The organism is Rhizobium acaciae, from assembly GCF_025941625.1.
GTDB lineage: Bacteria > Pseudomonadota > Alphaproteobacteria > Rhizobiales > Rhizobiaceae > Rhizobium > Rhizobium acaciae.
Genome location: NZ_JAPCZO010000005.1, coordinates 283,186 through 337,220 on the forward strand (window position 1 = coordinate 283,186; position 54,035 = coordinate 337,220).

At 62.3% G+C, this 54,035-nt stretch carries 59 protein-coding genes and 1 tRNA gene (2 of these 60 only partly in view); 30 read left to right on the forward strand and 30 right to left on the reverse strand.

From position 1 onward, the window contains the following. Window positions 1-179, reverse strand: partial view of a peroxidase-related enzyme gene (locus OLZ32_RS10595; protein ID WP_264397117.1) — the 5' portion only. 397 nt of this gene lie to the left of the window's left edge; the window shows 179 of its 576 coding nt (coding positions 1-179); the start codon lies at window positions 177-179; its stop codon lies off the left edge, out of view. After that, window positions 176-658 (reverse strand): CMD domain-containing protein, encoded by a 483-nt coding sequence (locus tag OLZ32_RS10600; protein WP_017990529.1) that lies wholly within the window; start codon window positions 656-658, stop codon window positions 176-178. The genes OLZ32_RS10595 and OLZ32_RS10600 overlap by 4 nt, the downstream gene beginning before the upstream one ends. Before the next feature lie 160 nt (window positions 659-818). Here OLZ32_RS10600 and OLZ32_RS10605 point away from each other — a divergent pair, with 160 nt between their 5' ends. The 10 genes from OLZ32_RS10605 (at window position 819) to OLZ32_RS10650 (ending at window position 9,440) form a co-directional block, all read left to right on the forward strand. Then, a complete protein-coding gene (locus OLZ32_RS10605; RefSeq protein WP_264420988.1) occupies window positions 819-1,817 on the forward strand; it encodes a LysR family transcriptional regulator in 999 nt (332 codons plus the stop codon). Next, entirely contained in the window at window positions 1,814-3,304 is a 1,491-nt protein-coding gene (locus OLZ32_RS10610) for an NAD(P)-binding domain-containing protein (RefSeq protein WP_264420990.1), read from the forward strand. Before OLZ32_RS10605 ends, OLZ32_RS10610 begins: the two co-directional genes overlap by 4 nt. Then, entirely contained in the window at window positions 3,297-4,037 is a 741-nt protein-coding gene (locus tag OLZ32_RS10615; RefSeq protein WP_264420992.1) for an amino acid ABC transporter ATP-binding protein, read from the forward strand. Before OLZ32_RS10610 ends, OLZ32_RS10615 begins: the two co-directional genes overlap by 8 nt. Before the next feature lie 16 nt (window positions 4,038-4,053). Next, on the forward strand, window positions 4,054-4,878 hold the full coding sequence (locus OLZ32_RS10620; RefSeq protein ID WP_003546011.1) for an amino acid ABC transporter substrate-binding protein: 825 nt from the start codon (window positions 4,054-4,056) through the stop codon (window positions 4,876-4,878). 69 nt (window positions 4,879-4,947) lie between these two features. After that, complete coding sequence (locus tag OLZ32_RS10625; RefSeq protein WP_164031816.1) at window positions 4,948-5,655, forward strand: amino acid ABC transporter permease; 708 nt, start codon at window positions 4,948-4,950, stop codon at window positions 5,653-5,655. A gap of 19 nt (window positions 5,656-5,674) precedes the next feature. After that, window positions 5,675-6,367, forward strand: coding sequence for an amino acid ABC transporter permease (locus tag OLZ32_RS10630; protein WP_017990533.1), 693 nt, complete (start codon window positions 5,675-5,677; stop codon window positions 6,365-6,367). A gap of 413 nt (window positions 6,368-6,780) precedes the next feature. Then, window positions 6,781-6,909, forward strand: a complete 129-nt coding sequence (locus OLZ32_RS10635) for a hypothetical protein (RefSeq protein WP_264420996.1) — start codon at window positions 6,781-6,783, stop codon at window positions 6,907-6,909. Beyond that, the gene (locus OLZ32_RS10640; RefSeq protein WP_264420998.1) at window positions 6,906-7,655 is read left to right on the forward strand and encodes a metal ABC transporter ATP-binding protein; all 750 of its coding nucleotides are present in this window, start codon (window positions 6,906-6,908) and stop codon (window positions 7,653-7,655) included. Before OLZ32_RS10635 ends, OLZ32_RS10640 begins: the two co-directional genes overlap by 4 nt. Then, window positions 7,652-8,524: a metal ABC transporter permease gene (locus tag OLZ32_RS10645; protein ID WP_264421000.1), complete on the forward strand. Its 873-nt coding sequence runs from the start codon at window positions 7,652-7,654 to the stop codon at window positions 8,522-8,524. Before OLZ32_RS10640 ends, OLZ32_RS10645 begins: the two co-directional genes overlap by 4 nt. Before the next feature lie 16 nt (window positions 8,525-8,540). Beyond that, window positions 8,541-9,440, forward strand: a complete 900-nt coding sequence (locus OLZ32_RS10650) for a metal ABC transporter substrate-binding protein (protein ID WP_164026232.1) — start codon at window positions 8,541-8,543, stop codon at window positions 9,438-9,440. A gap of 33 nt (window positions 9,441-9,473) precedes the next feature. On the opposite strand, the gene OLZ32_RS10655 is transcribed toward OLZ32_RS10650, so the two are convergent. The 3 genes from OLZ32_RS10655 to OLZ32_RS10665 form a co-directional block, all read right to left on the reverse strand. Continuing rightward, window positions 9,474-9,782, reverse strand: coding sequence for a Dabb family protein (locus tag OLZ32_RS10655; protein ID WP_130681468.1), 309 nt, complete (start codon window positions 9,780-9,782; stop codon window positions 9,474-9,476). A gap of 128 nt (window positions 9,783-9,910) precedes the next feature. Beyond that, window positions 9,911-10,336 (reverse strand): hypothetical protein, encoded by a 426-nt coding sequence (locus OLZ32_RS10660; protein ID WP_264397126.1) that lies wholly within the window; start codon window positions 10,334-10,336, stop codon window positions 9,911-9,913. Window positions 10,337-10,479: 143 nt separating this feature from the next. Further along, on the reverse strand, window positions 10,480-10,965 hold the full coding sequence (locus OLZ32_RS10665; protein ID WP_264421005.1) for a RidA family protein: 486 nt from the start codon (window positions 10,963-10,965) through the stop codon (window positions 10,480-10,482). Between the two features lie 193 nt (window positions 10,966-11,158). Between OLZ32_RS10665 and OLZ32_RS10670 the strand changes: the two genes are divergently transcribed. Beyond that, window positions 11,159-11,857: a TetR/AcrR family transcriptional regulator gene (locus OLZ32_RS10670; RefSeq protein ID WP_264421007.1), complete on the forward strand. Its 699-nt coding sequence runs from the start codon at window positions 11,159-11,161 to the stop codon at window positions 11,855-11,857. A gap of 83 nt (window positions 11,858-11,940) precedes the next feature. Here the strand turns inward: OLZ32_RS10670 and OLZ32_RS10675 are convergent, their stop codons facing one another. After that, complete coding sequence (locus OLZ32_RS10675) at window positions 11,941-12,291, reverse strand: DUF2200 domain-containing protein (RefSeq protein WP_264421010.1); 351 nt, start codon at window positions 12,289-12,291, stop codon at window positions 11,941-11,943. Between the two features lie 363 nt (window positions 12,292-12,654). Between OLZ32_RS10675 and OLZ32_RS10680 the strand changes: the two genes are divergently transcribed. Together OLZ32_RS10680 and OLZ32_RS10685 are read left to right on the forward strand one after the other, a co-directional pair. Beyond that, entirely contained in the window at window positions 12,655-13,101 is a 447-nt protein-coding gene (locus tag OLZ32_RS10680) for a hypothetical protein (RefSeq protein WP_264421013.1), read from the forward strand. A 100-nt stretch (window positions 13,102-13,201) separates the two neighbouring features. Continuing rightward, window positions 13,202-13,894, forward strand: coding sequence for a hypothetical protein (locus tag OLZ32_RS10685; protein ID WP_130852622.1), 693 nt, complete (start codon window positions 13,202-13,204; stop codon window positions 13,892-13,894). A gap of 51 nt (window positions 13,895-13,945) precedes the next feature. On the opposite strand, the gene argS is transcribed toward OLZ32_RS10685, so the two are convergent. The 5 genes from argS to thrC form a co-directional block, all read right to left on the reverse strand. Next, window positions 13,946-15,652 carry an arginine--tRNA ligase gene (gene argS / locus OLZ32_RS10690; RefSeq protein WP_264421017.1) on the reverse strand — a complete coding sequence of 569 codons (1,707 nt, stop codon included), beginning with the start codon at window positions 15,650-15,652 and terminating at the stop codon, window positions 13,946-13,948. A 308-nt stretch (window positions 15,653-15,960) separates the two neighbouring features. Continuing rightward, window positions 15,961-18,873, reverse strand: coding sequence for a sensor domain-containing phosphodiesterase (locus tag OLZ32_RS10695; protein WP_264397137.1), 2,913 nt, complete (start codon window positions 18,871-18,873; stop codon window positions 15,961-15,963). Next, window positions 18,873-19,484 carry a GNAT family N-acetyltransferase gene (locus tag OLZ32_RS10700; RefSeq protein WP_003546030.1) on the reverse strand — a complete coding sequence of 204 codons (612 nt, stop codon included), beginning with the start codon at window positions 19,482-19,484 and terminating at the stop codon, window positions 18,873-18,875. Before OLZ32_RS10700 ends, OLZ32_RS10695 begins: the two co-directional genes overlap by 1 nt. A gap of 28 nt (window positions 19,485-19,512) precedes the next feature. Beyond that, a complete protein-coding gene (locus OLZ32_RS10705; RefSeq protein ID WP_003546031.1) occupies window positions 19,513-20,811 on the reverse strand; it encodes a M16 family metallopeptidase in 1,299 nt (432 codons plus the stop codon). A 3-nt stretch (window positions 20,812-20,814) separates the two neighbouring features. Beyond that, window positions 20,815-22,239 (reverse strand): threonine synthase, encoded by a 1,425-nt coding sequence (gene thrC / locus OLZ32_RS10710; RefSeq protein ID WP_264397139.1) that lies wholly within the window; start codon window positions 22,237-22,239, stop codon window positions 20,815-20,817. A 261-nt stretch (window positions 22,240-22,500) separates the two neighbouring features. On the opposite strand from thrC, the gene OLZ32_RS10715 reads away from it, so the two are divergent. Then, the gene (locus OLZ32_RS10715) at window positions 22,501-23,148 is read left to right on the forward strand and encodes a hypothetical protein (protein WP_017990552.1); all 648 of its coding nucleotides are present in this window, start codon (window positions 22,501-22,503) and stop codon (window positions 23,146-23,148) included. Window positions 23,149-23,249: 101 nt separating this feature from the next. Here the strand turns inward: OLZ32_RS10715 and OLZ32_RS10720 are convergent, their stop codons facing one another. The 4 genes from OLZ32_RS10720 to OLZ32_RS10735 all read right to left on the reverse strand — a co-directional run bounded on the left by OLZ32_RS10720 (window position 23,250) and on the right by OLZ32_RS10735 (window position 27,271). Beyond that, a complete protein-coding gene (locus OLZ32_RS10720; protein WP_264421019.1) occupies window positions 23,250-23,678 on the reverse strand; it encodes a type II toxin-antitoxin system VapC family toxin in 429 nt (142 codons plus the stop codon). Beyond that, entirely contained in the window at window positions 23,675-24,310 is a 636-nt protein-coding gene (locus OLZ32_RS10725; protein WP_017990553.1) for a DUF433 domain-containing protein, read from the reverse strand. Before OLZ32_RS10725 ends, OLZ32_RS10720 begins: the two co-directional genes overlap by 4 nt. A gap of 238 nt (window positions 24,311-24,548) precedes the next feature. Beyond that, window positions 24,549-25,238 (reverse strand): HAD family hydrolase, encoded by a 690-nt coding sequence (locus tag OLZ32_RS10730; RefSeq protein WP_264421023.1) that lies wholly within the window; start codon window positions 25,236-25,238, stop codon window positions 24,549-24,551. 200 nt (window positions 25,239-25,438) lie between these two features. Then, entirely contained in the window at window positions 25,439-27,271 is a 1,833-nt protein-coding gene (locus tag OLZ32_RS10735) for a methyl-accepting chemotaxis protein (RefSeq protein ID WP_264421025.1), read from the reverse strand. A 263-nt stretch (window positions 27,272-27,534) separates the two neighbouring features. Between OLZ32_RS10735 and OLZ32_RS10740 the strand changes: the two genes are divergently transcribed. Both OLZ32_RS10740 and OLZ32_RS10745 read left to right on the forward strand, forming a co-directional pair. Beyond that, complete coding sequence (locus OLZ32_RS10740) at window positions 27,535-27,756, forward strand: hypothetical protein (protein ID WP_264421028.1); 222 nt, start codon at window positions 27,535-27,537, stop codon at window positions 27,754-27,756. A 298-nt stretch (window positions 27,757-28,054) separates the two neighbouring features. Beyond that, a complete protein-coding gene (locus tag OLZ32_RS10745; protein WP_264421030.1) occupies window positions 28,055-28,414 on the forward strand; it encodes an oxidoreductase in 360 nt (119 codons plus the stop codon). A 396-nt stretch (window positions 28,415-28,810) separates the two neighbouring features. On the opposite strand, the gene OLZ32_RS10750 is transcribed toward OLZ32_RS10745, so the two are convergent. Then, entirely contained in the window at window positions 28,811-29,497 is a 687-nt protein-coding gene (locus OLZ32_RS10750; protein ID WP_264421034.1) for an ArsR/SmtB family transcription factor, read from the reverse strand. Between the two features lie 70 nt (window positions 29,498-29,567). On the opposite strand from OLZ32_RS10750, the gene OLZ32_RS10755 reads away from it, so the two are divergent. The 3 genes from OLZ32_RS10755 (at window position 29,568) to OLZ32_RS10765 (ending at window position 31,529) form a co-directional block, all read left to right on the forward strand. Further along, window positions 29,568-29,897, forward strand: coding sequence for an NIPSNAP family protein (locus tag OLZ32_RS10755; protein WP_264421036.1), 330 nt, complete (start codon window positions 29,568-29,570; stop codon window positions 29,895-29,897). Then, window positions 29,894-30,244 carry an antibiotic biosynthesis monooxygenase family protein gene (locus tag OLZ32_RS10760; RefSeq protein WP_017990563.1) on the forward strand — a complete coding sequence of 117 codons (351 nt, stop codon included), beginning with the start codon at window positions 29,894-29,896 and terminating at the stop codon, window positions 30,242-30,244. The genes OLZ32_RS10755 and OLZ32_RS10760 overlap by 4 nt, the downstream gene beginning before the upstream one ends. Window positions 30,245-30,386: 142 nt before the next feature. Continuing rightward, entirely contained in the window at window positions 30,387-31,529 is a 1,143-nt protein-coding gene (locus tag OLZ32_RS10765) for a site-specific DNA-methyltransferase (protein ID WP_264421038.1), read from the forward strand. A gap of 168 nt (window positions 31,530-31,697) precedes the next feature. Here the strand turns inward: OLZ32_RS10765 and OLZ32_RS10770 are convergent, their stop codons facing one another. Genes OLZ32_RS10770 through mutY form a run of 3 tightly spaced genes read right to left on the reverse strand, consistent with a single transcriptional unit; the run spans window position 31,698 to window position 33,789 of the window. Then, complete coding sequence (locus OLZ32_RS10770; protein ID WP_264421040.1) at window positions 31,698-32,063, reverse strand: nuclear transport factor 2 family protein; 366 nt, start codon at window positions 32,061-32,063, stop codon at window positions 31,698-31,700. A gap of 5 nt (window positions 32,064-32,068) precedes the next feature. Continuing rightward, the gene (locus OLZ32_RS10775) at window positions 32,069-32,683 is read right to left on the reverse strand and encodes an HAD family hydrolase (protein WP_026160131.1); all 615 of its coding nucleotides are present in this window, start codon (window positions 32,681-32,683) and stop codon (window positions 32,069-32,071) included. A 2-nt stretch (window positions 32,684-32,685) separates the two neighbouring features. Further along, on the reverse strand, window positions 32,686-33,789 hold the full coding sequence (gene mutY / locus OLZ32_RS10780; RefSeq protein WP_264421042.1) for an A/G-specific adenine glycosylase: 1,104 nt from the start codon (window positions 33,787-33,789) through the stop codon (window positions 32,686-32,688). A gap of 108 nt (window positions 33,790-33,897) precedes the next feature. Here mutY and OLZ32_RS10785 point away from each other — a divergent pair, with 108 nt between their 5' ends. From OLZ32_RS10785 to ppdK, 6 genes are all read left to right on the forward strand, one after another. Further along, on the forward strand, window positions 33,898-34,395 hold the full coding sequence (locus OLZ32_RS10785; RefSeq protein ID WP_264397151.1) for a DUF721 domain-containing protein: 498 nt from the start codon (window positions 33,898-33,900) through the stop codon (window positions 34,393-34,395). Window positions 34,396-34,474: 79 nt separating this feature from the next. Beyond that, window positions 34,475-34,699: a type II toxin-antitoxin system RelB family antitoxin gene (relB, locus tag OLZ32_RS10790; RefSeq protein WP_264397152.1), complete on the forward strand. Its 225-nt coding sequence runs from the start codon at window positions 34,475-34,477 to the stop codon at window positions 34,697-34,699. Then, on the forward strand, window positions 34,683-34,952 hold the full coding sequence (locus OLZ32_RS10795) for a type II toxin-antitoxin system RelE family toxin (RefSeq protein ID WP_264421044.1): 270 nt from the start codon (window positions 34,683-34,685) through the stop codon (window positions 34,950-34,952). The genes relB and OLZ32_RS10795 overlap by 17 nt, the downstream gene beginning before the upstream one ends. A 158-nt stretch (window positions 34,953-35,110) precedes the next feature. After that, entirely contained in the window at window positions 35,111-35,881 is a 771-nt protein-coding gene (locus tag OLZ32_RS10800; protein WP_017990568.1) for a DsbA family protein, read from the forward strand. Window positions 35,882-35,977: 96 nt separating this feature from the next. Beyond that, a complete protein-coding gene (locus OLZ32_RS10805) occupies window positions 35,978-39,439 on the forward strand; it encodes a chromosome segregation SMC family protein (RefSeq protein ID WP_264421047.1) in 3,462 nt (1,153 codons plus the stop codon). 907 nt (window positions 39,440-40,346) lie between these two features. Next, window positions 40,347-43,055 carry a pyruvate, phosphate dikinase gene (gene ppdK / locus OLZ32_RS10810; protein WP_264421049.1) on the forward strand — a complete coding sequence of 903 codons (2,709 nt, stop codon included), beginning with the start codon at window positions 40,347-40,349 and terminating at the stop codon, window positions 43,053-43,055. Between the two features lie 37 nt (window positions 43,056-43,092). On the opposite strand, the gene OLZ32_RS10815 is transcribed toward ppdK, so the two are convergent. Both OLZ32_RS10815 and OLZ32_RS10820 read right to left on the reverse strand, forming a co-directional pair. After that, complete coding sequence (locus OLZ32_RS10815; RefSeq protein ID WP_264421052.1) at window positions 43,093-43,371, reverse strand: hypothetical protein; 279 nt, start codon at window positions 43,369-43,371, stop codon at window positions 43,093-43,095. A gap of 438 nt (window positions 43,372-43,809) precedes the next feature. Next, a complete protein-coding gene (locus tag OLZ32_RS10820; protein ID WP_003546062.1) occupies window positions 43,810-44,007 on the reverse strand; it encodes a hypothetical protein in 198 nt (65 codons plus the stop codon). A 124-nt stretch (window positions 44,008-44,131) separates the two neighbouring features. Here OLZ32_RS10820 and OLZ32_RS10825 point away from each other — a divergent pair, with 124 nt between their 5' ends. Further along, the gene (locus OLZ32_RS10825) at window positions 44,132-44,377 is read left to right on the forward strand and encodes a hypothetical protein (protein WP_264421054.1); all 246 of its coding nucleotides are present in this window, start codon (window positions 44,132-44,134) and stop codon (window positions 44,375-44,377) included. 16 nt (window positions 44,378-44,393) lie between these two features. Here OLZ32_RS10825 and OLZ32_RS10830 read toward each other — a convergent pair whose 3' ends face one another. After that, entirely contained in the window at window positions 44,394-44,786 is a 393-nt protein-coding gene (locus tag OLZ32_RS10830; protein ID WP_003546064.1) for a hypothetical protein, read from the reverse strand. 339 nt (window positions 44,787-45,125) lie between these two features. On the opposite strand from OLZ32_RS10830, the gene OLZ32_RS10835 reads away from it, so the two are divergent. Beyond that, window positions 45,126-46,037: a DUF1499 domain-containing protein gene (locus OLZ32_RS10835; protein WP_264421123.1), complete on the forward strand. Its 912-nt coding sequence runs from the start codon at window positions 45,126-45,128 to the stop codon at window positions 46,035-46,037. 678 nt (window positions 46,038-46,715) lie between these two features. On the opposite strand, the gene OLZ32_RS10840 is transcribed toward OLZ32_RS10835, so the two are convergent. The 3 genes from OLZ32_RS10840 to OLZ32_RS10850 are packed head-to-tail and all read right to left on the reverse strand — an operon-like array spanning window position 46,716 to window position 49,834. Further along, window positions 46,716-48,437 (reverse strand): SDR family oxidoreductase, encoded by a 1,722-nt coding sequence (locus OLZ32_RS10840; protein WP_264421057.1) that lies wholly within the window; start codon window positions 48,435-48,437, stop codon window positions 46,716-46,718. Continuing rightward, window positions 48,434-48,892, reverse strand: coding sequence for a thiol-disulfide oxidoreductase DCC family protein (locus tag OLZ32_RS10845; RefSeq protein ID WP_264421061.1), 459 nt, complete (start codon window positions 48,890-48,892; stop codon window positions 48,434-48,436). The genes OLZ32_RS10840 and OLZ32_RS10845 overlap by 4 nt, the downstream gene beginning before the upstream one ends. 30 nt (window positions 48,893-48,922) lie before the next feature. Then, on the reverse strand, window positions 48,923-49,834 hold the full coding sequence (locus OLZ32_RS10850) for an MBL fold metallo-hydrolase (protein WP_264421064.1): 912 nt from the start codon (window positions 49,832-49,834) through the stop codon (window positions 48,923-48,925). A 163-nt stretch (window positions 49,835-49,997) separates the two neighbouring features. On the opposite strand from OLZ32_RS10850, the gene OLZ32_RS10855 reads away from it, so the two are divergent. The 3 genes from OLZ32_RS10855 (at window position 49,998) to OLZ32_RS10865 (ending at window position 51,302) form a co-directional block, all read left to right on the forward strand. Next, a tRNA-Gln gene (locus OLZ32_RS10855) sits at window positions 49,998-50,071 on the forward strand. Window positions 50,072-50,234: 163 nt separating this feature from the next. Next, window positions 50,235-50,873, forward strand: coding sequence for a nucleotidyltransferase domain-containing protein (locus OLZ32_RS10860; RefSeq protein WP_264399840.1), 639 nt, complete (start codon window positions 50,235-50,237; stop codon window positions 50,871-50,873). Window positions 50,874-50,972: 99 nt separating this feature from the next. Continuing rightward, window positions 50,973-51,302 carry a hypothetical protein gene (locus OLZ32_RS10865; RefSeq protein ID WP_264421067.1) on the forward strand — a complete coding sequence of 110 codons (330 nt, stop codon included), beginning with the start codon at window positions 50,973-50,975 and terminating at the stop codon, window positions 51,300-51,302. Window positions 51,303-51,434: 132 nt separating this feature from the next. On the opposite strand, the gene OLZ32_RS10870 is transcribed toward OLZ32_RS10865, so the two are convergent. The 5 genes from OLZ32_RS10870 to OLZ32_RS10890 form a co-directional block, all read right to left on the reverse strand. Beyond that, complete coding sequence (locus OLZ32_RS10870) at window positions 51,435-52,172, reverse strand: NYN domain-containing protein (RefSeq protein ID WP_264399838.1); 738 nt, start codon at window positions 52,170-52,172, stop codon at window positions 51,435-51,437. 4 nt (window positions 52,173-52,176) lie between these two features. Then, window positions 52,177-52,557, reverse strand: a complete 381-nt coding sequence (locus tag OLZ32_RS10875) for a hypothetical protein (RefSeq protein WP_264421069.1) — start codon at window positions 52,555-52,557, stop codon at window positions 52,177-52,179. Between the two features lie 71 nt (window positions 52,558-52,628). Beyond that, window positions 52,629-52,934: a hypothetical protein gene (locus OLZ32_RS10880; RefSeq protein WP_264421071.1), complete on the reverse strand. Its 306-nt coding sequence runs from the start codon at window positions 52,932-52,934 to the stop codon at window positions 52,629-52,631. Between the two features lie 3 nt (window positions 52,935-52,937). After that, entirely contained in the window at window positions 52,938-53,987 is a 1,050-nt protein-coding gene (locus OLZ32_RS10885; protein ID WP_264421073.1) for a type I restriction-modification enzyme R subunit C-terminal domain-containing protein, read from the reverse strand. After that, window positions 53,984-54,035: the end of a hypothetical protein gene (locus tag OLZ32_RS10890; RefSeq protein WP_264421075.1), read on the reverse strand. 482 nt of this gene lie beyond the right edge of the window; 52 of the gene's 534 nt are visible here — the last part of the coding sequence; the start codon falls outside the window, past its right edge; the stop codon is at window positions 53,984-53,986. Before OLZ32_RS10890 ends, OLZ32_RS10885 begins: the two co-directional genes overlap by 4 nt.

The window sequence follows — 54,035 nt, forward strand, 5'->3', positions numbered from 1 at the left end:
ACCGCGAGCGTCTCGGGATCGTGCGCCAGGGTCAGCACATAGGGCGAGATGCCCTTGTTCGACGGCGTCGTCTGCATCGCTGCATGCTGCTCGTCGGTGGCGGTCGCGAAATCGACCGGAACGACATAGGGCTGCCAGCGCGGCACCGTGGTGGTGAAGGTGTGGACGACCTCGCTCATCGCATCTCTCCCAGCAGCTTCAGGCCGGCGAGAACCCGCACCTGGTAATTGACGAAAGCCGCAAGCTCCGCGAGCCGGACGATGTCAGCATCGGTTACGCCGACCTGGCGCAATGCCTCCACATGGGCGCGCGTCGCATCGCGCGGCGCGACCGTGAGCCGGTCGGCATGACGAACGATCTCCGCGGTGCGCGGATCCGACACGTTCGTGTCCGGCTCGGCGAGCAGGGCCGTCGCCGGTTCCGCGGCGCGGGCAACGAGCGTGTCATAGTGGCTTGTGAGCGCCGGGCTGCGGTTGTGGCGCGCCATGCGGGCGGCGAGCGCAGCCCTCAAGCCGTGAGACAATCCGCCGGGATCGCGTGGCAGAAGCACTGCGTCGTGGGCCGCTTCACTGAGGCGCAGGATCTCGGCGCGTTTGCCCATGGCTTCCGCGAGCGCGGAACCGGGCCTCACAGAGGCAAGAGTTTCGATGAGTGTCAAAACAAGCTCCTCAATACGTCGCGGACATAAGCTCTAGGTAGGCCGGACCTCCTATTATGTCAAACTGGAATGCTAAACAGGCTTTGATGTGAATTTTTTATTTATTGATAGTCGTCAAATGAGAATTGTCATGCTTTACTGACATGAAGGAGAGTGTTTGATGTCCACTATGCATTCTAACTCTTTCGATATCCGGCAGCTTGAAGCCTTCGCGGCGGTCATGTCGACCGGTAGTGTGACGGGGGCGGCGCGACTGCTCGGCCGGTCGCAGCCGGCGGTAACGCGGCTTATCCAGGATCTGGAGGCCGATATCGGCTATGCGCTGCTGCATCGAAGCGGCCCGCGCATCAGCCCGACCGCGCGCGGTCTGCTCTTTCACGCCGAGGTGGAGCGCCATCTTGCCAGCCTCGCCCACATCCGCGAACGGGCGAACGCCATCGGTCTCGATGAGCCGCCGTCGCTGACGATCGCCGCCACGCCGTCGCTTGCGGCCGGCGTTCTGCCCCAGGCGATCTCGGCCGTCGCGGCGGACCTGATACCGCGGCATCTCCATGTGCAGGCGCTGGCGGCCGAGAATGTCGTGCAGGCCGTGCTCGCCCGCTCGGCCGATTTCGGGATCTCAAGCCTGCCGCTGGAACATCCCGGCCTCGAGGTGCACTGGATTGCCGAAGCGCCGTGTGTCGTCGCTCTTGCCGCCAGCGATCCGCTGGCCAACGATGACATGGTGCGTCTCTCCGATCTCGCCGAGCGCCGCATCATCACGCTCGCCAATCCCTACCGCTTGCGGCACCGCATCGACGAGGCCCTGGAGCGGGCGGGTGTGACGCCGCAACGGATGATCGACGTCAACGCCTCGCTGACGGCCCTGACGATGGTCCGGGCCGGACTGGGCGTCGCCATCGTCGAGCCGGCGACGGTCTGCGGCGTTCCGCTCGAGGGGATCGTGATGCGCGTCCTCGACCACACCATCCCCTTCCTGTTCGGCGCCATCTCGCCTGCCGCGATGCCGCTGACCCCGACGGTCGCCGCCGTGATCGATGCGGCGCGCGCCGTGGCGCTGGCGATGCCCGGTTGCCGGCTGCATGACGCAGGCGGCGTCGAAGCCTTGGCCAACACCGTCTACGGCGGTAGCCCGATGACCGAGGACGTGCCGTCATGAGCGATCTCTCGACGTTTCCGAACAGTCTCGAAGCGCTCGAGGCACGCCTGCGGCAGGACCTTGCCTGGCTGGAGCTGCCGGCCAAGTCCTGGGTTCCGCCCCGCATCGTCGACGGCCAAAGCGTCGTCGACGTCGTGATCATCGGTGCGGGCATGGCCGGGCTCGTGGCCTCCGCCATGCTGAAGCGGCTCGGCGTCGCCAACCACATCCTTCTCGACAAGGCGCCTGCCGGACGCGAGGGGCCTTGGGTCACCTTCGCCAGGATGCGAACCCTACGCTCTCCCAAGCAACTGACCGGGCCGGCGATGGGCCTGCCGGCACTGACGTTCCGCGCCTATTACGAGGCGCGTCATGGCCGCGATGCCTGGGTCGCGCTCGACAGGGCGCCGCGTGAGACATGGATGGACTACCTGGTCTGGTACCGGCGCGTGCTTGACCTGCCGGTGCGCAATGGGGTCGCCGTCGATGCCATTCGTCCGCGCGCCGACGGCCTGCTCGATGTCGTCTGCCGTCACGATGGCCGGTCCGAAACGACGATCGCGCGCCATGTGGTGCTGGCGACGGGCCGCGACGGCCTCGGCGGTCCCTTCGTACCGTCGATCGCCGACGCCATCGAGCGCAAGTTCTGGGCTCATACCGCCGACCCTATCGATTTCGCCGCATTGCGCGGCAAGCGGGTCGGGGTCGTCGGAGCCGGCGCGTCGGCGATGGACAACGCCGCCACCGCGCTCGAGGCAGGTGCTTCCCGGCTTGACCTGTTCGTGCGCAGGACCGACCTGCCACGGATCAACAAGTTCACCGGCATCGGCAGCCAGGGCGTGGTGCACGGCTTTGCCGGTCTGCCGGATGACTGGAAATGGCGCTTTCTCGACTATGCCATGCGCGCGCAGACGCCGCCTCCGCGCCCGAGCGTCTTGCGTGTCAGCGCATTCCCGCAGGCCCATCTCCATCTGAAAAGCCCGATCGATCGATTGCAGCAGGAGGGCGACCATATCGTCGTGACGACGCCGAAAGGCAGCTATCCCGTCGATTTCCTGATCTTCGGCACCGGCTTCAAGGTCGACCTCAAGAACCGGCCGGAACTCGCCGCCGTCGCATCCCATATCCGTCTCTGGCGCGATCGCTTCCCCGTACCCGCGGACATGCGAAACGACGAGCTTGAAACCTCGCCCGACCTCGGCGAGGCGTTCGAGTTCCTCGAGGCCGAGCCCGGCGCCTGCCCGGCTCTGGCCCGCATCCACTGCTTCAACTTCCCCGCCACGCTCAGCCACGGCAAGCTCACGGGCGATATTCCCGCAATCAGCGAAGGCGCTGACCGGCTCGCCCGCGGCATCGTCAGGGCGTTGTTCGTCGCCGACCGCGAGCGTCATTTCGCCGATCTCCATGCCTTCGACACGCCCGAATTGCTCGGAGACGAGTGGGCCGACGACGAGACCGCGACGTTTTCCGACCTATCTGCCGAAAGGACACCGACCCGAAATGCTTGAGCTCAAAAACCTAAAGCTGTCCTACGGAAACACGCAGGTCCTGAACGGCGTTGATCTCTCGGTGAACCGCGGCGATGTGGTGTCGATCATCGGCCCCAGCGGCACCGGCAAGACGACATTGTTGAAGTGCATCAACTATCTGGCCAAGCCGGCGTCGGGCACGATCGCCTTCGATCAGGTCAGGATGGACTACCGGAAGCCGGACAACACGGCGGTCCAGGCGATCCGGCTGCGGACGGCGATGGTCTTCCAGCAGTTCAACGTCTTCAAGAACATGACCGTCATCCAGAATGTGATGGATCCGCTCGTCGTCGTGCAGCGCAAGTCGAAGGACGAGGCGCGTTCGATCGCTTTGCAGGAGCTTGAGCGGGTCGGCCTTTCGAACAAGATCGACAGCTACCCGTCCCAGCTTTCCGGCGGCCAGCTGCAGCGGACCGGCATTGCGCGGGCGCTGGCCGTCAAGCCGGATGTCATGCTCTTCGACGAACCGACGTCGTCGCTCGACCCCGAACTCGTCGGCGAGGTTTTGAAAGTGATCAGGGACGTCACGTCGTCAGGCATCACCTCGCTCCTCGTCACCCACGAGATGCAGTTCGCAAAGAATATCTCGAACCGCATTGTCTTCATGGATCGGGGCGTCGTCGCCGCTCAAGGCAGCCCTGCCGAGATCTTCGACACGCCCTCCAACCCGCGCCTTGCCCAGTTCCTGAGTTCCGAACACTCCATCCAGTAAAGAAAGGATGCCTGACATGTCTTCCATCAAGTCGACTTCCCGCCGCACCTTCGGCCTCGCTGTCGCCGGCGTTGCCTTTGCCCTCGCAACCGCGGGCCTATCCCATGCCGAGGACGTGCGCACCGTCAAGATCGCGACGGCTGCCGAATCCAAGCCGCTCTCGTGGGGTGCCATCGGCGTCGAGCCGCAGGGTTACGAGCCCGACGTGCTGAAGGCGATCAACGCCAAGCTGCCGCAGTACAAATTCGAGATGGAGGGTGCTGCCGACATCGCTCAGGAGACCGGCCTTGCCACCGGCAAGTACGACATCGCGACCGGCGGCTACTACCGGGCGCCCGCTCGCGAAAAGCAGTTCCTCATTCCGGAGAGCCCGATCGGCGCCAGCCTGATCAAGATCTACAGCCGCAAGGACAGCGGTATCAACGAGATGAAGGATCTGGTCGGCAAGAAGATCGTGCCGGTGACGGCCGGCGGCGGCATCTACAAGTTCGCCACTGCCTGGCAGGAAAAGAACCCCGACTTTAAAATCGAGATCACCGCCTCCAGCGCCGGCATTCCCTATCCGGACCGCCTGAAAGAGGTCGAGAACGGCAAGTACGACGCGCTGGTTCTGCCGTCGAACCTCGGCGAGCAGACGGTCATCGACCAGCAGAAGCTCGAGGTCAAGGCGAGCGAGCCGGTCGCGATCAACAATACCTTCGTCCTGATCCATCGCTCCGAGGAGAACAAGGCGCTCTCCGCAGACATCGACAAGGCTCTGAAGGAGCTCAAGGCCGACGGCACGCTGGCAAAGCTCTCGCAGAAATGGTTCGGCGAGGACATCACCACGTACATGAAGTAACGCCGGCATGAAGTAACGCCGGGAAACGATCGGCGATCAGGCTAAGACCGAAACAAGGAGTGTTCCGAAGTGGACCTATCCATCATGATCCCCGAGCTGCTCAAGGCGCTGCCGCTGACGCTTGCGATCACGTTCACGGCCATGATCGCCGGCTTCCTGCTGGCCCTGATTGCGACGACGTTCCGCGTGCGCAGGATACCGGTTCTCAGCCAGCTGGCCGACCTCTACGTGTCCTATGCCCGGAGCGTCCCCGTCGTGCTCCAACTGTTCGTCGCCTTCTACGGACTGCCGCTGGTCGTCGCTCTGTTCGAGGTCGAGGACTTCGTGTCCCCGAATGTCGCGGCGATCGTCGGCCTCAGCCTCTACCATGGCGGATATCTTTCCGAGGTTCTGCGGCCAGCCTACCTCGCCGTGGAACGCGGTCAGCATGACGCCGCCGACAGTCTCGGATACACCTTCCTTCAGAAGATCCTTCGTGTCGTCGGACCCCAGGCGGTGCACATTGCCCTGCCAGGCTACGGCAACTCGATCATCTACCTCATCCACAACGTCGCACTGGTGATGTACATCGGCGCCGCTGATGTCATGGCGACCGCCCATCTCGTCATGGAGCGCGACTACAACCAGTACCAGTTCGAGACCTACCTTGTGCTGGCGGTGATCTATTCGCTGCTATGCCTCGTGGCATGGATGGTCGTGCGCTTTTTCGAAACCCGAAACGCAAAGTTTACGCCCAATACCGCACCGGCCAAGGCCACCATGATGGCAAGCGTCTGATCGAATAGGAGGTCATCACATGTTCGATTCCGAAGTCCTTCTTCCCGATCTCTGGGACATCCTCGGCGCGGTCCCGGTGACGCTCGCCATGGCGCTTGGCATCTTCGTCTTCTCCACGATCGTCGGCAGCCTTTTCGCGATGGTGGAATATCGGCGGGTCCCGGTGCTTCGGGAGCTGGTTGTCGCCTACAAGGTCGTCTTCAAGGGCGTTCCGATGGTCATCGTGATCTTCCTCGCCTATTACGGCCTGCCGCCGACGCTGCAGTTCCTGACCTCGCTCGTCGGCATCGACTATAACGGTCACTCGACGCCGAACTGGATCACGCTGATCGTCGCCCTGACCGCCTGCGTCGCAGCCTTCCAGGCGGAAGTGGTGAAGGGCGCACTCAACTCCTTCGACAACGGTCAGGCCGATGCGGCCTACTCCCTGGGCTACAAGCGCAGCCAGGTGTTCCGCCGGGTGATGCTGCCTCAGGTTATCGTCGCGGCCATCCCCGATCTTGCCAACTCCATTATGGTGATCATGAAGGCGCTGTCGCTGGGATTTGCAATCGAGGTCGTCGACATCTTCGCGCAGTCGCAGCTGACCGCGGCGCTGAACTTCTACTACCTCGAAGCCTTCCTGATCGCGGTCGTCATCTACATGGTGATCGCCTATATCGTCACCTACGCCGCCGACCGGATGGAACGGGCTCTCAGGGTTTGGGCCTAGGGGCAGTTTGCCCTTTCTCGGAGCACGATGCACGGGATCAGGATTTCCACAGTCGTTTCGGCATGTAGCGGCCAGAGGGCTCATTTCTGTGGCGAGCACTGGAATACGATGGGCGACGGCGCTGTACGCCGATCAGCCCTCATGGTGAGGAGGTCCGAAGGGCCGTCTCGAACCACGGGGGCGGGTAATTGGACACCAGCGATATCCGCATCTGTGAGGGCCTGTGGCCAGCCCCGTCCTTCGAGGCCCCTGCGGGGCACCTCAGGATGAGGCTGGAGAGAAGGCGCGCCTTGGAATGGGCCGTCGGCCGTTTGTCGCCTTTTTCATTTGTGCGAGTAAGTGCTCCCTCCCGCCTCAATCTCGCCGCAATCGTTATAACATAACCGTAATGTTATTACATTGTAGGATGCACCATGCCCCCGAGCCCCGACCGCCTCTTCGTCAGCCTGCTCGGACAGTCGGCTTCTTCAAGGGTGATCGGCATGGCGCTGGTCATTGCGCTCCTGTGGCTGGCGATCCACTGGGCGGTTCTCTTGCCATGACGCCGCTGATCCGTCTCGAGAATCTGACCGTCGCCTATAACAGGCACCCCGCCGTGCATCATGTCTCCGGCGCCTTTGCCTCGGGCAGCCTGACGGCGATTGCCGGGCCGAATGGGGCGGGCAAATCGACGCTGCTGAAGGCGATCATGGGGGAGCTTCGTCCCGCCGAAGGCAGGGTCGAGCACCGGTTGGGGCGGGCGGAATTCGGTTATCTCCCGCAGGCGGCCGAGATCGACCGGCGCTTTCCGATCTCGGTCATCGACACAGTCATGCTCGGCGCCTGGAAGAAGACGGGCGCCTTCGGCCGCATCGCGCCCGACGAGGTGAAGAGGGCAGGCGAGGCGCTCTCCGCCGTCGGCCTCGAAGGCTTCGGCCGCCGTCATGTCGGCTCGCTCTCGGCCGGCCAGTTCCAGCGTGTGCTCTTTGCCCGCCTGCTGCTGCAGGATGCCGGCATCATCCTGCTCGACGAACCGTTTACGGCAATCGATGCCCGCACGACCAGGGACCTCGTCGATATCGTCACCCGCTGGCATGGCGAGGGCCGCACGGTGATCGCCGTGCTCCACGATTTCGAGCTCGTTCGCGCCCATTTCCCGCAAACCCTGCTGCTCGCCCGCGAGCTGGTCGGCTGGGGTGCGACCGTAGACGTCATGTCCTCGGTCAATCTGCTGAAGGCCCGCGCCATGGCCGAGCGCTGGGATGAGGATGCGAATGCCTGCGCACCCGAAGAGGCGCCGGCGGCATGACGGCTTACGATCTCTTCCTCGCGCCCTTTGCCGATTACGGCTTCATGCGCCGCGCGCTCGTCGCCTGCCTCTGCCTCGGGCTCGGCTCGGGTCCGATCGGCGTCTTCCTGATGCTGCGGCGCATGAGCCTGATGGGTGATGCGATGAGCCATGCCGTGCTGCCGGGGGCGGCGATCGGTTACCTCGTCGCCGGCTCCCTGTCACTGACGGCGATGGGGCTCGGCGGCCTGATTGCCGGCCTGTCGGTGGCGCTGCTTTCGGGCGCCGTCAGCCGGATGACCGTGCTGCAGGAGGATGCGAGCTTTGCCAGCTTCTATCTCGCCTCGCTGGCGCTCGGCGTGCTGATCGTCTCGCTGCGCGGCTCGAATATCGATCTGCTGCATGTGCTCTTCGGCACCATCCTGGCGATCGATGCTCCCGCCCTTTATCTGATCGGCGCGATCACCTCGCTGACCCTCGTCGTCCTCGCCTTCATCTACCGGCCGCTGGTGGCCGAATGTTTCGATCCGGGGTTCCTGCGCGCCGTCGGCGGGCGCGGGCCGGTCTATCACGTGCTCTTCCTGCTGCTGGTGGTGCTGAACCTCGTCGCCAGCTTCCAGGCGCTCGGCACGCTGATGGCGGTCGGCCTGATGATGCTGCCGGCGGCCGTCGCTCAGCTCTGGTCGCGCAGCCTGCCTGTCATGATGGCGATAGCAGCCGTCAGTGCCGCCGCATCCGGCTATCTCGGCCTGATCGCCTCCTACCATTTCGAACTCGCCTCCGGCCCGACGATCATCATGACGGCGGCGGTCCTCTACGGCTTTTCTATTCTTTTCGCGCCCTCCGGCTTAGCCCGGCGCTTCTTCCCCCGCCCGCATTTGAAGGGCTGATCCCAAGGAGACTTCGATGACACCGCACAGACTGCTTCTCTCCGCAGCAATCCCCGCTTTGATGGCGCTGTCGGCCGTGCCCGCCTCCGCCGAAACGCTGAAGGTGGTCGCCTCCTTCACCGTGCTTGCCGATGTCGTCAAGCAGGTCGGCGGCGAACACGTCAAGGTGACGAGCCTCGTCGGGCCGAACGGCGATCCCCACGAATTCGAGCCGTCGCCGGCCGATGCGAAGAATTTGAACGCGGCGGAAGTCACCTTCGTCAGCGGCGAGGGGCTGGAAGGCTGGATGGACCGGCTGATCACCGCCTCGGGCTATAAGGGCAAGCCGGTCACCGTTTCCGAAGGCATCAACACCCGCACCATGGAAGAGGACGGCGAGAAAATCACCGATCCGCATGTCTGGAACAGCCCCGTCAACGTCAAGATCTGGGTCGCCAATATCGAAAAGGCGCTGTCATCGGCCGATCCCACGGACGCTGCCGCCTTCAAGGCCAATGCCGAGAAGTACACCAGGACGCTGGATGAACTGAACGCCTACGCCCATGCGAAGTTCGACAAGGTGGCCGACGATCGCCGCAAGGTGCTGACCAGCCACGATGCCTTCGGTTATTTCGGCCGCGAATATAATGTCAGCTTCCTGGCGCCGCTCGGTCTGTCCACAGAAAGCGAGGCATCGGCCGCCGACGTCGCCAAGCTGATCGAGCAGATCAAGGGCGAGCATGTGAAGGCTTATTTCTTCGAGAATTCCAACGATCCGCGCCTGGTCAAGCAGGTCGCCAAGGCAACCGGGGCCGAGCCGGGAGGCGAGCTCTATGTCGAATCCCTGTCCGACGCCAAGGGGCCGGCGCCGACCTATGAAAAGATGTTCAAATACAATGTCGACCAGCTCGCCGCCGCCATGGCGAAATCGAGCTGAGGGATCGAGGGCTGCAGGCCTATCCTGCGGCCCTCACATATTGAGGTCGAAGACCAGGATGCCGGCAAGGCCTCCATCCGTCGACGAGACGATGCGCTCGCCCACCGTCACGTGCTCGGGATGGATGAGATAGGCGTCGCGGGCCTCGGCGCTTTCAAAGGTCACGGCAAACCCGTCGACGAAGCCGCCATGCAGTCCCTCGGGCGAAACATTCGGCCCGTATTTGATATCCAATATGCCGGGAATGAGCTGCTTCAGGGCGGCGATCGCTTCGAACAGCGACTGCTTGTCGTCGTTCGTCATCGCGGTCTTCAGCCGCAGGAACACGCAGTGCAGGATCATCAGTGGTCCTCCCGATTTCTTTGGCCGATTTTCTTTGGCCCGATTTTCTTTGGCTGGAGAATAGCGGCGAAAGCCGGGAGAGCAACGAGATTTATTTTCACGCAGGCGTTGCGCCGCGAGCCGGCAGATTACATCTGGTCGGTCTTGACCATGGGCCGCTTGTAGATCTTCTGGACGAGATCGCTCGCCAGCGCGCGGGCTTCGTCTTTCTCAGCCGCCGTCATCGGCCGGCAGGTGTTCCTGGTGTTCGAACTGTCGAGCACGGTCGTGGAACCGGAATTGGCGATGACGAGATGCCAGCTGCAGGAGGCGACCTTGTCGATGGCGACGGCACCATGACAACCGGTGGACAGGCAGAAGGCAATGGTCCTCTGCGCCCCGTTGTCGCCTTTATAGGCCAGCGCGACGGCTTTCTTGATATCCGTGACCCATCGCTCGCATTGCGCCTGTTTTGCCCCCGGCTGGCAGCTCTTGGTAACGGGAGTGACGTCGCCGGCCTGAAGCGGCGAAACGCAAAAAACACCCATCGAGAGGGCGAGCAGAAACTTGAGCATGGGATTTTCCTTGTGCAAGGAATGAGAGACGCACATCGCAGGCCGTTGGTCAATGGCCATTCACAAAAGGGAAGGGTGGCGCGCCAAGCAGACCTTGGCGCGCCACCGGGAAAATCCGAAATTGTGTCGATCCGGCGCCGCCGCTATTCCAGAACGACCACCGCTTCGACCTCGAAGAGCATAGGGTCGATGGCAAGCTTGGGAACGGGAATCAGCGTCTGCGCCGGCAGCGACGCGCCGAACATGTCCTTGACGTTGCTGGTCAACACCTCGAGCTTGGACATATCGTGATCGACCACGAAGACCGTGAGCTTGGCGACCTGATTCGGCCTTGCGCCGAGCGCATCGAGGGCGGTGCGCAAATTCGCATAGGCCTGCTTCACCTGGACGGCGAAGTCGGGCGACAAGGCCCCCGTGTTGTCCTGGCCGCCCTGTCCGGAGATATAGGCCAGCCGGCCCTGGCGCGGCACGATCACCGCCGTGCTGTAACCGTTCGGCGAGGGGTCGTAGAGGTTTTTCGGATTGACGATGGTCAGCTTGAGATCGTCCTCATTGGCTGTCGTCGCGGTGGGAACGCTGATGGTCATGATGAGTCCTCCGATAATGAGATGCTTGATTGCACGTGACATGGCTTCTCCTGGCTTCCCCAGGGCTGCGAGCGACCGATCCTCGCGGCCTGCAGGATGGAATCTTATCGCCACACGATACGACTCGTACGGCGTACGATTAAATTGCATCGTACGACGTACGAGTCAATCGGTCAGCATCGACATTCCCAGTATTGTCGGCTTAGATCGACGTCTGGATCGGTAAGGAAGACGAATGGCAGCCAAACGCAGCGGTGCTGAGAGTAAAGGGTCTGGACGGAGAGGTGCGTCACCTCAGTCCGGGCAGGAGCCGCGCAGTGAACCGCCTCTCTCGCTGGAACGGATCGTGGCGACTGCGGTGGATCTGCTGGACGCCGAGGGCGTCGACGGACTGAAGATGCGCCGGCTGGCCGATCGTCTCGGCTCGGGCGCGATGAGCCTCTATTGGCACGTCGACAACAAGGAAAAGGTCTTCGATCTGGCGCTGGATTCGGTGCTCGAATATCGCGGCCCGCCTGATATCGTCGAGTCTCGAGACTGGCGCGGGGAAATCGTACATATGCTCGAAGACTGGCGCGCCAGCATGCTGCGCCATCCCTGGTCGGCCTCGCTGCTGCCGCGCCGGGCGCTCGGCCCGAACATCCTCATTCGCCTGGAACTGCTGAGCAAGACCTTGTCCGGAGCCGGTGTCCGTGATGCGGATTTGAACGTCGCGATCTGGTCGCTCTGGAACTATGTGATCGGCGCGACCATCACCCGGGCGAACTTCGATCTCTCGGATGACGACAGGGCGGCCGCGCAGCAGCGTCTGACAGGTCTCAGCCAACACTACCCGACGATCGAACGCTCTCGTCTGCTACTGGATAATGATTGGGACGGCGCCTTCAGGAAGGGCCTCGACTTCCTGCTCGATGGTCTTGCTCCGCGCCAGTGAACCTTGGTCATTTCCTGGACGAGACGGTGCCGGATTCTGCGCGCGCCGTGGGTGAGCGCGCGCTGCCGCGACATGGCTCCCGGCTATTTCCTCAGGATTTTCTCCATCGCTTTCCCCTTGGCGAGTTCGTCGATCAATTTGTCCAGATAGCGGATTTCCCGCATCGTCGTTTCCTGGATGTCTTCCACGCGCACGCCGCAGATCACGCCCGTAATCGACGATCGGGAGGGATTCATCTGAGGCGCTTGTGCAAAGAAATCCTCGAAGTTGGTCTTCGCAGCCAATTGATCGTCCAGGCTCTGCTGGCTATGCCCCGTCAGCCAACAGATGATGTCATCGACCTCTGCCTTCGTGCGTCCCTTCTTCCCTGCCTTCGCAACATAGTGGGGATAGACGCTCGCGACGCTGATGGAATAGATGCGATGCTTCGTCATGCCTGCTCCTCAACATTCCAGATATTTTCCGGCTTGAGATAGCTGACTTCAAGTCCTCAACAAGTGGCCGATAATGGGTAAGCTTTCCAGTGCGCGGCGCGAAGTAGATTGGCGCGAAGCCGGCCGTTAGTCGCTACCGGGAAAACCGATGAGACTGGCGGTTCCGGTCAGGCCCATTTCGTCAGCGGAAAGTGGCCCCGAAGCAGCCGCAGCATCGATTCCGAAGGGATCGGCGGCAGTACAGTCCTTTAACAGCGTCCGAGCATTCCTGAACAAGTACCTGTCAAACCCACGTCCACTTTGCGCCCCACGCCATTCATCACATACTCGATGATCCGTGGCTTCCATGATAATACTGCGTCCATGGAAGCTGGTGTCCTTGATCTCAGTCGCTCCCCAATCGAAATCCCGCCTCAGTTTTGGGGCGTGCGATATAAGGGGGAGCATTTCCCGGGCGCTCGTGGTGTTCGCGGCGTTGAAGGTGGCGCGAACTGTCAGCAATACGCATATTCAATTTTGAGGCACTTCGGCTTCGAGGTGCCGGACTTCCGGTCCAGCAACCTCTGGGATGACACCGCACACACTGCCGTCTCTAAGGACATAAAGCCGCTCGATCTGGTTCTATTGAACGGTGAGCCCAGAAGCTTTGGCGCTCATGTCGGGCTTTCTTTGGGGCAGGGCTTGGTTTTACATCTATCCAGGAGGATCGGTTTTCCAGCCATCGAAACGCTGGAGCAGATGCAATGTCGCGACGAGTATCGCTTTCTTATCGGCTTCAAAACAGTTCTGGTGCGCCGCGAACAACGATGACCGCGCTTGGCCGCCAGCACCCCGTCGTCCTGCGCCAATTGCGGTCATTGTGGCTGATGCCGACCATGCTATCTTCCGGCGCAAATCGAGGCGGCTTCTCATGACCGATGTCTGTCAACTTCTTCAAATTGCCGTGGAAGACAACGTCGCATGGTGCAGCAGAATCTGTTCTGCGCATGGATCGAACGAAACCAGGTGGTCGGAAGCCTGGGCGAATTTCGCTATTTCACCGCCGTTCTATCCGAATATAATAACGCGGCAAAAGGGCGTCCAAAAGGAAGTTGATGACCTCGTTCGCAAGATTCGCGAGGCAAATAAGTCTACAAAGTGGGGCATCAAGGACAGCTTTGCAGACCTAACGCTTGCCGACCAGGGGTTTGAACGACTACTCGTCGGCCGTTGGTACGGTGGAACTTTTTCAAAGGGCACTCCTGCCGGCTGGAAGGCTGTAGCTTCTCCAGGCGAGTTACGCTCATGGGAAAAAGCTTGGGGTTCCTGCGACGATACCATCTTTCCCAGCACCTTATTGGAAGATTACAGAATAACCTTTTGGTTCAAGGGAGAGCCTAGCAGAATCGAAGCTGGCTTTATCAGCTACGACACCGGATTTTCACTTGGGTTATCAAATTGGTTCTCCCGCAGAAACAGCTCATTCGCGCAAATGGGAGTATTGCAGGCCGCGAGATCGGTGTCGCAAGGACAGCCGATTGTGTGCTGGTCGACGGACGATCTTACCCTTGAGCATACGGGGTTGATCGAGCTTGGCACTCTTCAAGTCTGGATATCTCAGTAAATCCAGGGGGAGGGGAGTGACCTTTTGACCGCTTCGCGCCAGAAGCAGTTGTTACATCCTCCGCACCGTTCCAATTCCTAGAAGCTCAAGGCATTTTCCGATGACCCTCGCTACCAGCTTGCAGGTGGCGAGCCGCCCCGATGGATCGTCCGCCTTCAGCACCGGGCAATCCGTGTAGAAGCGGCTGAACGCGTCAGCCACTTGGTACGCCCGATCGGCGATCTCGAACGGCTCGAGGTGCCGCGCCGCCTCGGAGAGGGAGTGCGGATACCAGAGGCATTCGATCAGCACGGCACGCTCCGAAGGATGGCTGATCGAGACCGTGTCGGCGGCTGGAGTGATGCCGGCCTCTTCGGCCTTGTCCAGGATCGAGCAGATCCGGGCATAGGCATATTGAAGATAGGGTCCAGTCCGTCCCTCTGACGATATCATCTTGTCAATGTCGAAGACGTAGCCTGTCTTCCTCGGCGTGGAGAGATCGGCAAACTTCAACGCGCCGAGACCCACAACCGTGGCCGCCTGACTGTCGGCGACTTTTTCCGACGACTTGGTGAGCGCAAGGTCGATCATTTCTCTTAGCGAGGCCGCGGATCCGTCACGGGTCTTGAAGGGCCTGCCGTCATTGCCGCGGACGGTACCGAAGGTCGCGTGCCGCAGTTCCACGCCCTCGGCATAGCCCGCCTTCCGCGCCGCCGAGAACACGCTTGATATATGGAGCGCCTGACGGTCATCGGTGCAGTAAACGATCTGCCGCGCACCGATTTCGCGCACTCGCTGCCGAAGCGTCGCAAGGTCGGTGGTGCCGTAGAGGGCCGCCCCGTCACTCTTGCGCAGAAGCAGCGGTGGTACATTGTCCGGAAGTCCGTCAGCGGAGACATCGATGACAAGAGCGCCTTCGCTCTGCCGCGCCAGCCCGCGCGCCATGAGATCGTCGAGCATCGGTGCGACCTCCGCATGAGCGTCGCTCTCGCCTTGGAGCAGATCGAAATGCGCGTCGAGCATCTCCGCCGTGTCGGAGATCGACGCGAGCGAAATGGCCCGCATGCGTGCCCATGCCGCGGTCAGCAGCGGATCTCCGTCCTGCAGCTTCGTTGTCAGTATCCGTGCCAGCGCAAGCAAAGCCTCGTCCTCGCAGGCGGCGTTGCCGGACATGTAGAGAGCGCCGAGTTCCTCGACGGTCATGGCTTCGAATGCCAGGGGGTCAATGAAGGAGGTGAGATCACCGGCCTTCCATCCGGCAGCCAGAGCAGCGCCCAAAAGCAGCTTGCCCATCTGCAGACCCCAGTCACCGAGGTGGATGTCGGAGAGGACGTCGTGGCCAATCTCCACAAGGATGCGCCGCAGACTCTCCCCGATAACGAAGGAGCGCAGATGGCCGACATGCAGCGCCTTGGCGACGTTGGGCCCGCCAAAGTCAATGACCGTTCTCATCGGATCCGCCTTCTCAGCGGCGAGCGACGGATCGGCCAGCATAGCGGTTGCCTCGGCGGCGACGACTGCATCGGCCAGCCGGAAGTTTACGAATCCCGGACCGGCGACGGACACGTCCTCGAAAAGAGCGCTCCGAGCCGCCTCGGCGACTTCAGCGGCAAGCAGGCGCGGGTTCTTCCCGGCGGACTTCGCCAGCCGCATCACGTCGTTGCATTGGAGGTCACCGAATTCGGGCCTGGTCGACCTTACGACGCAGGGACCGGCTTCGAGACCGTTCAGTTCATATGCGGAAGCAAGCGCGGCGAGTGCGGCCGATTTTACGGACATAGATCATTTCCTTGAATAGCATAAGGGGCGTGGAAGCTTGAGAGCTTCAGCGTCGCCGTTCTGCAATCTTCGGAAATTTGTTCATGTCGCGCCTCTAAGTTCGATTCTTCAATAGATCGCCTGGTGACCGCTGGCAATCTCATGGTCGGATGAATTTTGCAAAGAAAGCGATTGGCAATACCCAACCAAAGTTTGCTGACTGTTGGCTGGTAATTGCTCGATACGTTTTTCAATAGCCGCTTCGGGCCGAAGGCGGCCTCTGGGGCAATTTCTACCTAATTCCGGGAAAACCCCTGAGACCCGCCGGGTCAGGCCCGTTTCGTCAATGGAAACCGGTCGCGAAGCAGCCGCAACACCGATTCCGAAGGGATCGGCGGGCCGAAAAGGTAGCTCTGGCCGTAGTTGCAGCCCATCTTGGCAAGCTCGATCGCATCCTCGTTGGATTCGATCCCCTCCGCCACCACCTTCATGTCAAGCTCGCGCGCCATCGCGATCACCGACCGGAGCACGGTCGCCTTCTTGTCGCTGCTGTCGCGCACCAGGGCCTTGTCGAGCTTGATCGTGTCGAAGGGGAAGCGGGTGAGATAGGCGAGCGACGAATATCCGGTGCCGAAATCGTCGAGCGCCAGGCCGATGCCGGCTTCCTTCAGCTTCTGCAGCACCAGGCGGGCCTGTTCCGGATTTTCCATCACCATGGATTCCGTCAGTTCGAGCTTGAGGCGCGAGGGCTGGCAATGCGTCTTGGCGAGAACCGAACGCACGTCGTCATAGAGCTCGTTGTTAAGCAGCTGCACGCTCGACAGGTTGATCGAGACGAAGATCGGCAATTCGCCGGTCTGGTGCTGCCAGCTCATCAGATCGTTGGTCGCCTGTTCCAGCGCGAACATGCCGAGCGGGCCGATGAGATCGGAGGCCTCGGCGATCGGAATGAATTCGGATGGCGGGATATTGCCGCGTTTGGGATGTTCCCAGCGCATCAGCGCCTCGAAACCGGCGACCTCGACATCCTCCAGCCTTGCGATCGGCTGGTAGACCATCGACAATTCCTTGCGCTCGATGGCGCGGCGCAGATCCGTTTCGAGCTGCAGCCGGTCGGTGCCGAAGTCGCGGAAGGCCGGCTGGAACGGCTCGACACGGTTGCCGCCGGCTCGTTTCGCCCGGTACATGGCAAGCTCGGCGTCGCTGAGCAGGCCGGTGGCGCTCTCCTGCCGGTCGACCCAGGAGGCAAGCCCGACCGAGGCGGTCAGGATGATCTCGCGATTGGCGAAGTTGATCGGCACCATGATCGCCTTGCTGATCGCATCGGCAAAATCGGCGACCTTGGCCGGATTGTGCTCGGAAACCAGGATGAGGCCGAACTGGTCGCCGGCAAGCCGCGCCAGCGTGTCCTGCGGTTTCAACAGCCGGCGCAGGCGCCGCGTCAGCGCGATGAGGATGTTGTCGCCGGCAGCGACGCCGAGCGAATCATTGACCAGCTTGTAGCGGTCGATATCGATCACCATCACCGTCGGACGCAGCGTATCGCCGCCCGGCGCCAGCGCCAGCACCGACTGCAGCCGGTCGAGGAAGACCTGGCGGTTCGGCAGGCCGGTCAGGTTGTCGTGCAGCGCATCGTGCAGCAGCCGCTCGACGGAATTCTTCTGCTCGGTGACGTCGACGATCGTGCCGACGCAGCGGATGATCTCGCCGTTCGAGCCGAGCACCGGCCGGGCGCGGATCAGCAGCCAGTGGAAATGCCCGTCCTCGGCGCGGATGCGGAACTCGTGGTTCAGCCGCCCGCGGCGGTGTTCGAGCAGCACGTCGAGCGTGGCGCGGAAGCGGTCGCGGTCGTCTGGATGCAGCCGCGGCAGCCAGTTGCGCGCCGCGCCATGCATGGCGCCCGGCGACAGGCCGAGCTTGATCGAGACGTCGGGAATGGTGACGACGCGGTCGCGCGCCACGTCCCAATCCCACACCATGTCGCCGGAGCCGGTCAGCGCCAGCGATTGCCGCTCGAGATCGGAAAACAGCCCCTGCTGGTAGGCGCCGCCGGCAAAAGCATGCTGCATGACGGTGAAGCCGATCAGCAGCACGATCAGCACCAGGCCGCCGCCGAGCGCCGGCTGGATGATGTCGTTGTCGAGCCGCCCGGTGACGGTCAGCCACGCCCCGAACAGCCAGACCAGGATCAGCGCCCAGGCCGGCACCAAAAGGATGGCGCGGTCATAGCGGTTGAAGCCGAGATAGATGATCAAAAGCAGCCCCATCGTCGCCGTCAGCGCGAAGGAAAGCCTGGCGATGCCGGCGGCGATCGACGGATCGTAGATCGCCACACCGAAGAGCAGGGCAAGGCCGAGCACCCAGGCAAGTGTCGCGTAGCCGAGATGCGCATGCCAGCGGTTGAGGTTGAGATAGGTGAAGAGGAAGATGACGAAACTCGACGCCAGCGCCACCTCGGCGCAGGCGCGCCATATTCGCTGGTCGGCCGAGGCGACGCTGATCAGCTTGCCGAGAAAACCGAAATCGACGCAGATATAGCCGAGCACCGCCCAGGCGAGTGCTGCCGTCGCCGGCAGCATCGAAGTGCCCTTGACGACGAAGAGGATGGTCAGGAACACGGCGAGCAGGCCGGCAATGCCGAGCACGATGCCGCGATAGAGCGTGAAGGCGTTGATCGTATCCTTGTAGGCGTTCGGTTCCCAGAGATAGATCTGCGGCAGTTCCGGCGTCGACAGTTCGGCGACGAAGGTGATGACGGCGCCGGGGTTCAGCGTGATGCGGAAGACGTCGGCCTCGTCGCTCGGTTGCCGATCGAGCGCGAAGCCTTCGCTGGGCGTAATGGCGCTGATGCGCTGCGAGCCGAGATCCGGCCAGAACAGCTTGGAATTGACCAGACGGAAATGCGGGGCGACGATGACCCGCTCGAGCTGCTCCTCCGAAACGTTGGCGAGCGCAAACACCGCCCAGTCGCCCTGATGGTTCTCCGAGCTTGCCCTGACCTCGATGCGGCGGCGGATGCCGTCGGCGCCGGCCGCCGTCGAAACCTGGAAGGCCTCGCCCTGGTTGACGTAGATCTCCGTCGTTGCCGTCAGGTCGAGCGCGGTATCGTCACGGGAAATTTTTACCGGTTCGGCCGCCTGGGCAACACCCGCCGCGAAGGCGAAGGCCGCCAGGAAAAGGGCTGCGATCACCGCGATCACTCGTCCGGACGGTGACTTGGGCAGCATGCGGTCTCTTGTCATCAGCTGTCGGTTTTCCTGCCTTTATCCGTATCGGTGGCGAGACGTGAAAACATCACATGGTCATGCCACTGACCGTTGATCTTCAAATATCCGCGCAGATAGCCTTCCTGTTGAAACCCGGCTTTTTCAAGCAGGCGGATGCTGCGCGCGTTATCTGGAATACAGGCTGCTTCGATACGGTGCAACTCAAGCCCGGCGAAGATGTAAGGAATAACCAATTGAAGGGCGGCGAACATATGCCCCTGGCCGGCATGGCGTTCGCCCATCCAGTAGCCGATCATGCAGCTTTGTGCCGCACCCCGTCGGATGTAGCCGATGGTGACGCCGCCGACGAGCGTCATGTCGTCCTTCAGGAAAATGAACAGCGGCACCGCCTGGCCGGAGGCATATTCCTGCTTGCCGCGGACGACGCGGGCGCGGTAGGCGCCCTCCGTCAGCTCGTCGCGCCGCCAGGTCGGCTCCCAGGGTTCCAGGAATTTGCGGCTTTCGGCGCGCAGCCGGTGCCACTGGTTGAAATCCTGGTAGCGCGGCAGCCGCAGGAGATATCTGTCGTTCTCCAGCTGCACCGCGTCCGGCTGCCGTTGCAGGAACCGAAACACCGATTTTGGCATCGATCACTCCCGGCAGAACGACGTCGGCTCAGCGGCTTGCCTGCAGCGTCTTCGACGCCGGGACCGAAAGCGAGGCAGTGATGTCTTCCATCGGCGCAAGCTGTTCCAGTGGACCGATCGCCGAAAGCGTCGGCACCGTGTCATAGAACAGGCGTCCGGCAAGGTCGGTCAGCCGCTCGATGGTGATGCCTTCCAGCCGCTCCATCATCTCCGGATTGGAGATCGGCCGGCCGTAAAGCATCATCTGCCTGGCGATCTGGCCGGCGCGGGCAGCCGGACTTTCGGCACCCATCAACAGCTGGGCGCGGATCTGGGCGCGGGCGCGCTCGATCTCGTTCTGGTGGATCGCATCGGCCGACTTGTGCAGCTCGTCGATGATGACGGGCACCAGTTCCGGCAGGTTTTCGCCGCCGGTTGCGGCATGAATGCCGAAGATGCCGGTGTCGGAAAAGCCCCAGTGGAAGGCATAGACGGAATAACAGAGGCCGCGGAACTCGCGCACCTCCTGGAAGAGTCTCGACGACATGCCGCCGCCGAGGATATTGGCGAGGATCTGCGAGCAGTAGAAATCACGGGCGTGGTAGGGCTTGCCCTCGAAGCCGAGCAGGATCTGCGCGTCCATCAAGTCGCGCGGTTCACGCACGCTGCCGCCGATGTAACGCGCCGCGTCCATGACGGGCGGGGCGGAAGGTGCGGTCGGCAGGCTGGCGAAACGGTCCTCGACCATGCGCAGGAATTCTTCATGCTCGACGGCGCCGGTGGCGACCACGAACATGCGGTCGGTCGTGTAGTTGCGGCCGAGATAGCCGCGGATCTGCTGCGGCGTGAAGGAGACGACGGTCTCCGGCGTGCCGAGGATCGCCCGGCCGAGCGTCTGGTCGCGATAGGCGGCCTCGGAGAACCGGTCGAACACCACGTCGTCGGGCGTGTCGTTGGCGGCGTTGATCTCCTGCAGGATCACCTGCTTCTCGCGCTCCAGCTCCTCTTCCTCGAAGGCCGATTCCGTCAGGATGTCGGCGAGGATATCGACGGCGAGCGGCACGTAGTCCTTGAGCACGCGGGCGTAATAGGAGGTCGTCTCGGTCGAGGTCGCGGCATTGACTTCGCCGCCGACATCCTCGATTTCCTCGGCAATCTGGCGGGCCGTGCGGCGCGCCGTGCCCTTGAAGGCCATGTGTTCGAGCAGGTGAGCGATGCCGTGCTCGTTGTCCGTCTCGTTACGCGATCCCGATTTGATCCAGACTCCGAGCGCAACGCTTTCAAGATGCGGCATGGTCTCTGTGACTACTGTCAGCCCGGATTTCAGCCGGGTGCACTCAACTGTCATTGGCTATCTTTCTGCGCCTGCTGTCGTCTCGCCGCGGGCGTGCTTGCCGATAAAGGTCTCTACGGCTTTCAGCTCCGGTTTGATGATCTGGAAACGCTCCTCCCTTTGCATCAGATCAGCAAGCCACGTCGGAAGCGCCGGGTCAATACCGCTGGCGGATTTTACGGCGACGGGGAATTTCGCCGGATGCGCGGTCGAAAGCGTCACCATCGGCGTATTCGGCTTTTCTTTCTTGGCAGCGACGAAGACGCCGATCGCCGAATGCGGATCCAGCAGATAACCGGTTTCGGCATGGGTCTTGCGGATCGTCTCGGCGACCTGCTTCTCGCTGGCGCGCCCGGCGCGGAAGTCGCGGCGGATCGCCTTCAGCGCTTGTTCGCCGATCTCGAAGCCGTTGGATTGCTTGAGGCTTTCCATCGCCGCACGCACCTTCGAGGCGTCGCGGTCATAGGCTTCGAACAGCAGCCGTTCGAAGTTCGACGAGATCTGGATGTCCATCGACGGCGAACTCGTCGCCTTGACCGCTTTCATGTCGTAGCGGCCGGTCTTCAGCGTCCGCGCCAGGATGTCGTTCTCGTTGGTGGCGATCACCAGCCGGTCGATCGGCAGGCCCATGCGCTTGGCGCAGTAGCCGGCGAAGATATCGCCGAAATTGCCGGTCGGCACCGTGAACGAGATCTTCCGGTCCGGTCCGCCAAGCGCCACCGCCGCCGTGAAATAATAGACGATCTGGGCCATGATGCGCGCCCAGTTGATCGAGTTGACACCGGAAAGTCGGACCTTGTCGCGGAAGGCCACGTCGTTGAACATCGCTTTCACGAGGTTCTGGCAATCGTCGAAATTGCCCTCGACGGCAAGCGCATGCACGTTTGGTGACGACGAGGTCGTCATCTGCCGCTGCTGCACCGGCGAGACCTTGCCATGCGGGAAGAGGATGAAGATGTCGGTGCGCTCGCGGCCGGCGAAGGCGTCGATCGCGGCCCCGCCGGTGTCGCCCGAGGTGGCGCCGACGATCGTCGCCCGCTCGCCGCGCTTTTCCAGCGCATAGTCCATCAGCCGGGCGAGCAGCTGCATCGCCACGTCCTTGAAGGCGAGCGTCGTGCCGTGGAAAAGCTCCATGACGAAGCTGTTCGGCCCGGTCTGGACAAGCGGCGCGATCGCCGGGTGGCGGAAGGTGCCGTAGGCCTCGTCGATCATCGCCCGGAACGTGTCGTCGGGGATCTCGCCATTGGTGAAGGGCGACAGGATGGTGAAGGCGATCTCCTGATAGGTCTTGCCCCTGAGCGCCCGGATCTCCTTCTTGGAAAAGCTCGGCCATTTGCGCGGAACATAGAGCCCGCCGTCGCGCGCCAGCCCGGTCAAAAGGGCGTCGCAAAAGCCGAGGGAAGGGGCCTCGCCGCGGGTCGAGATATAGTCCACGTTCATCATCCTTGATCTATCGCTGGAGGAAATCCGGCCGGGCGCGGCCGTGGCTTGCCGCCGGAAACCGAGAAGGGGCGGCCCTGCGGACATACCATCGCCGTTATCTTGTTGAAGTTACCCGCATCCGGCGGTGAAAAGTGCATCAAAACGGCGCGTACCCAATCGATTTTTGTTTGCGCCGCTGATATAGACCATCGCAAACCGTCGTGAAAGGCCCCGCGGAAAAGACATGGGGCCTCCAAGAAGCGCTTATACAAGGGATGGAATATGGTGCTCGGCAAGGTCTCGCGTCTCATCGTCTCCGCATCTTTTCTTGCCCTGCTTACCGGTTGCAACTCGCTCGGCATAGGTGGCGACAGCAAGCCGGCGGCGCCGGCGACCCAGCCGAACGGCACCGCCCAGATCATGCCGCTGGCGCCAGCCAACCCGTCCTCGAACAATCCCTCGATCGGCACGGCCACGACGGCGCAGGGCACGGTCGCTCCCGTCGTCCAGGGCGCCTGCCCGCAGATCTTCATGCGTGACCAGGATGCGATCTTCCGCACCTATGCCAAAGGCAAGAAGGACGATCCGCAGCAGATCGTCTTCCAGGCCTCCGTCGGCGATTACACCCGCCAGTGCACGCTGAACGACACGAACCTGACGATGACGGTCGTTGCCCAACTGCGCCTGATCACCGGCCCGGCCGGCACGCCGGGGCCGGTGACCCTGCCGATCCGCATCTCCGTCATCGACGGCGAGACCGTGCTCTATTCCGAAGTCACCAAATTCCCGACCGAGATCCCGCCGGGCGCGCCGGGCACGCAGGTCGTCTTCCGCAAGGACGGCATCAAGATGCCGGTCGGCTCCGGCGCCCTGGTGCGCGTCAATATCGGCTTCGACACCCAGCCGGCAAAAACCAAGAAGAGCAGCTAGAGCAATTCCAGGAAAAGTGCGCAGCGGTTTTCCGTCCGGAATTGCGTGAAAAGCAAAGCAATCCAGGAAAAGTGCTAAGCGGTTTCGGACGAATTGCTGTTTTAGGGCTCGATCCGCTCCGGGGGATCGGTGAACGGGTTGAGCAGCCGCGTACCGCGGCCCTCGAAATCTTTGATGTTACGCGTGACAAGCACGAGGCGGTGAACGCGCGCAGTCGCTGCAAGCGCCAAGTCCCAGCGGTCCTTGTTCTTGGCTCCGAGCAGGCGCGTCCATTCTTCCACAACTGGCCCCACCGGCAAAATCCGATCTGCAAACGCTTTCTCCAGGTTGGCAATTCCCCGAATGATAGCAGCGGCGCGTCCCGGGTCGCGCCGCTTGAGCATTTCAGCACCTCGGCGCTTCTCGAATAGCGTCGCTACGCTGAGGCGCAGTTCCGCGTCATCGACGCCGGCGATCCACTTGCGGACGTTGGCGTTCCCTCGCGGGCTGAACTCACGCAAGACATTCTCGTCCAGCAAGTAGCCGGTCACGGAATTATTCGCGGGCCTGCAACATCCGCTGCTCCGTCGACTTCATCGAAGGCCCCAAGTTCGGCGAGTTCGGCGAGTGATCGCTTGAGACTGCGGGATGGATAGGGTCGCCCCCGCTTCGGATATGCTTTCGCGTATTCGATGGCGGCCTCGACCTGCTCGCGGCTGAGAGAAGGAAAATCCTCGACGATCTCCGCGACTGTCTGTCCGCGGGCAAGGGCTGCCACCATATGGACCGGAACGCGGGTACCCTTTATCAGCGGTTCGCCACGCTCTATGTCTACCCACTCTCGCAGAGCTTTCAGGCGTTGAAGCCGATTTTCGAGATCTGCATCTATCTTCCCCAGGTCGAGCTCGATTTCCCCGAGACTGACGCGATGAGCGTCGAAAGAAAGTTGGCGGATCGCATCGTATAATCTGCGACGGCCGGCAGGAGTTAGGTCCTTATCGAGGCCGTCGGCAACGAGCAAAAACCGCATTTCTGCCGGGCCTAAAAGCCGCTGAACAGCGCTGCCGACCTTGCGCTGGCGCGCGCGGATAACACCTGTATCGACAGCCTTGTTGAGAGCGGTCGCGGACCGGTTCAGGACGTAACCGGCCTCCGTCAAAGTGAGAGCGTGGGCAGCAGGCATAAGCACTTCCTTGCTAATTGATCTCCAACATAGGGATGATTTAAGCGCCTAGCAAGGTAAGATCGAACGACAGCTTCATTGCCGTCCCCAATTCCGCGCCGATTGGCGCAGAGGTGCGAAACCCACTTCTCAACTTCGTTTATTCAGGTTCTAGAGCTCCGAAGTCAGCGGGGCCTGAAGCTGTCGCTGTCCCGATCAAAGTCGTCGTCATAGTCGCCGATCGCGGGCCTAAAGCGCCTCAGAGAACATTGTCCCAGGCCGCCAATGCGGCGACGACGCCCGGCAGGTCGTTCATGCGGGAGATTGCCGTTTCGGCGCCGGCATCCGTCAATTTGTCGGCATGGGCGGGATAGCTGTGCGAGGCGCCGGTAAAACCGATGACGCGCATGCCGGCGGCGCGCGCCGCGTGTACGCCGTGGACGGAATCCTCGACCACAACGACCTTGTCAGGCGAAACGCCCATTTGGCTTGCGCCGTGCAGGAAGATGTCGGGCTTCGGCTTGACGCGGTCGGGGCCAAGATCCTTGGCGGAGAAGATGTTCGGCGCAAACAGCGGCTTCAGCCCCACCTTGCTCAGCATCATGTCGAGCCGCTTGGTGCTCGAATTCGAGCAGATGCAGCGCTTGATCGGCAGCCTGGAGACGGCGAATTCAACGCCCGGGATGGCCTGGACGTCCTGCGCCAGCCTGAGGTCGAGCAAATGCTCCGACTTGTCGAGCAGGGAAGCCGAAAACGGGATGCTTGCCTCGCGCTCGATCTGCAGCAGGATGTTGCGCCACGTCATGCCGGCGAAGCGCTCGCCCATTTCCTCGGCGTCGATCGGATATCCGGCCTCTGTCAAAAGCGCGGATTCGACTTCCGCCGCGATGATTTCCGAATCGACGAGAACGCCGTCGCAGTCGAAGATGATGAGGTTGAAGCCGTCCATATGTTCACGCCTTGCTGAAAGTCTGGGCTGGAAGTCTGGGTCTTGTCCGGGAATGCTGCGGCTTTACACGATGCCCGGCCAAAGCTCAACCGGATCTCAAGCATGGCTGCGATGCGGCAAGCGACCGGCTCCGGCATCGCTCCCGGACCGGTCGTGTCCGCTTGAATGGGGAATGAAGACTTGCGAGCTGATAGCAGCCGTCAGGCCGCCAGCTGCCCACCCCGGCGTCCAGCTGCAGATGGGGTCGAAGCGGACGCACGAAGCCTGAACCGGGAAACCAGTTCACGCAGCTTGGCAGCTTCCTCGGCGAGATGACCGGATGCCGCTGTCGATTGCTCCACCATTGCCGCGTTCTGCTGGGTCACCTGGTCCATGGAATTGACGGCGGTGTTGACTTCGGCAAGGCCGGTCGACTGCTCTCTGGCCGATACGGCGATTGCATCCATGTGCTGGTTGATGCGGGCAATCTGTTCGCTGATCGCCTTCAGAACCTGGCTGGTGTCGAGAACCAGCTTGACGCCGCTTTCCACTTCCACCGAGGATTTCTGGATGTGACCTTTGATTTCCTTTGCCGCCTGAGCCGATCTCTGGGCCAGCTCGCGGACTTCCTGGGCCACCACGGCAAAACCCTTGCCCGCGTCGCCGGCGCGCGCCGCTTCGACGCCGGCGTTCAGCGCCAGCAGATTGGTCTGGAAAGCGATCTCGTCGATCACGCCGATAATGCTGGAAATCTGCTGCGACGAGGCCTCGATGCGGCGCATGGCTTCTTCGGCATGCGACACGACCTCGGAAGACTTGGCGGCATTGCGGTTTGCATCGGTCGCTTCAGTGCGCGCCTCGTCGGTCCGCTTGCTCGAGTTCGAGACATTGGCGGTGATCTGATCGAGCGCTGCGGCGGTTTCTTCGAGAGAGGCTGCCTGCTGTTCGGTTCGTTTCGACAGGTCGCCGGCCCCGGAGGCGATTTCCCTGGTGCCTTCGTCGATCGCGGCAATGGCGGCCGTGATCGCACTGAGCGTCTGATCGAGCTGCCGGATCGACATGTTGAAATCATGCCGGAGGCCCTCAAAGTCTGGGGCGAAGGGCTCTTCGATCTGGAAGGAGAGATCGCCGGATGCAAGCCTCTTCAGGCCTGCGGCGAGGCCTGACGTCGCCGCCCGCAGCCGTTCGGCGGCATCGTCGTCGGCCTGCTTGCGCGCCGTGACCCGTTCGGTTTCGCCCTGCAATCGAGCGGCCTCGGCATCTTTTTCGAGTTGCTTGTTGGCAATCGCCGCCTGGCGGAAGACTTCGACGGCCGATGCCATCGTCCCGATTTCATCGCTGCGGCCGATCCCGGTGCAGGCAATCGCCGTGTCACCGCCGGCGAGCCTTTGCATATCGCCGGAAAGCGAAAGGATCGGCTTGGTGATGGTCTTGCGGGTGAGGAAATAAAGACCAAAGGCGAAGAGTGCGGCCGAAGCCAAAAGGGCTTCCAGAACAATATCGACCGACGCCTTTATATCAGAGCTGCGATTGGAAATTTCCTCGGATGCAGCGGCGATCTGATCGCCGGCCTGTTCCATCGCCGTTTCCAAGGTAGAGAACTGCTGCATGAATTCGGGCAAGGCCTTCAATGCCGCCGAGGCATCCCGGCTGGCAAGATCGACGATCTCAGTGGCGCTTTCGATATAGGTCAGAAGGGGACGCTCGATGCTGGCAAGCAGCGTTTTGGTCTTGTCGTCGGCGGCAAGAGCCTTGTTGGCATCAAGCATCTCGCGGAACGATGCGTCGTGCTCCACCAGATCCGCCTTCACCGCGGCAGCGTCCATGCCTGCTGCCGGGTTGGACGCCAGCATTGACGCGAGCACGTCGGCGCGCATTGCGTCATGCATCATGTCGGCCTGCATGTGGTTGCGCAGAATTTGTGCCGACCGGGCAACGTCGGCGTTGTTTTCGGAGAGGGTCGAGGCGGACCAGATACCGACGCCCGTAGCGCCGCCCGCCAGGGCGAAAATCGCGATGCTCGCAATGATGATCTTATGCTGGATCGACGCCATGACAGGGCTCTCTCGTTAATTCAGAAGGTGAGAGTACCCGAACATGCTTAATAATTTTCTCAGCATCATGTCGGTTAGCGACGCGAAAACAACAGGTTGTGGTGGATATTTCATTCTCGACAAAAGGTTGAACTCTTTGTGCGTCGAAGGGGAAGCGCGCTGCCGATAGAACGACGGACCTGAGCGAGTGCCGGCGGGTCGTTGAGGTTCATTGCTGCTTCCCCGGCTGAGGCGTACGATGCATGTGCAATGGGAGCGGGACCATGAGGCTTGCAGCGTTCGTCCGACCGGCGGCAGCCGTAGCGCTGCTGTTTGCCTTCACATCCACCTACGTCACCGCCAAGGGCGGCAAGCACCACCACAAGCGAACCTGCGCTCAGATGCAGGCGATGATGGATCATGGTCTGACCGGCGGAAAACATGTCGGGGATGGGCCCGAAAAGAGAGCCAAGCTCGAAAAGAAGATGAGGAAGAAGGGCTGCTAAGCGCTGTGTGACTTTCGAGAGCCGGCGACGGGTGCGCAGCTGCGCGAAATCAAGGAGGATGAAAGCATCCTCGGTGAAGCCGAGAGCAATCACGCGGCGCTGGCGCTCACGCCGGCGGCACGGCGGGCGCATGTGCGGCAGGAAGATGAAAAGAGGGCAGGTGCGTGAGGGCTCGGGAAGGTTAAGCGGCGCGCTTGAAACCGTCGTGAGACGGCAAGATCCCGCGCATTTTCATCGGAACAAATCGACGGAATCCCGGTTCGCCCACCATCCCTGGTGAAGCAAAAAGGAGATTCCAATGCTTCTGAGACTGCTCGCAGTAACAGCGCTTTCACTTGGCCTGACAACGGCCGCCATCGCACAATCCGGCGGCAGCGGTGGTTCCGGATCCGGTTCCGGCAGCAGCAGCGGTGTGTCCGGCTCCGGTAGCGGCAGCGGGTCGGATTCCGGTTCCAGCGGCACGGGATCCGGCAATTCGGGCTCTGGCAATTCGGGCGCGAATTCGACAGATGGAGGAGGCGCAGGAGGAATGAACGGCGCCAATAAGTCCGGCGGCGATCCGGACGATTGCCAGCGCCAGCAGGCAGGCCAGCCCGGCAACTCGGCACCCTCGGGCTCGACGACAAACAAGCCGGATTCCGCCACTGCCTGCCAATAGAAGATACATCCGGTTAGGACTGGACCCCTGGCAGCGCCTCCACTGGCAAGCTGCCCGGGCTGACGCCGCCGTGCTTCGGTTGTGCCTATTTGTGAAAAGCGATGACTGGCGAGCCTGTTATCCGCAGAATGCTGCTCATCTGCGGGCGGCACGCTCCACCAGACCTCGTCCTTGTACGCAGCCCGCGGGGCGAAGCCTCGAAGGACACGCCAAAATGCTGCTCCTTGCCTCTATCAACGCCGGTGCACCCGCCTCGCCCTTCGAGGCCTTGCGGGCACCTTAGGGTGAGGCTCTCTTGGGTGCTGGCGTTCCGGGGCATTGGCGCAATGGGAGCCCACGAGGGGACGGGGAGGTGGCGTTGTGACTGCGCTCCCAATTTTTTTGATCCGTCCCGACCTATGCATCAACCGGAAAAAGCTTCAGAAACTGCCGGTCGCCCTCCGGAGAAAACAGGATCGAGCGGCTTTCCGCCGTGCGCCGCGCCCAGCCTTTGTCGAGGAAGCTTGAGAGCAGGGCCTTGCCGAGGCTGCCGGCGAGGTGGGCGCGTCTTTCGCTCCAGTCGAGGCAGGAGCGGCAGAGCGGCCGGCGCGACGATCTGAGGTCGCTGACATCGATGCCGATGCATTCGAGGTCGCTTTCGCCCTTTTCCGTCAGCGCCAGGCCATCGCCGACGGCGTCGATCGCGCCTGATGCAATCAGGCTGTCGAGCATGCGCACGCCGTAATCGCCGGCAAGGTGATCGTAGCAGATGCGCGCCTTGCGCAGCGCCGGCTCCTTCGGTCCCGGCTGGTGGCGGAGATGCCCGCGTCCGGCGGCAAAGCCCATCATGCTTTCGATCAGCCGGGCAACGGCCTCGTCGGCCAGCGTGAAATAACGGTGGCGCCCCTGCTTGCGCTGGGTTAGCAGCCCGCCGGCCTCGAGCTTGGCGAGATGGGTGCTCGCCGTCTGCACGGTGATGCCGCCGACGCCGGCAAGCTCCGTCGCCGTCAGCGCCCGGCCGCCGGTCAGCGCCGCCAGCATGTTGGCGCGCGCGGGATCGCCGATGAGCGCGCCGATCTGCGCAATGTCAGGACCTTCCTTCATACTTCGATCGTAACCGAAGCATCACCGTCAGGCAATGTGCGAAAACGGATAGACAGCAAAGGAGAACCCCATGATCACCTGCTTCATCCGTTATCAGATCGACCCCTTCAAGAAGGAGGCGTTTGCCGACTATGCCCGCAACTGGGGCCAGGCAATTCCGAAGAACGGCGCCGATCTGATCGGCTATTTCGGTCCGCATGAGGGATCGGCAACGACGGCCTACGGCGTCTACAATATCGAGAGCCTTGCCGCCTATGAAGCCTATCGCGCCAGGCTGGCCGCCGACCCGCTCGGCCGTGAGAATTACGAATTTGCCAGGCGCGAAGGCTTCATCCTGAAGGAGGATCGCATCTTCCTCAAAAATGTCTCCGCTCCTCACGCAAAGCTGGTGCTGCCATGATCGCCGTCATCTTCGAAGTCGTGCCCTATATGGGCGAACGCCACAAATATCTGGATCTCGCCGGCGAGCTGCGCGGCGAACTCGAAAAGATCGACGGCTTCATCTCGATCGAGCGTTTCGAGAGCCTGACGACGCGTGGCAAGCTGCTGTCGCTCTCCTTCTTCCGCGACGAGGCGGCCGTCAGGGAATGGCGCAATCTCGAAGCTCACCGGGCAGCCCAGCAGGCCGGACGCGGCGGCATCTTCGCCGATTATCGCCTGCGGATTGCCAGTGTCGTCCGCGATTACGGCATGTTCGAACGCGACGAGGCGCCGGCCGACAGCCGCAGCGTCCACGATGCGGCGTGATCGCCGGCGTCGGCAAAGTCTGCCGCTCACTCATCGGCCGGCCGAATAAATTCCCGAAATCGGCCACCGCTTCAGGCTTTGGTAACTAAGTTGCGTAACCATAACGGACAGTTAAGCGTAGAGCGTATGAGTGAGTATCTAAATGGCATCAGTTTTTCCGCTTGCCGACCTCAAGGCTTCCGTCAAGTCGGATTCTTGGCCGGCTTCTTGGGTCGACACGATCATCAAGGGCGATTGCGTCAGCGCCCTTGAAGCTTTGCCCAGCCACTCCGTCGATATCATTTTTGCCGATCCGCCGTATAATCTCCAGCTCGGCGGAACGCTGCATCGTCCCGACCAGTCGCTGGTCGATGCGGTCGACGACGAGTGGGACCAGTTCGCCTCCTTCGAGGCCTATGACGCCTTCACCCGTGCCTGGCTGCTGGCCTGCCGCCGCGTGCTGAAGCCGACAGGCTCGATCTGGGTGATCGGCTCCTACCACAATATCTTCCGGGTCGGCGCCACGCTGCAGGATCTGAATTTCTGGATCCTCAACGACATCATCTGGCGCAAGACCAACCCGATGCCGAATTTCAAGGGCCGCCGTTTCCAGAACGCCCATGAGACGATGATCTGGGCAAGCCCCAGCGCCAAGGCCAAGGGCTATACCTTCAATTACGATGCGCTGAAGGCGGCCAATGACGATGTCCAGATGCGCTCCGACTGGCTGTTCCCGATCTGCAACGGCAGCGAACGGCTGAAGGGCGAGGACGGCAAGAAGGTGCATCCGACGCAGAAGCCGGAAGCGCTGCTCGCCCGTGTCATCATGGCCTCGACCAAGCCCGGCGATATCGTGCTCGATCCTTTCTTCGGCTCGGGAACGACGGGCGCCGTCGCCAGGCGTCTCGGCCGCCACTTCGTCGGCATCGAGCGCGAACAGGATTATATCGATGCGGCCTCGGCCCGCATCGCCGCCGTCGAGCCGCTCGGCAAGGCGGAACTGACCGTCATGACCGGCAAGAAGGCGGAAGTCCGCGTCGCCTTCAACGTGCTGGTTGAAAGCGGCCTGATCAAGCCCGGCCAGGTGCTGACCGACGCCAAGCGCCGCTATAGCGCCATCGTCCGCGCCGACGGCACGGTAGCATCCGGCGGCGAGGCCGGCTCCATTCATCGTCTCGGCGCCAAGGTGCAGGGTCTCGATGCATGCAACGGATGGACCTTCTGGCATTTCGAAGACGGGCAGTCCCTGCGCCCGATCGACGATCTCAGGTCCGTCATCCGCAGTGATCTGGCAAAGGCGGAGTGAGCACCACCTTCGCGAGATCGAGATACCTTCTTCCGATTTCCCTCCAGTTGCGGAAGAAGACCAAGGCGCCCGGGGTCAAACCCGGGCGTCCTCTTTTTGTTTTTGCGCAATTCCGGACGCAAAACCGCTCGATACTTTTGCTGTAATTACCCCAGTCAGAACTCCTGATCAGAACTCCTGGTAATCGGTGACCTCGACCCTTGTGACGCGGCCTTCCGCGTTGAAGGTGATCGTCTCCTCGCCTTCGCGGATCAGCGGCTTGCCCGTCTTGCTGTGGGTGGCGCGCACCGACCAGACCGATCGGCCGGAAAGCGGCGTCAAAGTTTCCACCAGCGAATTTTCCGCTGTCTGATCGGGATAATCGTCGAAATAACGCCGGAAGGCAGCCATGATCTCGGCGCGGCCGGCAAGACTGCCGACGCCGTTCGAGACATAGGTTGCATCCTCGGCGAAATAGGCCTCGATGGTGGGAAAATCGAGGGCGTTGATCGCGGCGTGGAAGAGTTCGATTTGCTTTGCTGGGTCGAAAGCCATCGGTCTCAGACCTTTACCCCATAGCCGGCGAGATCGCTGCGCAGTTTTTCCGCGCCCGAAAACAGCACCGCATTCCAGCCGAAGGCCTTGGCGCCTTCGACATTAACAGGTGCGTCGTCGATGAAGATCGTGGCAGCCGGATCGAGGCCGAAGCTTTTCGTATGCGTCTCGTAGATCGCGACATCAGGCTTGATCAGGCCGACATCGCCGGAAACCGTGACGCCGCGCGGTTTGGTCAGGAAGGGGAAGCGCGCCTGCGCCTCGCGGAACGTGTCGGAGGCGAAGTTGGTGAGCATCGTCACGTCACGACCCTCGGCGATCAGCCCTTCCATGATCGCGACGCTGGCGTCATAAGCGTGCGGCACCATCTCGTGCCAATATTTGCGGAAGGCGCGGATATGCTCTTCGCGGGCCGGGTGCTGTTTTATCAGCAGCGCTTCGGCCTCCGCCCAGGTGCGGCCGCGGTCCTGCTCGATGTTCCAGTCATGGGTGCAGATATTGGCGAAGAACCAGTTGCGCTCGGTTTCATCTGGAATGAGGCGGCTGAAGGGAAGATGCGGATCGTAATGAATAAGGACTTTGCCGATGTCGAAAACGATATGTCTTATGTCGGTGGTCATGGTCATCCCTTGGATGTTTTAAACGCGAGAGGAATAGCCGCTGCGATCGCTTTTTTCATGATGGTTGGTAAGGCCTGGGCTTCAAGATTTGTAACCGGCTCCCACCATCCGTCATTCGGGCCGCCATCCGTGACGATCTTGGTTGCGATCGCCGCACGCCAGATCGAAAGCCTGAGCTCGAAATGGGTGAAGACATGGATGACGGTGCCAGAGGCCTGCCATGCTGCTTCGAAGGGCGCGGCGCTGGCCGAGGTCTCGCCGTCGGTGCGCGCCGTCCAGGCGCTAGTCGGCACCTCGGTCATGCCGCCGAGCAGGCCGCTGTCGATGCGCCGCCTGAGCAGGATCTCGCCATCACCGGTCACCGCGATGAAGGCCGCGCCGTATCGGACCGGCTTCTCCTTCTTCGCCGCCTTGACCGGAAAGAACTCGGGATCGGAAAGTTCGAGCGCCTCGCATGCACCGCGGAACGGACAGAGCGAACAGGCCGGCCGCTTCGGCGTGCAGATCGTCGCGCCCAGATCCATCATCGCCTGGGCGAAATCGCCGGGCCGATCGGCCGGCGTCAGCAGCGCCACCTTCTCCCTCATCGCCGGCTTTGCGGCCGGTAGCGGCGTGGCGATCGCATAAAGCCTCGAGATCACCCGCTCGACATTGCCGTCCATGACTGCCGCCTGCCGGTTGAAGGCGATTGCGGCGACGGCGGCTGCCGTATAGTCGCCGATGCCGGGCAGCGACTTGAGGCCCTCTTCGGTATCGGGAAAGATGCCGCCATGCTCTGTCGCCACCGCTTCGGCGCATTTCTTCAAGTTGCGGGCCCGCGCGTAATAGCCGAGCCCCGCCCAGGCGGCCATCACCGCGTCGTTTTCGGCTGCGGCGAGATCGGTCACCTGAGGCCAACGCTGCAGAAACTTTTCGAAATAGGGTTTGACCGCCTGCACCGTCGTCTGCTGCAGCATCACCTCCGACAGCCAGACGCGATAGGGGTCGGGTTTGACGCCGCGGGCCGCCATGCCGGGAGAAACGCGCCAGGGCAGGTCGCGGTGGTGGCGGTCATACCAGTCGAGCAGGGGGTTGGCTAAGGGCGTGTCGAGTGTGGTGATCGTCATGATTTGCCGCGATGGGGGGAAGTGCCTATACTTGGCGAAGCAATGCCGCGCGATCAAGTCGCCTGTGCGAATTGGCATGCGAATTGGCGGCGTCGCTGAAGGGTTTCGATGAGTTATCCACGCAAAGGTGCAAAGCAGATTTCCGAGCTGGCGAACGGGCTGATCGATCCCGTGCTCGCGCGGCGCGCCGGCATCAACACGGCGCTACTCGGTTCGTGGAGCGAAATCGCCGGCGAGGATTTCGCCGATTGCACCCGGCCGGAAAAGATCGCCTGGGCCCGCGGTGGCGATGAGACCGGCGGCTTCCGCCCCGGCGTGCTGACGATTGCCTGCGAGGGCGCGCGTGCGCTCTTCCTCACCCATGCCCAGGGCGAACTCATCCAGCGCATCAACAGCTTCTTCGGCTTTGCCGCCGTCCACCAGATCCGCATCGTCCAGAAGCCGGTCTCACAAACCATCCGCCGCTCCCGCACCCCGCCGCCGCTGAAAGGCGAAGCCGCCCGCAAGCTCGAAGGCATGATGGAGGGCATCGAGAACGACAAGCTGCGCCAGGCGATCCAGCGCTTGGGCACGGCGGTGATGGGCAAGCGGGGGAGTGGGCGCTAGCGCTTTTATTGCTTGTGAATGACGACTAGTGATGGGGCCTTCTATTTGCTATACCTGTATAGCACACAGGAGAAAAACCATGCTGGCCTTGCGGTTGCCACCGGAGATCGAAGCACGGCTCGACGAGCTTTCCAAGCGCACGGGCCGAAGCAAGAGCTTCTATGCGCGTCAAGCTATCCTCGAGCATCTTGACGATCTCGAAGATATCTATCTTGCCGAAAGGCGCCTCGAAGAGCTTCGTCGGGGTGAGAGCGATACCGTGTCACTGGCCGAGCTGATGGCGCGTCATGGTTTGGAGAATTGAGTTTCAGCGAGCGGCCGAACGCGAACTTGAAAAGCTCGGACATGAAGGCGCCCGCCGAATACTGCGATTTCTCAATGATCGCGTTGCCAGACTGGACGACCCCCGATCCATCGGAGAAGCGCTCAAGGGATCCGAGCTCGGGGATTTCTGGAAGTATCGCGTCGGAGACCATCGAGTGATCGCAAGCATCGACGACGGGGCGGTCCAAATCCTCGTTGTGAGGGTTGGCAACCGCAGGGATGTCTATCGATGAAATCGACAAACGACCAATCTCGCAATTTTTGATCTATCGTCTTCCCACGGTCACAATTCTTTGAAGGAAGTTGGCGAACCGTGCCTTGTGAGTGGCCGCCAGCCGTTATATCGCACAGTCACGCCATCAAGCTCTTTAGTTATGGGGAATCCATGCAGATGTCCGAAATGCAACTGACGAAACGCCGCCTGCTCAGCGGTATCGCCATCGCCGCCGCTGCCGTAGCGCTTGTCGCCTGCAACGACAGCAAGGACGCTGCCGATGCTTCGTCCTCCGGCAAGACCATGGCTGATGGCACCAATGTCGACACCATGCAGACGGCCGCCACCTCGGCGACCGAAATGCCGGAGTCCGACGGCGATGTCGACATGGCTGAGGTGCTGAAGCCTGGCGTGCTGCCGGAAATGGCGCTCGGCAAGGCCGACGCCCCGGTCAAGATCGTCGAATACATGTCGATGACCTGCCCGCATTGCGCTCATTTCCACAACACCACCTTCGACACGATCAAGCAGAAATATGTCGACAGCGGCAAGGTGCAGTTCATCATCCGCGAATTCCCCTTCGACCCGCGCGCCGCCGCCGCCTTCATGCTCGCCCGCTGCAATTCTTCCAATCCGGAGCAGTTGAGCACGCCGGAACAGTATTTCCCGATGGTTTCCATGCTCTTCAAGCAGCAGCAGGTATGGGCCGCCGCCGATGATGGCCGCGCCGCATTGCTGCAGATGTCGAAGCTTGCCGGATTTACTGAGGATAGCTTCACGAAATGCTTGACGAACCAGAAGCTTCTGGATGAAGTGAACGCCACGCGGGAAAGAGGTTCCAAGGATTTCGGCGTCAACGCCACCCCGACTTTCCTGATCAATGGCAAGCGCTACTCTGGAGACATGCCGGTTGACACTTTGTCGAAGCTCATCGACAGCCTGCTCTGAACCGGATCGTTTCGATAGAACGGGCGACGGCGAAAGCCGTGCGCCCGTTTTTTTGTGGCTGCGTGGCAAACCTGAACTGCGCTGCGGAGCTTCTGCATGAAGTTCAACAAGCTGCGCCTGGTCGGCTTCAAATCCTTCGTCGAGCCGACGGAATTCATCATCGAGCGCGGACTGACCGGCGTCGTCGGCCCGAACGGCTGCGGCAAGTCGAATCTCGTCGAGGCACTGCGCTGGGTGATGGGCGAGAATTCCTACAAGAACATGCGCGCCTCCGGCATGGACGACGTGATCTTTTCGGGTTCCGGCAACCGCCCGGCGCGCAACACCGCCGAAGTGGCGCTCTATCTCGACAATGCCGAACGCACCGCGCCTGCCGCCTTCAACGACAGCGACGAGATCCAGGTCACCCGCCGCATCGAGCGTGAACAGGGCTCGCTCTATCGCATCAACGGCAAGGAAAGCCGCGCCAAGGACGTGCAGCTGCTGTTTGCCGACGCCTCCACCGGCGCGCGGTCGCCGTCGATGGTCGGGCAGGGGCGCATCGGTGAGCTGATCCAGGCAAAGCCGCAGGCCCGCCGCCAGCTGCTCGAAGAGGCGGCCGGCATATCCGGCCTGCATTCCCGCCGCCACGAGGCCGAACTGCGGCTGCGCGCCGCCGAAGGCAATCTCGAGCGTCTCGACGACGTCACCTCGCAACTCGAAAGCCAGATCGAGAGCCTGAAGCGCCAGGCGCGCCAGGCAAACCGCTTCAAGACGCTGTCCGCCGATATCCGCGCCCGCGAGGCGATGCTGCTGCATATCCGCTGGGTGCAGGCCAAGGAAGCCGAGGCAGAGGCCGACAGCGCGCTGAACCAGGCGACCTCCGTCGTTGCCGAAAAGGCGCAGATGCAGATGGAGGCGGCGAAGAACCAGGGCATCGCCAGCCTGAAGCTGCCGGAACTGCGCGAGGGCGAGGCGCGCGCCGCCGCCGCCCTGCAGCGCCTGCAGATCGCCAGAAGCCAGCTGGAGGAAGATGCCGGCCGCATCCTGCGCCGCCGCGACGAACTGACCCGCCGTCTCGCCCAGCTTGCCGAGGATATTAGCCGCGAGCAGCGGCTGGTGGCCGACAATGCCGTCATCCTGGCGAGGCTCGATGCCGAAGAGGCGGAGATTTCAGAAATCCTCGCCGATTCCGGCCGTTATGCCGAGGAAACCCGCGAGGCCTTCGAGGGCGCGGCGGCAAAACTTGCCGATAGCGAGCGCATCTTCACCCAGCTGACGGCCGAGCGCGCCGAAGCCGCTGCCGGCCGCAACCAGCTGGAACGCGCCATCCGCGATCTCACCGACCGCCGGATGCGCCTCGAACGGCAGATGGACGAGGCGAACCACGAACTGTCAGCCGTCGGCGAGAAGATCGCCGGCCTGCCCGATCCCGACGAAAAACGCGCCATCGTCGAAGCCGGCGAGATCGCCGTCGCCGACGCGGAAGCCGCAGTGCAAGTGGTCGACCAGGCGCTGGCTAGCGCCCGCCAGACCGAGGCGCTGTCGCGTGCGCCGGTCGAGCAGGCCCGCTCCAGCCTGAATGCGCTGGAGACCGAGGCCCGCACCATTTCCCGCATGCTCGCAGCCGGTGCCGCGGCCGGCAAATTTCCGCCGGTCGCCGATGACCTGAAGGTCGACCGCGGCTTCGAGACCGCACTCGGCGCCGCCCTCGGCGACGATCTGGAATCGCCGCTCGATGCCGAGGCGCCGGCCCATTGGTCCGACAATGGCGATGGCGCTGGCGATCCCGCCCTTCCATCCGCTGTTGCGCCGCTGCTTGATCATGTCCGCGCGCCGGCGGCACTGACCCGCCGCCTTCGCCAGATCGGCCTGGTCGCGGAGGGCGATGCGGAGCGGCTGATGGCGGCGCTGAAGCCCGGCCAGCGGCTGGTGACCAAAGAGGGTGCGGTCTATCGCTGGGACGGCCACGTGACGGGTGCAGACGCCCCGAGTGCAGCGGCATTGCGCCTTGCCCAGAAGAACCGCCTGGCCGAGCTCGAAGGCGAAGCCGCCCTTGCCCGCGACGTGCTTGCCGAAGCCGAGGAGCGGCAGGCAGCCGCTGCCGAAGCGATCCGCGTCGAGGAGCGCCGGCTTGCCGAGGCGCGCGACATGAGCCGCCTGTCGGCGCGTCATCTCGCGGAAGCGCGCGACGCTCTTGTTGCCGCCGAGCGTGCCTCCGGCGATCTCATCCGCCGCCGCGATGTCGTCAGCGAGGCCGCCAGCCAGCTGCGCACGCAGCTGGAGGAAATCGCCATCCAGGAAGAAAATGCCCGCATCGAGCTGGAGGACGCGCCCGATCTGACTGCGATCGACGAGCGGCTGCGGTTCCAGCAGGCGGAAGTGGCGACCGATCGCGGCGCGCTGGCCGAAAGCCGCGCCCGCCATGAAAGCCTGGCGAGGGAAAACGAAGCCCGCCAGCGCCGCATCATGGCGATCGGCCAGGAGCGCGAGACCTGGCGCCAGCGGGCGGCAAGCGCCGAAGATCATGTCGCGACGCTGCGCGAGCGCGAGGAAGAGGCGCGGGACGAGGCAGCCGAACTCGAATTGGCGCCGGACGAGTTCGACGACAAGCGCCGCGCTCTGCTGAGCGAATTGCAGAAGGCCGAGGAGGCGCGCCGCCAGGCCAGCGATCTCTTGGCCGAGGCCGAACGCATCCAGCGCGAAGCCGACCAGAAGGCAACGACGGCACTGTCGGAACTTGCCGAATGCCGCGAGCGCCGCGGCCGCGCCGAGGAACGCCTTGTCTCGGCCCGCGAGAAGCGGCAGGAAAGCGAAGGCCGCATCCGCGAGGTCCTGAATGTCGCCCCGCATGAGGCGCTGCAACTGACCGGCCGCCCGACCATGCAGGCGCTTCCCGATCCGCGCGAAGTCGAACGCGAGCTGGAACGCCTGAGGATCGAGCGCGAGCGGCTGGGCGCCGTCAACCTGCGCGCCGACGAGGAACAGAAGGAACTCAGCGAGAAGCTCGAAGCGCTGATCAAGGAGCGCGACGACGTCATCGATGCGATCCGCAAGCTGCGCGGCGCCATCCAGAGCCTCAACCGCGAGGGCCGCGAACGGCTGATTGCCGCCTTCGACATCGTCAACGCCCAGTTCCAGCGGCTGTTCACCCATCTGTTCGGCGGCGGCACCGCCGAGCTGCAGCTGATCGAATCCGACGATCCGCTCGAAGCCGGCCTCGAAATCCTCGCCCGTCCGCCCGGCAAGAAGCCGCAGACGATGACGCTGCTCTCCGGCGGCGAACAGGCGCTGACGGCAATGGCGCTGATCTTCGCCGTCTTCCTCACCAATCCGGCGCCGATCTGCGTGCTCGACGAAGTTGACGCGCCGCTCGACGACCACAATGTCGAGCGCTACTGCAACCTGATGGACGAAATGGCGGCCTCCACCGAAACCCGCTTCGTCATCATCACCCACAATCCGATCACCATGGCCCGCATGAACCGCCTCTTCGGCGTCACCATGGCCGAGCAGGGCGTCTCCCAACTCGTCTCCGTCGACCTGCAAATGGCCGAGCGCCTGCGCGAGATTGCCTGAGGTTTACGACGAACGCGTTTCTGCGTCGGGGAAGGGCGGATTGTCACTGGACATCCCGATCGGCGTGTTTGCCGAGACCAGCCCCTCATCCGGCTGCCGCCACCTTCTCCCCGTAAACGGGGCGAAGGGACATTGCTGCGCCCTCTCCGTCCCCTCCGACCTTTCGCAGGACACGTCCCCTCTCCCCGTTTTTACGGGGGTCCGAAGGACGGGTCGAGACGAGTGGCTCGAGCCCGGCAAGGTTAGGGTGAGGGGCAAGCCACTAGCGCCAACCGGACAGCAGTGGGCCTGATCCGAGCATCCACGTCGACGCCGAGCACACGCAATTTCAGCAAAGCCATGACGCGGTTTTGCGCCCGGAAATTGCGTAAAGTCAATTGACAAGAAATAAACACCAAAAAAGGTCGGCTTCCTTGCGGTCTGTACCCCATTTGGGTGATGCTCTTTTCGCTGACTTGCATTAGAAGTTGTTTCAACGCAACCTAATTACTCTGCTGGAAAGCGAGCGACCAAAGGTTGCGCATTGTCGAATTTGCGTGCGGTTTTCCGGGCGAGGGCAAGAACCGGAAACCGTTGGAGCAAATCCAGGGAAGTAGCGATCTATTTTCCAGGAATTGCGTAGAACGAAGGTCAGAACGGTTCTGTTTTGAGAAAAAGCTGAATCGTTCCTGGGTTGAGGGACCCCCCGTCCGGTTTTCCTGGCCGGACGGAAACAAGGCTTTGCGGGACATTGTTGCAGTCCCGCAAAGCTTTTTTTGTGCCTTTTTTTCTGTTTGAGCACCTTTAAACCATTTCGTCGCCGGCCGCGGCCAAGATTTATTGTGCAGCGCAACATTCTGCCGCATTTGTCGATTTTCATTTCAACACCAACGGATTAAGCTAATCCCGATTTGGTGTTGGGGGGAAGATGACCAAGTGGGTCTATAGGTTCGGCGACGGGCAGGCTGAGGGCCGGGCGCGCGATCACGAGATTCTGGGCGGCAAGGGCGCCAATCTGGCGGAAATGTGCGCGCTTGGACTGCCGGTGCCACCGGGGCTGACGATCGTCAGCGATGCCTGCAACACCTATTACAAGAATGGCCGCCACATCGAGGATGCGGTGAAGGCTGAGGTGCGCGCCGGCATAGCGGCGATCGAGGCAATCACCGGCCGTCACTTTGGTTCCGTCAGCCAGCCGCTGCTGCTCTCGGTGCGCTCCGGCGCCCGCGTCTCGATGCCGGGCATGATGGACACCGTGCTCAATCTCGGCCTCAACGACGAGACGGTGCAGGCGCTCGGCCATGATGCCGGCGATGCGCGTTTTGCCTGGGACAGCTACCGCCGCTTCATCCAGATGTATGCCGATGTCGTCATGGGTCTCGGCAACGACGCCTTCGAGGAGATTCTGGAAGACGAGAAGGCCAAGCTCGGCCATGAATTCGATACCGAACTCAGCGCCTCGGAATGGCAGCATATCGTCTCTCTCTATAAGCGGCTGATCGAGGAGGAACTGGAGCAGGAATTCCCGCAGGATCCCGAAGTCCAGCTCTGGGGCGCGGTCGGCGCCGTCTTTTCCAGCTGGATGAGCGCGCGCGCCGTCACCTACCGCCATCTCCACAATATTCCGGAAGGCTGGGGCACGGCGATCAATATCCAGGCGATGGTCTTCGGCAATCTCGGCAATGCGTCCGCCACCGGCGTTGCCTTCACCCGCAACCCCTCGACCGGCGAGAGCGCGCTTTACGGCGAATTCCTGGTCAATGCCCAGGGCGAGGATGTCGTGGCCGGCATCCGCACGCCGCAAAGCATCACCGAGGAGGGGCGGATTTCCTCCGGCTCCGAAAAACCCTCGATGGAAAAGCTGATGCCGGAGGCTTTTCGCGAGCTCTGCCGCATCTGCACCGAGCTCGAGATCCATTACCGCGACATGCAGGATATCGAATTCACCATCGAGCGCGGCAAGCTGTGGATGCTGCAGACCCGCTCGGGCAAGCGCTCGACGCGGGCGGCAATGAAGATCGCCGTCGACATGGTCGATGAGGGGGTGATCACCGAGGACGAGGCGGTGCTGCGCATCGAGCCCTCCAGCCTCGACCAGCTGCTGCACCCGACGATCGATCCGCGCGTCACCCGCCAGGTGATCGGCACCGGGCTGCCGGCTTCGCCGGGGGCTGCCACCGGCGCCATCGTCTTCACGGCGGAAGAGGCCGTCGAGGCGGAATCCGAAGGCCGCAAGGTCATCCTGCTCAGGGTCGAGACCAGCCCGGAGGACATTCACGGCATGCATGCCGCCGAAGGCATTCTGACGACCCGCGGCGGCATGACCAGCCATGCGGCGGTCGTTGCCCGCGGCATGGGCATCCCTTGCGTCGTCGGCGCCGGCACCATGCGCATCGACCAACGCAACGAGCGGCTGCTCGGCGTCGGCGTGACGCTCAAGAAGGGCGATATCATCACCATCGACGGCTCGGCCGGCCAGGTGCTGAAAGGCGAGGTGCCGATGATCCAGCCGGCGCTGTCGGGCGATTTCGGCCGCATCATGGGCTGGGCCGACCGCGCCCGCCGCATGACGGTGCGCACCAATGCCGATACGCCGGCCGATGCGCTCGCCGCCCGCTCCTTCGGCGCCGAAGGCATCGGCCTTTGCCGCACCGAGCACATGTTCTTCGAGGGTGAGCGCATCCATGTCATGCGCGAAATGATCCTTGCCGTCGATGAGAAGGGCAGGCGGGTGGCGCTCGACAAGCTGCTGCCGATGCAGCGGCTGGATTTCACCGGCCTCTTCACCGTCATGCACGGCCTGCCGGTGACGATCCGCCTGCTTGATCCGCCGCTGCACGAATTTCTGCCGAAGACCGATGACGAGGTGGCCGAAGTGGCCTTCGCCATGGGCATGGAAGCATCCGTGCTTCGCCAGCGCGTCGATGCGCTGCACGAGTTCAACCCGATGCTTGGCCATCGCGGCTGCCGGCTGGCGATCTCCTATCCTGAAATCGTCGAGATGCAGGCCCGCGCCATCTTCGAGGCGGCGGTCGCCGCAGCCAAGGAGACCGGCGCAGCCGTGGTACCGGAGATCATGGTGCCGCTCGTCGGCCTGCGCACCGAGCTCGACTACGTCAAGGCGCACATCGATGCCGTCGCCGGCGACGTCATGAACGAAGCCGGCATGAAGATCGATTATCTCGTCGGCACGATGATCGAGCTGCCGCGCGCGGCCCTTCGCGCCCATGTGATTGCCGAAGCCGCCGAATTCTTCTCCTTCGGCACCAACGACCTGACGCAGACCACCTTCGGCATTTCGCGCGACGACGCCTCGGCTTTCATCCCCACCTATCAGCGCAAGGGCATCATCGAGCACGATCCCTTCATCTCGCTCGATTTCGACGGTGTCGGTGAATTGATCAGCATCGCCGCCGAACGCGGCCGGCGCACCCGCAACGACATGAAGCTCGGTATCTGCGGCGAACATGGCGGCGACCCGGCCTCGATCCGATTCTGCGAGACGATCGGCCTCGACTACGTCTCCTGCTCGCCGTTCCGCGTGCCGATCGCCAGGCTCGCGGCAGCGCAGGCGGTGATTGCAGGCAGTCTGGAAGAGGTCAGGCGCGGTCCGAAAGACCTGCGGGCGAGCGTGTAAAATATCGGTGGAGTGTGGGGCAGGGCGCCCCTGGCACTCAGTGACGATGCCGCCAGCGATCGCGATAGATATAAGGCCCGTTCAGCTCCCAGGCCATGTTATTCATCATCTCGGCACTCTGCGCCCGTGATTCGGCGCGCCGGTCGAGATCGATGCGCTGCAGGCAGGTGGCAAAACCATCCGTGCCGCGTCGGAAGCCATAGCCGAGGCACCGCTGCTCATCCGCCGCCCGCCGCTCCTCCGGCGTCATCGTCTGGCAGGCGGAAAGCCCGGCGACAACAGTGGCCATGACGGTGATGAGAAGACGAATGCGCATTGGTTTGGTCCTTGGAATGCTTCTCGATGAGGAAAGGCCATTCGGGCGAGGGCGTCAAGCTGCTCTTGGTCCCGGAGATCGCTGAGGCTTGGGTGATGACGCGAGCCGTGTGCCGTGGGCCCCCTCATCCGCCCTACGGGCACCTTCTCCCCGCTGGGGCGAAGGGGATTTGCCGCAACGTCTCGATTCCCTCTTCTCCCCTCGGGGAGAAGGTGCCCGTAGGGCGGATGAGGGGGCCGTGGGTGCCGTTCCTCACAGCCTCTTGCATTCAACCTCTCCTCCCTCATTCCTGTGCTCGTCACAGGAATCCAGAGCGCCCAAGTCATTGGGCGCGGGAGAATCTTTGGTATCAGTTATTCATCGCGCCGACGCGCGATGGCTGGATTCCTGTGACGAGCACAGGAATGAGGGAGATTGGGGATAACGCTCTCACCGACGTCAAGCCGCCCCAGCCGGATCCCCGATCGGCAGCAGCGCCGGATTAAGCGGCGGATCCTGAGGATTCTTCGTATCAGCAGGATCCTGCGCCGGCGTCAGCGGCGGTTTTTGCTGGATGGGGTCGGGAATGCCGGGTGTCGGCGTCGGGCCGCGCGGGGTATCGGCATTGGGTGTCGGGATCGGGTCTCTGTTCGGCATGAGTGCCTCCTTTTCGAAAAAGGAACGGCAGGCTCAGCACTTGGTTCCACTTTCGCCGAGGGCCATTCCTATGTATGAGGAAAGCATGGCCACTCCATGAGCGGCCGGAAACCTTGGAACGAGCATGGCCCTTCGCGATCGATTTTCGAAAAAACTGAACTGTCCGCAATGCGGCAATGAGGGCTTTGCCGAAGCCTCGGAAGTTGACGATCCCAAGCGCAAGCACCCGGATTTCAAGGTCGATCAGCTGCCGCGCGGCTTTGGCGTACAGCGGCCTTCCAACCACCAGGAAAATTTCGTCATCAAATGCGAATGCGGTCGCAAGTTTCCGTTCCGCAGCGTTGCGGAAGCCGCGGCCGAGCGCCCCTAAAATCTTGATCTAGAATTCAGATACGTTCCAGCAGTTCGATGAAGGCATCGGCGAAACGCACCAGCGGCGCGGTCTCTTCGTCAGGCGCCTGCATGCGGATCTCGGTGCCATTATCGTCGAGCAGCGCCAGCACGACGCGCATCTCCTGGCCGTCTTCAGGAATGCGCAGCACGGCAATGCGCCGGCAATCCTGGACGAGGCCGCCGGCCGGCAGGTCGAACAGCAATTCGCCGCCGGAGCGTGCCGCCGCCCGGCGCACCGCCTCGCAGAAGCCGGCATCGCCGCCGGCATAACCTTCGAGCGAAAGCTCGAGCTCGAGCAGCTCCATCGGCAGCATCGGCTCGGACTGGTGGTCGATCCCGCCAAGCGCAGACGCCTGCGGCCTTGCTGCAATCTCGGGTGAAATCATCCCGTCTCTCCTCTATATCTGGAGATGAAACCGCGGCAGAATGGCCTTTTTTTGACATATCAGCAAGGGCTTATGAAGCGGCCGCCGTTTCACCATGGCCTTCGCCGTGGATTCCAACGCATTGCCTCAGACAATAGTTTCAATTTAGCCGAATCTTGCCCCAGATCCGGATGATGTTAGGCCGGGCCGGCCAAAAATCTGAATCCGGATCTAAATCAAGGAATAGAGCATGTTGTCGTCCGAAAACCGCTTCACACTTTTCGGCATCATGCTCTAAACAGGGTTGAGGCGATTTGCGTGGTCGAACGCGCGGGCGCTGACGAGCAACCGGTAAGTTTGATGGCCATCCGCTTCGACCGCCCCGTTTCCAACGCCGCCCGCTTTTCGCGGCTGCTCGGGGCGTTTTCCCTGGTGCTGGCGCTGGCGGTGATGATCGCCCACCGCTTCGGCGGCCTCGCCACACCCTATCTGGTGCTGCTGCTGATTGCTGCTGCCGGCGGCGCGCTGCTTGCCGCCATGCTTGCCGCAGTCGGGCTGCGCAGCCTCTGGATGACGGGGGCTGAAGGCGGGCTGGCGGCGCTGGCGGCACTGATCTATGCCGCCTTTCCGCTCGGCCTCGGCGCCTATGCCACCGAGCGTTACATGACGCGGCCTGATATCTACGACGTTTCCACCGATCCGGTCTCCGCACCCGACTGGCTTTCGCCGCCGCACTCCGACCAGATCTGGCTCAAGCGCAATGTGCAGGTGACGCCGGAGGATCGCGAAAAGCAGCTCGCCGCCTATCCCGAACTGACAGGCCGGCGCTATGAGGGCGCGCTTGACCGGGTGCTGGAAGCGGTGCGCAAGGTCGCCAAGATGAGCGGCATGACCATCACGAAAAGCAGTGGCGACACAGAGCCCGGCCGCGATCCCGAGGACAGACCGGTCAAGCCGCCGCGGCCAAGCGACGATGCCGTGGCCGATGCGCCCGATACCATCCCCGTGCCGACGCCGCGCCCCTATGACGACGATGTCGCCAAGCTGATCCGCGGCGCCAACGGCGTGACGCTGCAGGGCACCACCCGCACTCTGGTCCTCGGCCTGCGCTTCGATATCATCATTCGGCTCCGCGAAGAGGCCGAGACCACCTTCGTCGACATCCGCGTCGCCTCCCGCTACGGCCAACACGACCTCGGCTTCAGCGCCGAAATCGCCGGTGATTATCTGAAGGCGCTGGATGCCGAACTCTTGGGGATTGCGGGTGGGTGAGCAACGGTGGTGCAGAGCGCCAGCAATCGATCCGGCGAATCGATTGCAGTTGCGAACGCCCTGAGCCCAAAGCGAAGGGCCGGGAGAGGGTGCGGCGGACTCGACAACCTGCGGGCCGCAGCCTCTCTCCGACCTCATCCTGAGGCGCCCCGCAGGGGCCTCGAAGGACGAGGCCGGCCACTGGTATCTCCTCCGGCAATGGATGCGGCCGGAGCGCTCATCACCCGCCCCCGTCCTTCGAGGCTCCGGCCTCTGGCCTGCGCGCCTCAGGATGAGGGCTGATCGGCGTGCCATGTGGCTGGTGGGCTGGTCGGTCCCGCAAGACCGCAGGAGGAAGGGGGCCGGCGAAGCCGGTCTTCCTTATAATGCCTATACAGGCTTCGACCGCGCTGGCGTCGGCGTAGCGGGAAGACCAATATTGGAGGCATGTGCCGTGTGGCCCCCTCATCCGACCCTTCGGGCCACCTTCTCCCCGCTGGGGCGAAGGGGATATGCCGCGCTGTCTTCCTCAACTTCGATGTTGCGTTTGGCACGTCCCCTCTCCCCGTTTTTAACGGGGGTCCGCAGGACGGGTCGAGACGAGTGGCTCGAGCCCGGTAAGGCTAGGGTGAGGGGCAGGCATCCGCGCAAACCGAACAGCACATTTGCCATCCGCGCGAAGGCAGAGACCCACGCCCCTCACTCCACCACCAACCACCCCGTATACCGCACCACCAACCCCGTCAGCCCCCCGCCGATCTCCACGTGGAAGTGGAACCGCCCATCACGCTCCTCCTCATACGTATCCCCGCCAGGCGCCAGAAACATCGGCAGCGGAATCCCGCAGAACCGCCAGCCGCGCACCACGAGCCGCAGCTTTTCCCCATCCGGCACCGGCGCCATCAGCACCCGGAACGGCCCGAAGACCTCGGCGAGCAGGTCCCGGTCGCGGCCCTTTGCCTCGACCTGCCAGCTGCGGAACACCGTGCCGCCGAAATCCCGTGTCCAGATCTCCTTGTCGCCATCGCTCACGAAACGCACCGTCACCGGCACATCCTCGCCCGCCGGGGGAAAGCCGATCACCCGAGCGACGATCCTCGCCAGCAGTCCGCCGCCGCGCTCGATCCGCGCCCGGCCGGAGGCAACGCGGGCGCCGCCGCCATGCAGGGCGGCGAGGGCGGGCGGCAGCCGCTCCCAGGCGCTGCCGAGGATCCTCTGGTAGAGCGGCTGGCGTGCCTCCTCGTTTTCCATCGTGACGCCGGATGTGATCGAAAACCGCTGGAAGGCCGCTTCGAAATCCGCAAGCTGCAATTCGCCGGCCGCCGGCCGCGCCCCATTCTCCGGCCGCACGCCGCTCAGCAGCCGGCGCACCAGCGCATCCACGCCGATAACAGGAATGAACGGCCCGTCATCACCTTCGGCAATCAGATGCCAGCCGCAGGACAGCCGCCGTCCGGCGTGATCGACGCCGCCCACACGGACAAACATGCCGCCGCGATGTTCGCCGATCGCGAAAGCGTGGCTGGCGCGTTGCAGCAGCCGCGCAAACGGCAGCAGCGACGGCAGGAGCCGGAGGTGGACGAGCCTTGCGGCAAGGCTGAGCAAGTGCTGCAGCGGCTGCGGCTCCGTTCCGACCCCGGTGAAAGTGGATTGCAGGCCGGCAAAGCGCGCCGGCAGCAGCTTGAGATCCGGCGCATCCACCAGCAGGAACTTCCGGCTGCGCAGCGGCTTAACCCCCGGCGGCGCCACCGTCACCCGCATCGCATCGATCAGCCCGCGCCCGGAGGCCGGCTGCCCATTCCGCAGCACGGGAACCTTCTTGCCGGCATAGCTCGCGATCGCCCTCACGACATTGAGCCCGATCTTTACATGCGGCGACGGGGCAATGCCCGCCGCGACGCTGTCGACCCGGGAGAAATGCGGCGCCATCGCATCGAGTGCGGCGAAGGAAAGCGCAGGCAGGCTGCTGAGCCCCGAGAGCGCGAAGGTGCCCTTGGCCTTGGCCGCCGCATCGAGCCCACCGATGCCGGCGACGAAGCGGGTGCTGTCGGCGATATCGGCATAATCGATGCCGAGATCGATGCAGGCCTCGACCACCTTATAGGCATCCTTGCCGAAAGTCTGGAACGGCCCCGAGGCATCGACGACGAGATGAGGCCTCAGCCGCGTCAGCTGTTCGGTGAGATCGCCGTCGCGGTCGAAGCTGACGGCCTGCACCATCGCGCCGAGATTGTTGCTTCCCAGGCCCTCGGCGCCATCTTTCGGCGTCCGGAGATCGGCAACGAAATCGTCAGCCTTTTCCAGCGACCGCCCCCCAACCAGCAGCCTGAGCCGCGGTTCATCGCCAAGCAGCCGGGCAAGCCGCCCGCCGAAAGTGCCGTAACCGCCGATGATGAGCAGCGAAAACCGGTCCTCGCTCATGTGATGAAGCGGCGCCGTTGCTCCGGCGTCGGCACCATGCAGCTTTGCCGCCCGGCAATCTTCAGTCGGTTGCGGGCGATGAATTCATAGAGCGCATCGGCCGCCCGCCGCGGCAGCAGCCGGAAGATCTTGACCAGCGAATAGGGAAAGCCGAGCCCCGCCACCATGCGGATCGAGCCGTCGGACTTGAAGAAGCCGCGGCCGTTTTCGATCAGGATATTGGTCTCATAGTCGCGCGCATGAAGCCCGTAATGCCGGTAGAGCGCTGCACCGAGCGGCGTCTGCGCCGCCAGGAAGCGGTATCGCTGCTGCTTGTCATGTTTCAGCGCGAATTTCACCCAGCCGGAGCAGAACACGCACTCGCCATCGAAGACGATCAACGGCCGGTCATCGGCAAAGGCGGGCACATCGGCATCGTTGCGATAGCTGTAATCGGCTTGAGCCCGCATCATCATCTCCCCACCCTCATGACCCCACCCTCATGTTCATGCCGCCGGCCGGTAAAGGGCGGCAAGCGAAGGCGGCCCATCCGCCGCAATCTCGCCGCGCCCGAGGAGATCCTCGATATGGGCGAGCACGGAAAGGGCCGCTGCCCCATGCAGCTTCGGATCGGTATCGCGATAGATCACCTTCACCATCTCGGCAATCTGCCTGTCGCCGGCCTGGACACGCGCCAGCACCGCCTGCTCGCGCCTGAGGCGATGCGCCTTCAGCGCCCGCAGGAATCCGGCCGGCTGCGTCACCGGCCCGCCATGGCCGGGCAGCAGCAGGCGATCCTCACGTTCGATCAGCCGGTCGAGCGAGGCCATGTAATCCGCCATCGAGCCATCCGGCGGCGCGACGATCGAGGTCGACCAGGCCATGACGTGATCGCCGGAGAACAGGATGTCGCGGCCTTGAAGCCCAAAGGCGGCATGATTGGCCGTATGCCCCGGCGTCAGCACCGCGCTCAGCGCCCAGCCATCGCCCGATAGGGTCTCGCCGTCACTGAGCGTAATATCGGGCACGAAGGATAGATCCGAGCTTTCGGAGAAGGGATTGGCCTCGCCCTCGCGCAGCGGCCGCGCCGGCCGGTGCGGCCCTTGGCCCACCGTCACCGCCCCCGTTGCCGCCTGCAGGCGCCTCGCCAGCGGCGAGTGGTCGCGATGCGTGTGGCTGACGACGATATGCGTCACCGCGCGCCCGCCAAGCGCTGCCATCAGCGCCTGATAATGCGCCTCGTCCTCCGGCCCGGGATCGATGACCGCGACGGAGGAAGCGCCGATGATATAGCTGTTGGTGCCGAAAAAGGTGAAAGGCCCGGGATTGTTCACTGTAACCCGCTCGACCCCTGAAACAACCGGCACGGCCTGCCCATAGGCCGGCTCGAAAGCGAGGTCGAAAGCGGGACTGTCCATGAAGGAATGATCTCGGGCCGATGACGTCGCCAATTTCTAGCACGACATCAGGCACCGCGCAGCGCATAAAATCTGCGCCGGGTTAAACTTAGTCATTGTGACAGGCGAAGAGCTTTGCTAATCAGGCGTCGATTTGAGCAGGTGGTTTCCGCTCAAGCTCTGGTGGGGCGTCGCCAAGCGGTAAGGCAACGGTTTTTGGTACCGTCACCCCTGGTTCGAATCCAGGCGCCCCAGCCACGCTAATTTTTACGCTTTTATTCCTGCTCTTTGCGCCTTTATGAGGCGGCGCCGGTCGTCGCCTATGGTAATAGTATATAGATAACCATAGGATCGTATTGATATCTTTACAAACATATAGATATAAATATGATCATAAAGATATCTATATGATGAGGCCTTTATGGCGCGACCAAACCCAGAAAGCGCTCTGCGCTTCCCGCTTTCAACAATTTTGGGGAACGAAGCGAATGTGCGGGTGATGCGGGAATTATCGCTTCACGGCGGGCAATTGAGTGTCGGCAATCTCATCAACAGAACCAAGATATCCCGCCCTCCCATACTCGCCTCGTTGGCAACCCTCACAAGTTTTCAAATCGTTACCGAAAGTGGAACCGGATATGCCCGTCTTTTCAGTCTCAATCGAGGCTCACCATTCTCCACCCCGGTGCAAGCCCTGTTCGAGACGGAGGAAAGGCGCTTTGCCGATATCCTTGCCGCAGTGAAAGAATGCGCCTCCCTCTTCGGGGACAAAGTTGTGGCGGCATGGGTATTTGGCAGCGTCGCGAGGGGGGAAGACAACGCCTCAAGCGATCTGGACGTGGCGCTCATAGCTGATGCGCCAGACATCGAAACCATACAAAACGGAAGCATCGATTTTCTTGCAGCCAGAGGAAAAGAGTTATCCTTTGCGGCATCGATCAACACTCTTTCTCTAACTGACCTGAAACGACTGCGCCAAAGCGACGATCCCTTATGGAAAGCGTTTCTAAACGAAGGATTGGTAGTTCTTGGACCTCGTCCTGAATCAATAAAGATGTGAAGAGACTACGTTGACCAGAAGTGGCCCTTCGAAACCCTCCGACGCTCGTCATGGTGCAAATCGCTTGATAATCGCCAGGGGATTCTGGAATCGGCTAAATTGCAAATCAGCAGTGCTCAAGCAGGAACACTCGGAAATCCGATTGCCGCGACTGTGGTCAACGCAGCAATCGCCTATACGGACGTACTGACGGCAACCTTCGCGAACAAGATCAATCAAAACGATCACGCAGCGGTCATCAAGACCTTGCGAGACGCATTGGGAAATCGACTGCCAAAATCTCAGGAGACCAGGTTAACTCGCATTCTCGGCAACAAAGACTTAGCCCAATACGGCGGCCGTTTCATGCTGCTATCCGACGCGGAATCTCTATTCGAGCAATTGAAGGCATACGCAGAGTGGGTGGAAAACGAGATGACCCGGCGCTGACCTGACCTCTACGCCAGTCGCTATCTCCGCCTTCCTAGGGTTGCTCGTGAGCTTTATCGGATCATTCAACCCCCGGACGCGATGCGGTGCTGCGCAGCCGTCAGCCAGAGAGCTCCGTTAGTCACTTAAGCACTACTTCTTTAAACTTGGCTGCTTGAGGCGAATTCGCAGATGGCCGCCCTGCATCTGTTCGATGTCGAATGCACTCGTCTTGCGCACTAGGTCGCTCAGCTTACGGAAACCGTAGGTTCGCGGGTCGAAGTCGGATGACAGATTGGCGAGCTGCGTGCCGACTGCGCCAAGCGGCACCCACCCATCCTCGCTCTCGATTTGAGCGATGACTTTTTTTATGATCGGTGTGGCGGCGCTGGGAGGCTGAAGAGACTTCTGTGCCTGGACAGGGCCGCTCTCGTTGGGGATCGGGGCGGGCAGCAGGTTCTCGGTGTAGATAAATCTACGGCAAGCCTGCCGGAAGCTTTCCGGCGTCTTTTGCTCGCCGAATCCGAAGACGTCGATACCTTGCTCCCGGATCCGCGAAGCCAGCCGCGTGAAATCGCTGTCGGACGACACAAGGCAAAAACCGTCGAAGCGTCCGCTGTGGAGGAGATCCATTGCGTCAATAACCAGGGTGATGTCAGATGCGTTCTTTCCGGTCGTATAGGCGAACTGCTGTTGGGGGATGATTGCGTGTCGCGCCAGAACGTCGATCCACCCCTTGGAGCGTGCATTGGCAAAATCACCATAAATGCGCCGGACACTCGCCTCGCCGACCTTGGCGATCTCCTCGAAGAGTCCATCGGCGATCTTGGCTGATGCGTTGTCGGCATCAATAAGCACCGCAAGACGTGGCGAACGAGCTTCAGCTGCCATGCGATCAGGCTCCAATCATCCGAAGGTTTCGTGTCGCCGCTTCAACGGCCCAAGCTGCCCATAGAATAGCAGGTGGAAGCCAGATCCAACCACTCGCCGCATCACCCACAACTTCAGCTCTACCACTCGCCGCACAAGCTGCTGTCAGGAGACATATGTATGCCGCTCGCTTCTCGTGATCTCGCTCAGCGTCCATGCGCTGCAAGAGATCCGGTGCATCCCAGCCTATAACTGCCAAAAGCTCTCTAAATCTACCGACCTCAACGACTTGCTCATACATCCAGTCGAATTTCTTGCCGCGCAGGATCTTAGTGAAGGTCTGATCAGGCAAAAGAACGCCCAGGAATGCGTTAGGAAAAGCTTCCACGATCGCGACATCGCCCAAGATGGCATTAGCGAACGGGGATGGTGAGCTGAGATGTCTGACCTGGGCCGCGGTTTCGAGCGCAGCGCGCTTCAATTGAAGCCCAGTGCCAAAGTGGCTGGACCCGGCTTGCACCGCTTTTGAAACGCACCACGGGCCAGCACCTGTTCGCATGTTCTAACAAGTCGATCCGGCGATCCCGTTGGCACTAGTGGCCCGTCGATCGCAATCACAGAGAAGGCCGTTACCGATGGCAGATGCTGGCGCCGGCGTTCCCAATCAGTGTGTGTTTTGACCGCCCCGAATGTGCCATTCGTGCTCCACGCAATGCCGGTCGTCGGTCTTGACTTAGAGAAGCCGACATCAATGCCGAGGAGGTTGATGTCCTTGAGCTTCATGGATCACCCTGCCGCGCTCTCGTTCAATCCTTTGATCACCTCGACGAGCTTCTTTGTCTTCTCGAAGTCGAATACCTGCTGTGGACCCTCTGGTGCGACGTCGATGAAGGGGCTCTCGTAGAGCAGGCCGGGATCCATTGCGCCCTTCTCGGTCAGGTGCTCGATGACCATGTCGATGAACTCAATCTGGTCGGCGGTAACACCGCTGCCCGCGACAAAGCCGGAGAAGGCCTCGGCGACGGCGGCGCGGTCGAGCCCGACCAGTGAGCGGACGAAGGCACCGAAACCGTGGGCAATTTCAGTTGCCTTCTCCAGGTGCTTGGCGTCGCCGATGCCGGCGGTGAGCAGCATGGCCTGCAGTTCCTCGATATCGGTCGGCGTCAGCGGCCTGCCGTGACGCAGCTTGGCGATGGCGATATGGTCCTCGTGCTCGCGCAGGAAGTGCCGGGCTTTACGCTTGAAGCGAGCAAAATCCACTTCGCCGACCTCAGGCAGATCGATCTCGGCGCCCAGGCCCAATTCGTCCTCGAAATCGGTGTAGACGATCTTGCGCTTGTCCTTCGCCTCCATCTCGCCCTTCATGCGGGTGAGTTCCGCGAAGGCACGCTTCACCACATCCGTCTTGCGGCTGAGATGGGCGGGATCGAAGGCAAGGCCATCGGCGGGGCGGGCCTTGCGCGCATAGGTGCGGGCCAGCCAGAAGCAGAGATGGAACAGCTCGCGCACCGCGTTCGCCGCCTCGGCGGGCTTGGTTTCGCGGCTCTCGTGAACGGCCTGGTTGCCGATCTTGATGATGACGCGGGCCTTGGAAAACACCGCCTGACCGGCAAGCTTTTGAAAGCTCGGCTCGTGGATCAGCGCCGAAATATTGCTCTGATAGGGAAATTTGAGCGAGGGATCATGCTTGTAGGCCCATTGAACGGCGAGCTCAACCGTGCGCCGGGCATAAAAGGCTGCTGCACGGGGGTCGCCTTCCGCCAGAGCTTCCGCCCGCTTCGCGCTATCGAAGGTCTCGGGAAACTCGGCTGCGAGGAAGGCAAAGTTGGATATCACGGCCGGCCTTTCAATCTCTCAAAATGCTCCGCAAACGAATCGCGAACC

What these genes read in the sequence shown, in the direction of transcription:
- OLZ32_RS10840 (WP_264421057.1), bottom strand. Translation starts at nt 48,437, where the DNA reads ATGAGCGAGGACCGGTTTTCGCTGCTCATCATCGGCGGTTACGGCACT.
- relB (WP_264397152.1), top strand. Translation starts at nt 34,475, where the DNA reads ATGCTGGCCTTGCGGTTGCCACCGGAGATCGAAGCACGGCTCGACGAG.
- OLZ32_RS10870 (WP_264399838.1), bottom strand. Translation starts at nt 52,172, where the DNA reads ATGGCAGCTGAAGCTCGTTCGCCACGTCTTGCGGTGCTTATTGATGCC.
- OLZ32_RS10775 (WP_026160131.1), bottom strand. Translation starts at nt 32,683, where the DNA reads ATGACCACCGACATAAGACATATCGTTTTCGACATCGGCAAAGTCCTT.
- ppdK (WP_264421049.1), top strand. Translation starts at nt 40,347, where the DNA reads ATGACCAAGTGGGTCTATAGGTTCGGCGACGGGCAGGCTGAGGGCCGG.
- OLZ32_RS10750 (WP_264421034.1), bottom strand. Translation starts at nt 29,497, where the DNA reads ATGAAGGAAGGTCCTGACATTGCGCAGATCGGCGCGCTCATCGGCGAT.
- OLZ32_RS10825 (WP_264421054.1), top strand. Translation starts at nt 44,132, where the DNA reads ATGGCCCTTCGCGATCGATTTTCGAAAAAACTGAACTGTCCGCAATGC.
- mutY (WP_264421042.1), bottom strand. Translation starts at nt 33,789, where the DNA reads ATGACGATCACCACACTCGACACGCCCTTAGCCAACCCCCTGCTCGAC.
- OLZ32_RS10730 (WP_264421023.1), bottom strand. Translation starts at nt 25,238, where the DNA reads ATGGACGGCTTCAACCTCATCATCTTCGACTGCGACGGCGTTCTCGTC.
- OLZ32_RS10820 (WP_003546062.1), bottom strand. Translation starts at nt 44,007, where the DNA reads ATGCCGAACAGAGACCCGATCCCGACACCCAATGCCGATACCCCGCGC.
- OLZ32_RS10680 (WP_264421013.1), top strand. Translation starts at nt 12,655, where the DNA reads ATGGAAGCTGGTGTCCTTGATCTCAGTCGCTCCCCAATCGAAATCCCG.
- OLZ32_RS10620 (WP_003546011.1), top strand. Translation starts at nt 4,054, where the DNA reads ATGTCTTCCATCAAGTCGACTTCCCGCCGCACCTTCGGCCTCGCTGTC.
- OLZ32_RS10795 (WP_264421044.1), top strand. Translation starts at nt 34,683, where the DNA reads ATGGTTTGGAGAATTGAGTTTCAGCGAGCGGCCGAACGCGAACTTGAA.
- OLZ32_RS10830 (WP_003546064.1), bottom strand. Translation starts at nt 44,786, where the DNA reads ATGATTTCACCCGAGATTGCAGCAAGGCCGCAGGCGTCTGCGCTTGGC.
- OLZ32_RS10880 (WP_264421071.1), bottom strand. Translation starts at nt 52,934, where the DNA reads ATGAAGCTCAAGGACATCAACCTCCTCGGCATTGATGTCGGCTTCTCT.
- OLZ32_RS10850 (WP_264421064.1), bottom strand. Translation starts at nt 49,834, where the DNA reads ATGGACAGTCCCGCTTTCGACCTCGCTTTCGAGCCGGCCTATGGGCAG.
- OLZ32_RS10610 (WP_264420990.1), top strand. Translation starts at nt 1,814, where the DNA reads ATGAGCGATCTCTCGACGTTTCCGAACAGTCTCGAAGCGCTCGAGGCA.
- argS (WP_264421017.1), bottom strand. Translation starts at nt 15,652, where the DNA reads ATGTCCGTAAAATCGGCCGCACTCGCCGCGCTTGCTTCCGCATATGAA.
- OLZ32_RS10700 (WP_003546030.1), bottom strand. Translation starts at nt 19,484, where the DNA reads ATGCCAAAATCGGTGTTTCGGTTCCTGCAACGGCAGCCGGACGCGGTG.
- OLZ32_RS10615 (WP_264420992.1), top strand. Translation starts at nt 3,297, where the DNA reads ATGCTTGAGCTCAAAAACCTAAAGCTGTCCTACGGAAACACGCAGGTC.
- OLZ32_RS10760 (WP_017990563.1), top strand. Translation starts at nt 29,894, where the DNA reads ATGATCGCCGTCATCTTCGAAGTCGTGCCCTATATGGGCGAACGCCAC.
- OLZ32_RS10815 (WP_264421052.1), bottom strand. Translation starts at nt 43,371, where the DNA reads ATGCGCATTCGTCTTCTCATCACCGTCATGGCCACTGTTGTCGCCGGG.
- OLZ32_RS10765 (WP_264421038.1), top strand. Translation starts at nt 30,387, where the DNA reads ATGGCATCAGTTTTTCCGCTTGCCGACCTCAAGGCTTCCGTCAAGTCG.
- OLZ32_RS10630 (WP_017990533.1), top strand. Translation starts at nt 5,675, where the DNA reads ATGTTCGATTCCGAAGTCCTTCTTCCCGATCTCTGGGACATCCTCGGC.
- OLZ32_RS10770 (WP_264421040.1), bottom strand. Translation starts at nt 32,063, where the DNA reads ATGGCTTTCGACCCAGCAAAGCAAATCGAACTCTTCCACGCCGCGATC.
- OLZ32_RS10735 (WP_264421025.1), bottom strand. Translation starts at nt 27,271, where the DNA reads ATGGCGTCGATCCAGCATAAGATCATCATTGCGAGCATCGCGATTTTC.
- OLZ32_RS10745 (WP_264421030.1), top strand. Translation starts at nt 28,055, where the DNA reads ATGCTTCTGAGACTGCTCGCAGTAACAGCGCTTTCACTTGGCCTGACA.
- OLZ32_RS10715 (WP_017990552.1), top strand. Translation starts at nt 22,501, where the DNA reads ATGGTGCTCGGCAAGGTCTCGCGTCTCATCGTCTCCGCATCTTTTCTT.
- OLZ32_RS10665 (WP_264421005.1), bottom strand. Translation starts at nt 10,965, where the DNA reads ATGTCACGTGCAATCAAGCATCTCATTATCGGAGGACTCATCATGACC.
- OLZ32_RS10835 (WP_264421123.1), top strand. Translation starts at nt 45,126, where the DNA reads ATGGCCATCCGCTTCGACCGCCCCGTTTCCAACGCCGCCCGCTTTTCG.
- OLZ32_RS10660 (WP_264397126.1), bottom strand. Translation starts at nt 10,336, where the DNA reads ATGCTCAAGTTTCTGCTCGCCCTCTCGATGGGTGTTTTTTGCGTTTCG.
- OLZ32_RS10675 (WP_264421010.1), bottom strand. Translation starts at nt 12,291, where the DNA reads ATGACGAAGCATCGCATCTATTCCATCAGCGTCGCGAGCGTCTATCCC.
- OLZ32_RS10845 (WP_264421061.1), bottom strand. Translation starts at nt 48,892, where the DNA reads ATGATGATGCGGGCTCAAGCCGATTACAGCTATCGCAACGATGCCGAT.
- OLZ32_RS10695 (WP_264397137.1), bottom strand. Translation starts at nt 18,873, where the DNA reads ATGACAAGAGACCGCATGCTGCCCAAGTCACCGTCCGGACGAGTGATC.
- OLZ32_RS10655 (WP_130681468.1), bottom strand. Translation starts at nt 9,782, where the DNA reads ATGATCCTGCACTGCGTGTTCCTGCGGCTGAAGACCGCGATGACGAAC.
- OLZ32_RS10740 (WP_264421028.1), top strand. Translation starts at nt 27,535, where the DNA reads ATGAGGCTTGCAGCGTTCGTCCGACCGGCGGCAGCCGTAGCGCTGCTG.
- OLZ32_RS10860 (WP_264399840.1), top strand. Translation starts at nt 50,235, where the DNA reads ATGGCGCGACCAAACCCAGAAAGCGCTCTGCGCTTCCCGCTTTCAACA.
- OLZ32_RS10605 (WP_264420988.1), top strand. Translation starts at nt 819, where the DNA reads ATGTCCACTATGCATTCTAACTCTTTCGATATCCGGCAGCTTGAAGCC.
- OLZ32_RS10670 (WP_264421007.1), top strand. Translation starts at nt 11,159, where the DNA reads ATGGCAGCCAAACGCAGCGGTGCTGAGAGTAAAGGGTCTGGACGGAGA.
- thrC (WP_264397139.1), bottom strand. Translation starts at nt 22,239, where the DNA reads ATGATGAACGTGGACTATATCTCGACCCGCGGCGAGGCCCCTTCCCTC.
- OLZ32_RS10705 (WP_003546031.1), bottom strand. Translation starts at nt 20,811, where the DNA reads ATGACAGTTGAGTGCACCCGGCTGAAATCCGGGCTGACAGTAGTCACA.
- OLZ32_RS10805 (WP_264421047.1), top strand. Translation starts at nt 35,978, where the DNA reads ATGAAGTTCAACAAGCTGCGCCTGGTCGGCTTCAAATCCTTCGTCGAG.
- OLZ32_RS10785 (WP_264397151.1), top strand. Translation starts at nt 33,898, where the DNA reads ATGAGTTATCCACGCAAAGGTGCAAAGCAGATTTCCGAGCTGGCGAAC.
- OLZ32_RS10640 (WP_264420998.1), top strand. Translation starts at nt 6,906, where the DNA reads ATGACGCCGCTGATCCGTCTCGAGAATCTGACCGTCGCCTATAACAGG.
- OLZ32_RS10725 (WP_017990553.1), bottom strand. Translation starts at nt 24,310, where the DNA reads ATGCCTGCTGCCCACGCTCTCACTTTGACGGAGGCCGGTTACGTCCTG.
- OLZ32_RS10685 (WP_130852622.1), top strand. Translation starts at nt 13,202, where the DNA reads ATGACCGATGTCTGTCAACTTCTTCAAATTGCCGTGGAAGACAACGTC.
- OLZ32_RS10800 (WP_017990568.1), top strand. Translation starts at nt 35,111, where the DNA reads ATGTCCGAAATGCAACTGACGAAACGCCGCCTGCTCAGCGGTATCGCC.
- OLZ32_RS10635 (WP_264420996.1), top strand. Translation starts at nt 6,781, where the DNA reads ATGCCCCCGAGCCCCGACCGCCTCTTCGTCAGCCTGCTCGGACAGTCG.
- OLZ32_RS10650 (WP_164026232.1), top strand. Translation starts at nt 8,541, where the DNA reads ATGACACCGCACAGACTGCTTCTCTCCGCAGCAATCCCCGCTTTGATG.
- OLZ32_RS10645 (WP_264421000.1), top strand. Translation starts at nt 7,652, where the DNA reads ATGACGGCTTACGATCTCTTCCTCGCGCCCTTTGCCGATTACGGCTTC.
- OLZ32_RS10755 (WP_264421036.1), top strand. Translation starts at nt 29,568, where the DNA reads ATGATCACCTGCTTCATCCGTTATCAGATCGACCCCTTCAAGAAGGAG.